Annotated in this window: 44 protein-coding genes (2 of these 44 only partly in view); 19 read left to right on the forward strand and 25 right to left on the reverse strand. The window is 68.6% G+C overall.

Annotated features, from left to right (window positions below; genetic code table 11):
- Together ITJ49_RS04340 and ITJ49_RS04345 are read left to right on the forward strand one after the other, a co-directional pair.
- Window positions 1-625, forward strand: the 3' portion of a protein-coding gene (locus ITJ49_RS04340; protein WP_194601860.1) for a sensor histidine kinase. The gene continues 584 nt to the left of window position 1, outside the view; the window shows 625 of its 1,209 coding nt (coding positions 585-1,209); its start codon lies off the left edge, out of view; it ends in the stop codon at window positions 623-625.
- Entirely contained in the window at window positions 626-1,285 is a 660-nt protein-coding gene (locus ITJ49_RS04345) for a response regulator transcription factor (RefSeq protein ID WP_194601863.1), read from the forward strand. It begins immediately after the preceding gene.
- A gap of 169 nt (window positions 1,286-1,454) precedes the next feature.
- Here the strand turns inward: ITJ49_RS04345 and ITJ49_RS17500 are convergent, their stop codons facing one another.
- Window positions 1,455-2,231 carry a hypothetical protein gene (locus tag ITJ49_RS17500; protein WP_228514052.1) on the reverse strand — a complete coding sequence of 259 codons (777 nt, stop codon included), beginning with the start codon at window positions 2,229-2,231 and terminating at the stop codon, window positions 1,455-1,457.
- 323 nt (window positions 2,232-2,554) lie between these two features.
- Between ITJ49_RS17500 and ITJ49_RS04355 the strand changes: the two genes are divergently transcribed.
- Window positions 2,555-3,436, forward strand: a complete 882-nt coding sequence (locus ITJ49_RS04355) for a siderophore-interacting protein (protein ID WP_194601866.1) — start codon at window positions 2,555-2,557, stop codon at window positions 3,434-3,436.
- 132 nt (window positions 3,437-3,568) lie between these two features.
- Here ITJ49_RS04355 and ITJ49_RS04360 read toward each other — a convergent pair whose 3' ends face one another.
- Window positions 3,569-9,433 carry an S-layer family protein gene (locus ITJ49_RS04360; protein WP_194601869.1) on the reverse strand — a complete coding sequence of 1,955 codons (5,865 nt, stop codon included), beginning with the start codon at window positions 9,431-9,433 and terminating at the stop codon, window positions 3,569-3,571.
- Between the two features lie 319 nt (window positions 9,434-9,752).
- On the opposite strand from ITJ49_RS04360, the gene ITJ49_RS04365 reads away from it, so the two are divergent.
- The 3 genes from ITJ49_RS04365 (at window position 9,753) to ITJ49_RS04375 (ending at window position 14,356) form a co-directional block, all read left to right on the forward strand.
- Window positions 9,753-10,949 carry a GAF domain-containing protein gene (locus tag ITJ49_RS04365; protein WP_228514054.1) on the forward strand — a complete coding sequence of 399 codons (1,197 nt, stop codon included), beginning with the start codon at window positions 9,753-9,755 and terminating at the stop codon, window positions 10,947-10,949.
- 242 nt (window positions 10,950-11,191) lie between these two features.
- Window positions 11,192-13,378, forward strand: a complete 2,187-nt coding sequence (locus tag ITJ49_RS04370) for a sensor histidine kinase (protein ID WP_194601874.1) — start codon at window positions 11,192-11,194, stop codon at window positions 13,376-13,378.
- 51 nt (window positions 13,379-13,429) lie between these two features.
- The gene (locus tag ITJ49_RS04375; RefSeq protein ID WP_194601878.1) at window positions 13,430-14,356 is read left to right on the forward strand and encodes an SDR family oxidoreductase; all 927 of its coding nucleotides are present in this window, start codon (window positions 13,430-13,432) and stop codon (window positions 14,354-14,356) included.
- 88 nt (window positions 14,357-14,444) lie between these two features.
- Here ITJ49_RS04375 and ITJ49_RS04380 read toward each other — a convergent pair whose 3' ends face one another.
- The 4 genes from ITJ49_RS04380 to ITJ49_RS04395 form a co-directional block, all read right to left on the reverse strand.
- Window positions 14,445-15,776: an ABC transporter substrate-binding protein gene (locus ITJ49_RS04380; protein ID WP_194601882.1), complete on the reverse strand. Its 1,332-nt coding sequence runs from the start codon at window positions 15,774-15,776 to the stop codon at window positions 14,445-14,447.
- Window positions 15,777-15,878: 102 nt separating this feature from the next.
- Entirely contained in the window at window positions 15,879-16,712 is an 834-nt protein-coding gene (locus ITJ49_RS04385) for a carbohydrate ABC transporter permease (protein WP_123942315.1), read from the reverse strand.
- Window positions 16,713-16,801: 89 nt separating this feature from the next.
- Window positions 16,802-17,731, reverse strand: a complete 930-nt coding sequence (locus ITJ49_RS04390) for a carbohydrate ABC transporter permease (protein ID WP_194601885.1) — start codon at window positions 17,729-17,731, stop codon at window positions 16,802-16,804.
- On the reverse strand, window positions 17,728-19,761 hold the full coding sequence (locus ITJ49_RS04395) for a beta-galactosidase (protein WP_370544367.1): 2,034 nt from the start codon (window positions 19,759-19,761) through the stop codon (window positions 17,728-17,730). Before ITJ49_RS04395 ends, ITJ49_RS04390 begins: the two co-directional genes overlap by 4 nt.
- A 243-nt stretch (window positions 19,762-20,004) precedes the next feature.
- On the opposite strand from ITJ49_RS04395, the gene ITJ49_RS04400 reads away from it, so the two are divergent.
- Entirely contained in the window at window positions 20,005-21,027 is a 1,023-nt protein-coding gene (locus ITJ49_RS04400; RefSeq protein ID WP_194601891.1) for a LacI family DNA-binding transcriptional regulator, read from the forward strand.
- 7 nt (window positions 21,028-21,034) lie between these two features.
- Window positions 21,035-22,213: an ROK family protein gene (locus ITJ49_RS04405; RefSeq protein WP_194601893.1), complete on the forward strand. Its 1,179-nt coding sequence runs from the start codon at window positions 21,035-21,037 to the stop codon at window positions 22,211-22,213.
- Window positions 22,214-22,264: 51 nt separating this feature from the next.
- Here ITJ49_RS04405 and ITJ49_RS04410 read toward each other — a convergent pair whose 3' ends face one another.
- Window positions 22,265-22,663, reverse strand: a complete 399-nt coding sequence (locus tag ITJ49_RS04410) for a MerR family transcriptional regulator (protein ID WP_194601897.1) — start codon at window positions 22,661-22,663, stop codon at window positions 22,265-22,267.
- A 126-nt stretch (window positions 22,664-22,789) separates the two neighbouring features.
- Here ITJ49_RS04410 and ITJ49_RS04415 point away from each other — a divergent pair, with 126 nt between their 5' ends.
- From ITJ49_RS04415 to ITJ49_RS04430, 4 genes are all read left to right on the forward strand, one after another.
- On the forward strand, window positions 22,790-23,512 hold the full coding sequence (locus ITJ49_RS04415) for an SDR family oxidoreductase (protein ID WP_194601900.1): 723 nt from the start codon (window positions 22,790-22,792) through the stop codon (window positions 23,510-23,512).
- Between the two features lie 196 nt (window positions 23,513-23,708).
- On the forward strand, window positions 23,709-24,902 hold the full coding sequence (gene xylA, locus ITJ49_RS04420; protein ID WP_123941261.1) for a xylose isomerase: 1,194 nt from the start codon (window positions 23,709-23,711) through the stop codon (window positions 24,900-24,902).
- Window positions 24,903-24,911: 9 nt separating this feature from the next.
- The gene (gene xylB / locus ITJ49_RS04425; RefSeq protein ID WP_194601903.1) at window positions 24,912-26,387 is read left to right on the forward strand and encodes a xylulokinase; all 1,476 of its coding nucleotides are present in this window, start codon (window positions 24,912-24,914) and stop codon (window positions 26,385-26,387) included.
- A gap of 117 nt (window positions 26,388-26,504) precedes the next feature.
- Complete coding sequence (locus ITJ49_RS04430) at window positions 26,505-27,500, forward strand: acetylxylan esterase (RefSeq protein ID WP_194601906.1); 996 nt, start codon at window positions 26,505-26,507, stop codon at window positions 27,498-27,500.
- A gap of 51 nt (window positions 27,501-27,551) precedes the next feature.
- On the opposite strand, the gene ITJ49_RS04435 is transcribed toward ITJ49_RS04430, so the two are convergent.
- From ITJ49_RS04435 to ITJ49_RS04450, 4 genes are read right to left on the reverse strand one after another with little or no spacing between them, the layout of a single operon-like run.
- Window positions 27,552-30,026, reverse strand: coding sequence for a glycoside hydrolase family 3 N-terminal domain-containing protein (locus ITJ49_RS04435; RefSeq protein ID WP_194601908.1), 2,475 nt, complete (start codon window positions 30,024-30,026; stop codon window positions 27,552-27,554).
- The gene (locus tag ITJ49_RS04440) at window positions 30,023-30,895 is read right to left on the reverse strand and encodes a carbohydrate ABC transporter permease (RefSeq protein WP_194601911.1); all 873 of its coding nucleotides are present in this window, start codon (window positions 30,893-30,895) and stop codon (window positions 30,023-30,025) included. The genes ITJ49_RS04435 and ITJ49_RS04440 overlap by 4 nt, the downstream gene beginning before the upstream one ends.
- Window positions 30,892-31,911, reverse strand: a complete 1,020-nt coding sequence (locus tag ITJ49_RS04445; RefSeq protein ID WP_194601914.1) for a carbohydrate ABC transporter permease — start codon at window positions 31,909-31,911, stop codon at window positions 30,892-30,894. The genes ITJ49_RS04440 and ITJ49_RS04445 overlap by 4 nt, the downstream gene beginning before the upstream one ends.
- An 8-nt stretch (window positions 31,912-31,919) precedes the next feature.
- Window positions 31,920-33,224 carry an ABC transporter substrate-binding protein gene (locus ITJ49_RS04450; protein ID WP_055960526.1) on the reverse strand — a complete coding sequence of 435 codons (1,305 nt, stop codon included), beginning with the start codon at window positions 33,222-33,224 and terminating at the stop codon, window positions 31,920-31,922.
- Window positions 33,225-33,382: 158 nt separating this feature from the next.
- Between ITJ49_RS04450 and ITJ49_RS04455 the strand changes: the two genes are divergently transcribed.
- On the forward strand, window positions 33,383-34,477 hold the full coding sequence (locus ITJ49_RS04455; RefSeq protein ID WP_370544368.1) for a LacI family DNA-binding transcriptional regulator: 1,095 nt from the start codon (window positions 33,383-33,385) through the stop codon (window positions 34,475-34,477).
- Here ITJ49_RS04455 and ITJ49_RS04460 read toward each other — a convergent pair.
- Complete coding sequence (locus tag ITJ49_RS04460) at window positions 34,447-35,646, reverse strand: Gfo/Idh/MocA family protein (protein WP_194601916.1); 1,200 nt, start codon at window positions 35,644-35,646, stop codon at window positions 34,447-34,449. The two genes, ITJ49_RS04455 and ITJ49_RS04460, sit on opposite strands and share 31 nt — an antisense overlap.
- 241 nt (window positions 35,647-35,887) lie before the next feature.
- Between ITJ49_RS04460 and ITJ49_RS04465 the strand changes: the two genes are divergently transcribed.
- Window positions 35,888-38,476 (forward strand): lamin tail domain-containing protein, encoded by a 2,589-nt coding sequence (locus ITJ49_RS04465; protein WP_194601919.1) that lies wholly within the window; start codon window positions 35,888-35,890, stop codon window positions 38,474-38,476.
- An 81-nt stretch (window positions 38,477-38,557) separates the two neighbouring features.
- Here the strand turns inward: ITJ49_RS04465 and ITJ49_RS04470 are convergent, their stop codons facing one another.
- The 4 genes from ITJ49_RS04470 to ITJ49_RS04485 all read right to left on the reverse strand — a co-directional run bounded on the left by ITJ49_RS04470 (window position 38,558) and on the right by ITJ49_RS04485 (window position 43,456).
- Entirely contained in the window at window positions 38,558-39,028 is a 471-nt protein-coding gene (locus ITJ49_RS04470) for a MarR family winged helix-turn-helix transcriptional regulator (protein WP_194601922.1), read from the reverse strand.
- A 1-nt stretch (window position 39,029) separates the two neighbouring features.
- Entirely contained in the window at window positions 39,030-40,784 is a 1,755-nt protein-coding gene (locus ITJ49_RS04475) for an MDR family MFS transporter (protein WP_370544369.1), read from the reverse strand.
- A gap of 156 nt (window positions 40,785-40,940) precedes the next feature.
- Window positions 40,941-42,032, reverse strand: a complete 1,092-nt coding sequence (locus tag ITJ49_RS04480) for an SDR family oxidoreductase (protein ID WP_194601925.1) — start codon at window positions 42,030-42,032, stop codon at window positions 40,941-40,943.
- A gap of 173 nt (window positions 42,033-42,205) precedes the next feature.
- Entirely contained in the window at window positions 42,206-43,456 is a 1,251-nt protein-coding gene (locus ITJ49_RS04485) for an MFS transporter (RefSeq protein WP_194601927.1), read from the reverse strand.
- A gap of 125 nt (window positions 43,457-43,581) precedes the next feature.
- On the opposite strand from ITJ49_RS04485, the gene ITJ49_RS04490 reads away from it, so the two are divergent.
- Complete coding sequence (locus ITJ49_RS04490) at window positions 43,582-44,490, forward strand: tagatose-bisphosphate aldolase (RefSeq protein ID WP_194601930.1); 909 nt, start codon at window positions 43,582-43,584, stop codon at window positions 44,488-44,490.
- A 99-nt stretch (window positions 44,491-44,589) separates the two neighbouring features.
- On the opposite strand, the gene ITJ49_RS04495 is transcribed toward ITJ49_RS04490, so the two are convergent.
- Together ITJ49_RS04495 and ITJ49_RS04500 are read right to left on the reverse strand one after the other, a co-directional pair.
- A complete protein-coding gene (locus ITJ49_RS04495; protein ID WP_194601933.1) occupies window positions 44,590-45,909 on the reverse strand; it encodes an FAD/NAD(P)-binding protein in 1,320 nt (439 codons plus the stop codon).
- Window positions 45,910-45,967: 58 nt separating this feature from the next.
- Entirely contained in the window at window positions 45,968-46,696 is a 729-nt protein-coding gene (locus ITJ49_RS04500; protein ID WP_194601937.1) for an SDR family oxidoreductase, read from the reverse strand.
- Between the two features lie 95 nt (window positions 46,697-46,791).
- Here ITJ49_RS04500 and ITJ49_RS04505 point away from each other — a divergent pair, with 95 nt between their 5' ends.
- The 3 genes from ITJ49_RS04505 (at window position 46,792) to ITJ49_RS04515 (ending at window position 49,710) form a co-directional block, all read left to right on the forward strand.
- A complete protein-coding gene (locus tag ITJ49_RS04505) occupies window positions 46,792-47,445 on the forward strand; it encodes a nucleoside/nucleotide kinase family protein (RefSeq protein WP_370544370.1) in 654 nt (217 codons plus the stop codon).
- A 58-nt stretch (window positions 47,446-47,503) separates the two neighbouring features.
- Window positions 47,504-48,988: a mannitol dehydrogenase family protein gene (locus tag ITJ49_RS04510; RefSeq protein ID WP_194601943.1), complete on the forward strand. Its 1,485-nt coding sequence runs from the start codon at window positions 47,504-47,506 to the stop codon at window positions 48,986-48,988.
- Window positions 48,989-49,092: 104 nt separating this feature from the next.
- Window positions 49,093-49,710: an ATP-binding protein gene (locus ITJ49_RS04515; protein ID WP_194601946.1), complete on the forward strand. Its 618-nt coding sequence runs from the start codon at window positions 49,093-49,095 to the stop codon at window positions 49,708-49,710.
- Window positions 49,711-49,812: 102 nt separating this feature from the next.
- On the opposite strand, the gene ITJ49_RS04520 is transcribed toward ITJ49_RS04515, so the two are convergent.
- The 4 genes from ITJ49_RS04520 to ITJ49_RS04535 form a co-directional block, all read right to left on the reverse strand.
- On the reverse strand, window positions 49,813-50,475 hold the full coding sequence (locus tag ITJ49_RS04520; protein WP_194601950.1) for an HAD-IA family hydrolase: 663 nt from the start codon (window positions 50,473-50,475) through the stop codon (window positions 49,813-49,815).
- Between the two features lie 222 nt (window positions 50,476-50,697).
- Window positions 50,698-51,687 (reverse strand): ABC transporter substrate-binding protein, encoded by a 990-nt coding sequence (locus tag ITJ49_RS04525; protein ID WP_194601953.1) that lies wholly within the window; start codon window positions 51,685-51,687, stop codon window positions 50,698-50,700.
- A 63-nt stretch (window positions 51,688-51,750) separates the two neighbouring features.
- Window positions 51,751-52,875, reverse strand: coding sequence for an ABC transporter permease (locus ITJ49_RS04530; protein ID WP_194601956.1), 1,125 nt, complete (start codon window positions 52,873-52,875; stop codon window positions 51,751-51,753).
- Complete coding sequence (locus tag ITJ49_RS04535; protein WP_194601959.1) at window positions 52,872-53,642, reverse strand: ATP-binding cassette domain-containing protein; 771 nt, start codon at window positions 53,640-53,642, stop codon at window positions 52,872-52,874. Before ITJ49_RS04535 ends, ITJ49_RS04530 begins: the two co-directional genes overlap by 4 nt.
- A 233-nt stretch (window positions 53,643-53,875) precedes the next feature.
- Between ITJ49_RS04535 and ITJ49_RS04540 the strand changes: the two genes are divergently transcribed.
- Entirely contained in the window at window positions 53,876-54,859 is a 984-nt protein-coding gene (locus ITJ49_RS04540) for a LacI family DNA-binding transcriptional regulator (protein ID WP_228514128.1), read from the forward strand.
- A gap of 61 nt (window positions 54,860-54,920) precedes the next feature.
- On the opposite strand, the gene ITJ49_RS04545 is transcribed toward ITJ49_RS04540, so the two are convergent.
- The 3 genes in view from ITJ49_RS04545 to ITJ49_RS04555 are tightly spaced (at most 49 nt apart) and all read right to left on the reverse strand, a layout consistent with a single transcriptional unit that may run on beyond the window.
- The gene (locus ITJ49_RS04545) at window positions 54,921-56,363 is read right to left on the reverse strand and encodes a DUF4832 domain-containing protein (RefSeq protein WP_194601965.1); all 1,443 of its coding nucleotides are present in this window, start codon (window positions 56,361-56,363) and stop codon (window positions 54,921-54,923) included.
- 49 nt (window positions 56,364-56,412) lie between these two features.
- The gene (locus ITJ49_RS04550) at window positions 56,413-57,384 is read right to left on the reverse strand and encodes a carbohydrate ABC transporter permease (RefSeq protein WP_228514055.1); all 972 of its coding nucleotides are present in this window, start codon (window positions 57,382-57,384) and stop codon (window positions 56,413-56,415) included.
- A protein-coding gene (locus tag ITJ49_RS04555; RefSeq protein WP_194601968.1) for a carbohydrate ABC transporter permease crosses the window boundary here: on the reverse strand, window positions 57,377-57,671 show its end. It continues 641 nt past the right edge of the window; 295 of the gene's 936 nt are visible here — the last part of the coding sequence; its start codon lies off the right edge, out of view; the stop codon is at window positions 57,377-57,379. Before ITJ49_RS04555 ends, ITJ49_RS04550 begins: the two co-directional genes overlap by 8 nt.

Here is a 57,671-nt window from a genome sequence, read left to right on the forward strand (position 1 = left end):
GGCGCGCGATGTGCACGACATCGTCGGGCACTCGCTGGCCGTGATCATCGCGCAGGCCGACTCGGTGCAGTTTCTCGACGACACCGACCGCATTCGCCAGGTGACCTCGACGATCGCCGACACCGCTCGGCGTTCCCTCGGCGAAGTGCGGGAGGTGTTGAGCGGCACCAGCGCCGGATCCTCGGGTTCTGCCGCCGACGAGCCGCACGACCTCACCGCCATCATCGAGCAGGTCACCGCCGCCGGGGTCGTCGTCGACCACGTGACCCGCGGCACCGCCCGCGCGCTCGAGCCCGGACAGGCCCTGGTGTTGCGCCGCGTCGCCCAGGAGCTTCTGACCAACGCGCTCCGCCACGGCGCACCCGGTATACCGATCGCGTTCACCGAGCTATGGCGGCGTGACGACGTCGTCCTCGAGGTGCACAACGCCGTGCTCGCCGAGGCCGACCGACCGACCCCGACGGGCGAGCTACGACGGGCCGGCACGGGCGTCGCCGGAATGACGGCCCGCCTCGCCGCCGTCGGCGGCACGCTCGAGGCGGAAGAGATCGACGGCACTTTCATGGCGCGCGCCCGGATCCCGGCCACGCAGCCCGTCTCACCATCGATGGCCAAGGAGGCCTGAGTGATCCGAATCGTCTTGGTCGACGACCAGCAACTCTTTCGCGGGGGCGTCCGCATCGCCCTCGACGCGCAGACCGACATGGAGGTCGTGGGCGAGGCGTCGAACGGCCGGGAGGGTCTGCAGGTGATCGGCGAGACAAGACCCGACATCGTGCTGCTCGACATGCGGATGCCCGTGATGGACGGCGTCGAGACGGTCCAGGCGCTCTTCGGGCCGAACGGGCCGGCCACCCCGCCGCGCGTGATCGTGCTCACCACCTTCGCGCTTGACGCCGCCGCCGCGACCGCCATCCGCAATGGCGCCAGCGGTTTCCTGCTCAAAGACAGCACGCCGGCCTTCTTGACGGCCGCCATCCGCGCGGTGCACGCCGGCAGTGCCGTGCTCGCGCCCGACGAACTCGGGCAGCTGTTCAGCGCCGACGTGAGTGCGGCGCCGACTCCCGCGGCCGTGCCGGCGCCGCTCGAGTTCCAGTCGCTGACCACCCGGGAGCGCGCCATCTTCACGCTTGCGGCCCGGGGGCTGTCGAACTCCGAGATCGCGGCCCACGAATACGTCAGCGAATCGACGGTCAAGAGCCACATCTCGAGCGTGCTTGGCAAACTCAGCCTGCGCGACCGGGTGCAGCTCGTGGTCTACGCGCACGACAACCAGCTGCTGTAGGCCGGTCGGGGCGGGGCCGGGCCGGGTCGGGCCGGGCCGGGCCGGGTCGGGCCGGGCCGGGTCCGGCCGGGCCGGGTCGGGCCGGGATCGGGGTGGGTTCGGGCCGCCGAGATCGCACTAGTGGTCGCCGCACCCCGACCCCAAGTGCGATCTCGGCGCGACGGGCGGGCTAGCCGCGTCGCCAGAAGAAGGGGAAGCGGCGGCGGTTGCGGGTGGGGGCGGCAGGCGCGGCGGGGGTGGGAGCAGCGGCGGGAGCGGCGGCAGGCTCCGGGTCCGCGGCCGGTGCAGGGAAAGAAACTGGCGCAGCAGCAGCAGCAGGCGCAGGCGCAACAGCAGGGGCAGGGGCAGGGGCAGGGGCAGGGGCAACCGCAGGATCCGCGGCAACCGCCGCAGGGATCGACGCCGCCGCCGCACCCTGTGCCTCTCTCCACCGAGCCTCGGCCGCGCGATAGTCGTCGAGCCCGGCGATCTGCTCCAGATGCCGTAGCGACCGTGCCCGCATGGGTGCCTGCACCGGAATGAGGTTGCCCTCGTCGTCCGGCACGTCGGCGAGGAGCCGCTGGATCGCCGCGCTCGGCGTGAGCCCCTCGGCGAAAGCGGCTGCCAACTCGTGCACCCACGGATGCGTGGCGATCAGCGTGCGCCCGTCGGCCTCGCGCGCACCCTCTTCGAACACGTTCGGCACATGCCACGAGGCGCCTGACGCGTCGTCCCACCACAGCCAGCCGAGCACGACCCGGTCGCGCTCCCAGGCGACATAGAAGACCGGCACGCTCTCGTCGACGGTGCGAGCGAACGACGGCCCAGGATCCGGCGCGACCGCGATCGGAGCGACCCCGACGGGCCGCGCGTCGCCGCTCTGCCCGGCCGTGGGCTCAGCGCCGCGCTCGGGCTCGGCCCCGAGCAGGTAGGGGTGGAACGGGAGGTCGTTCGTGTCGTCGATCACCGGGTCGATTATGCCGGGACCGTCTGACTTCCTGCTCCGGTGGGCGTGGCTCGGCCTCCCGTGGCCGGCCCGGGGCGCGTCGCCCGGAGCGCGTAGCCACGGGCGCGTCGCCCGGAGTCGGCGGGTGTTCTCAGGGGTGGGCGGGTGCTCCAGCACCCGCCGACACCCGGAAACACCCGCCCACTCGGCGCACCGCCCGAAAACACCCGCCCACTCGGCGCAACGCCGGAAAACACCCGCCCACTCCGCGCAGCGCCGGAAAACACCCGCCCACTCCGCGCAACACCGAGCGCACCCAAAGCACCGCACGGCAGAGTGGACGCATGAGCACGCCCACACCCACCACCCCTCGCCCTCGTGGCACGCAGCACGTCTTCGTCGTCGAGCGATCCGAGCGGTTGAGCCCGCACCTGGTGCGCATCCACCTCGGCGGCGACGCCTTCGAGGCATTCATAGAAGGCGCCTCCCCCGACAAGATCCGCGCGACCGACAAGTACGTCAAGTTCCTGTTCGCGCAGCCCGGCTCGGGCCTCGAACCTCCCTACGATCTCGAGGCCCTGCGGGAGCGGCTCGACCCGACCGATCTGCCCGTGCGCCGCACTTACACCGTCCGGTCGGTCGACGAGGCGGCGCGCACCATCGCCGTCGACTTCGTGGTGCACGGCGACGAGGGAGTCGCCGGGCCCTGGGCGGCGGCGGCGCAACCGGGTGATCGCGTGGCTCTCTCGGGCCCCGGCGGACTATATTTCCCGGACGAGGATCCGGCGACCACGCACCTCTTCCTCGGCGACGATTCCGCTCTCCCCGCCGTCGCGGCCGCCCTCGAGGCTCTCGCCGCGACCGTGCCCGACGCCCGCGGAACCGCCCTCATCGAAGTCGACACTGCAGCCGATGAACTGCCGCTGACCGCGCCGACGGGGGTGGCGGTCCGGTGGCTGCACCGCGATGGCGACGCGACCCCGGGCGAGCCGCTCGTCGCGGCGACCACGGAGCTCGCGGCGACCACGCAGGCCGCGGCGACCGCGGGCCGAGTGCGAGTGTTCGCGCACGGCGAGAGGTCGGCGATGAAGGCGATCCGTCGGATCCTCGTCGACGACTGGGCGCTCGACCGGAGGGACTTCTCGCTCTCGGCCTACTGGGCCCTGGGCCGCGCCGAAGATCGATTCCAGGCGGAGAAGCGCGAGCCCATCGGCGCCCTGGAGTAGGCCGCCGCCGGGACGCTTGCAAATTCGAAGGAGAAACCTCGGCACGCGAGCACGAACATCAGGATCCGGCGGGGTCACCCACCAAAATCTTCTTCAAATTTGCAGCAGCCCCCGCCGCCCCGCCCCGACCCGCTACAGGCCGGTCCGGCGCGGCCCGGGAGCGGGGCGCTTCAGCTGCCTCCCCACGAGCAGCCCGAGCCCGGCGATGAGCGACAGCAGGCCGATGCCGATCGCGACGCCCGTTCCCGCGCTTCCGGTGAAGGCGAGGGCGCTGACAACGCTGGCGGCGACGGGGGTCGCTGCCGCGCGGATGGCTGCCGCGACCACGGTCGGATAGGTCACCCGGATGATCGCCGCGACGGTGACCGCGTCGGTGTCGGTCACTCGGTAGTGCACCGCTGCCACACCGTGGAAGTTGTGTTCCGGCGTGAAGCTCACGACGCTGCCGCTGACCCGGAACGTGCCCTTGCCGTCGAGGGCGACGGTGTCGGTCGCCTTACCGGTCGCGGGGTCGATCAGGCCGATCGTCGACGGGTCGAACGTCGCACCCGAGGTCGCCTCGTCGTTGGCGAGCAGGTCGATGGTGGCCTTCACATTCGGCTTGCCCTCGACGGCGTCGTTCACCGCGTGCGCACCCGGGCTGACTGTGATGGTCGCCTTGGCCGTCGTCGTGAAGCCGTTCCGGTCGGTTGCCGTGTAGGTGAAGGAGTCCGTTCCGGTGAATCCGGCCTTCGGCACGTACGAGTACGAGCCGTCGCGGTTCACTGTCACGGTGCCGTGGCGCGGCGCCGACTTGAGGGCCGCGGTGAGCCCGGAGCCGCTGTCGTCGGAGAGGAGCCCCTTGCCGGCGGCAACGGTGAGCGTGCGCCCGGCCGTGGTGGCCCCGAAGTCGGGGGTCGCGCGCGGGGTCACCGTGATGATGACGACTGCGGGATCCTGACAGGCGAAGCCATCGGCGTCGACCACCGTGTAGGTGAACGTCTCGACGCCCGAGAATCCGGCAGCCGGCGTGTAGGTCATGAGACCGGTCGGGCTCACCGTCGTGACGCCGCCGTGGTCGGGCCGCGTCGTGCTCGTCACAGAGAGCTTCGAGCCCCAGTCGTTCCCGAGGAGTCCGCGCTTGGCGCCGATCACGATCTTCGTACCGGCCGACGTCTTCATCACGTCGTTGGCGACCACGGGAAGCACGCGGATCGTCACCGTACCCGTACGGATCTGCCCGGAGTCGTCGGTGATCGTGTACGTGAACGAGTCGAGGCCCGAGTAGCCCGGGGCCGGCTTGTACGTGTACGAGCCGTCGCGAGCGACGGTGACTTTTCCGTGCGTCGGGGGCGCGTCGAGGGTGGCGGTGAGGTTCGACCCGACGGTGTCGAGCAAGAGACCCTGGGCCGCGTCGGTCGAGTAGCCCGTGCCGGCGTTCGTCGTCGATTCGTAGTTCGCGGCGCGGTCGCCGACCACGATGCGCACGAGGGCCGTGGTCGTCTGGCCGGAGCCGTCGGTCAGCGTGTAGACGAACGAGTCGGTGCCCGAGAAGCCCGCCTTCGGCTGGAAGACGAAGGATCCATCGGACTGCTTGACGAGGGAGCCGCCCTTGGCCGTCGCCGTACCCGCGGTGACGCCGAGCCCGGTGCCGCGGTCGTTGCCGGTGAGGGCGATGACGGAGATCGGCAATGCGGTGTCGGCGTCGGTCGAGAACCGGTCGTCAACGGCCACCGGGGTGACTGTCACCGTGATCGTGGCGGTCGCGCCGTCGCCGTCCTTGTCGGCGATTGCGTAGGGGAACGAGTCGGGGCCCGAGAAGCCGGTCGCCGGCGTGTAGTCGAAGGTGCCGTCCGCCAAGACCGTGACGGTTCCGTGCGGCGTGGTGACGACCGACCCGGGGAGGCCCTTCGTCCCGATGCCGGTGACCACGATTGACTGGCCGCGGTCGTTGCCGAGGATCCCGGGAGCGTCGGAGGAGATGCGCGTGCCCGCCGTCGTCCGGTAGCTGTCATTCGCCGCCAGGGGGTTCACCGTGATCACGACGGTCGCCGTGGTGGGTGTCTTTGCGGCGTCGGTAAGCGTGTAGGTGAACGAGTCGGGGCCGGAGTAACCGGGTGCCGGCGTGTAGGTGAACGAGCCGTCGCCGTTCACCGTGACGGTGCCGTGCGCGGGGGTGGCAGCGAGCGTCGTGGTGAGGCCGGTGCCAGAGTCGTTCACGGTCAGGCCGTTGCCCTTCGCGACGGTGAGCGGGGTCGCCGCAGTTGCGGTGTAGGCATCGTTCATCGCGACCGGGGCGACAGTGATCGTGACCGTCGCCGTGGAGACCTGGTGTTCGGTGTCTTCGACCCTGTAGGTGAACGTCGCCTTGCCCGAGAAGCCGTCGGCGGGGGTGTAGGTGAGGGTGCCGTTGCCGTCCGAGGTGAGGGTGCCGGGCGATGCCGTGCTCGTGGTCGCCACGGGCGGGGTGAACGTGAAGTTGCCGAGTCCGGTTCCCCGGTCGTTGGCGAGCAGGTCGGCCGTGGCGATGGCCAGCGGGGTGCCGGCGAGCGCGCTCACGGCGTCGTCTTTCGCCACCGGTGTGACGGTGACGGTGACGGTGCCGGTCGACTTCGTGCCCGAGCCGTCTTTCACCGTGTACGTGAACGAGTCGGTGCCGGAGAAGGTCGAGCCGGGCGTGTAGGTGTACGAGCCGTCGCGAGACGAGTCGACGGCCAGGGTGCCGTGCTGGGGATCCGTCGTGCCGACGAGGGTGACGCTGCTTCCGGAGGTCTGTGACAGGAGCCCGTCGGCGGCGCCGACCTGGTCGACCGTGCCGGCCGCGACCGTGGTCGCGAGGTCGCCCGCCGCGGGGGCGACGACGATGGTGGCCTTGGCCCCGCTCGTCTGTCCCGTCTCGTCGACGATCGTGTAGTCGAAGGTGAACGAGCCGGAGAAGTTCGGCATCGGCGTGTAGGTGACCGTGCCCGCTTGCTTGTCGAAGGTTACGGTGCCCGCGGACGGGTCGGACGCGCCGGTGAGCACGAGGCCGGTGCCCCGGTCGTTGCCGAGGAAGTCGCTCGCGGGGATGACCGTGCTCGAGCCGCTGACGGCCTTCTCGGGCAGGGCGTCATCAACGGCGACGGGCGTGACGGTGAAGGTGACGGTGGCGGGCGCCGAGACGTTGCCTGCCTTGTCGATCACCGTGTAGGTGAAGGAGTCGGGCCCCGACCAGCCGGCCGACGGTCGGTAGCTGACGGTGCCGTCGGAGTTGAGGCGGGCGATGCCGTGCTCGGGCGTCGACACCGAGGCGATGGCGAGCTCGCCGGGAACGCCGTGATCGTTGGCGAGGAGCGTCGTGCCGGGCAGGATCGAGAGGCGTCCGGCGGACGGCGAGAAGGTCGACGGCGAAAGCGCGTCGTCGATGGCGGCCGGTACGACGGTGATCGTGACGGTTCCCGTCATCGACGTCGTGCCGTCGGTAGCCGTGTAGGTGAACGAGTCCTCGCCCGAGAAGCTCGCAGACGGGGTGTAGACGTACGAGCCGTCGGGGTTCATCGACAGGTCGCCGTGCGAGGGGCCGTCACCGTCGGCGACACTCGCCGTGAGGTTGGTGCCCTCGGAGTCGGAGAGCACGCCGTGCTCCTTGTCGACCGAGTCGGGGGTGCCCGAGATCGCGGTGGTCGACGTCGCCGACACCGCCGGTGTGATGGTGAACCGGGCCGTGGTGGATGCCGTGTCACCAGCGGAGTCGGAGAGCACGTAGTCGAACGACGCGCCGCCCGAGTAGCCCGAGTCGGGGGTGAAGGTCACGGTGGCGCCGTCGGAGGAGAGCGAGACCGAGCCGTGCACAGCCGCGCGGACCGCGGTGATGGTCAGGCCGGATCCTCGGTCGTTTCCGAGGAGCACGGAGGAGTCGGTGGTGAACGACGCCGCGCTGCCCGCAGTGACCGACGGCAGGGTGTCGGGGTTCGCGATCGGAGCGACGATGAGCGATGCGGTCGCCTGGGCGGTCTGCTGGCTCGAGTCGGTCACCGTGTAGGTGAAGGAGGCCGGGCCGGAGGTGCCGCGCGCCGGCACGTAGGTGAACTGCGTGCCGTCGCTTGACAGCGTGACGGTGCCCGAGGTCGCAGCGGAGATGCTCGTCACGGTGAGGCCCGTGCCCCGGTCGTTGCCGAGGAGCACCGACACGGGGAAGGTCGTCGTCTGGCCGTAGGTGACGCTGCCGAGGTCGTCGGCGCCGGCCGTCGGAGCGACGGTGAGCGTGACGGTGCCGGTGCCCTTCTGACCGGCCGAGTCGGTGGCCGTGTAGGTGAACGAGTCGGGGCCGGAGTAGCCGGAGTCGGGTGTGTAGGTGTACGAGCCGTCGGTGTTCAGCGTGAGCTGACCGTGCTGAGGTCCCGAGGCGAGAGCGGCCGTGAGGGCGTCTCCGCCGTCGTTCGCCAGGACGCCGTGCTGCGCATCGGCGACGAGAGCCGTGTTCGTGGTCGTGGCGGCCGTGTCGTCGGTGACCGAGGGGCCGACGACGATAGCGACGGTGGCCGTCGAGGTCTGCCCGGAGGTGTCGCGGATCGTGTAGGTGAACGTGTCTTTGCCGGTGAAGCCGTCGGCCGGAGTGTAGGTGAAGTGTCCGGTCGCCTTGTCGAGCGAGACGGTGCCGTGCGACGGGTCGGTCGACGAGACGATGCTGATACCGGTGCCCTTGTCATTCGCGAGGATCACCGGGTCGCTCGAGGTGCCGTCGACGGTGACGGGGGTGCCCGTCGCCGTCTTGTACGAGTCGGGCTGCGCGCTGGCGTGAACCGACTTCAGGGTGTTGGTGAAGACGCACGAGACATCGACGTCTTTGGCCGCCTTGGCGAGGGTGATGGAGGCGGTGCGGCCGGATCCTTGGCCGTTCGGAAGCGTGTCTCCCGTCGACGCGTCGACGCAGCGGTAGGAGGTGTCGTAGTCGACGAAGTCGCCGGTGTTCGGATCGACGGCGGTGCTGCCGGATGCGGTCTCGGTGGCCGTGTACGAGTTGCCCGCGACGATGAGCGAGGATCCGGCGGTCTCGGGCTGCAGACCGGGGCCCGTTCCCGCGGTGGTCGCCGTGTTGCCGTACTGGATGTTGTCGCCGTCGATCTTGAGGGCGAACTGGTCGCCCGACTGCCAGCGCTGGTCGACCGAGGCCTGCGCCTGGATCGTGTCGGCGTAGTTGCACGAGGCGAGGTCGGTGGGCTGGTTGCCGTTCGCGATGGCGGTCGACGAGACCTGCTGGCCCGAGCTCGGGTCGATCTTGATGAGGTTCTTCGCACTCGAGACGTAGAGGTAGCCGTTGGTCGAGAAAGCGATGCCGGGGGTGTTCGTGCGGTCGGGAAGAGCTGTGACCTGCGAGGTGTGGATGGCGACGTCGCCGGCGGTGGTCGGCAGAACCGTGTTGGACCGGAGCACCTGGGCGCCCGAGGCGACGAACAGCGTGCCGCTGGTCGAGAAGGCAAAGTCGCCGTTGCCCTGCGTGGCCGCGTCGTTGACCACGACATCGGTGAGGTGACCCACCAGGCCGATGGCGGTGTTGTTCGCCGTGTCGAAGGCGTAGACGGCGGGGTTACTCACGGCGCCCTGCGCGTAGTAGTAAATCTGCGTCTGAGGGTTGACCGCACCGCGGAGGGCTCGCTGCGGCACCGTCGCGGGGTAGCTGGTGATGTTCCCCGAGACCGCGTCGTAGCGCGAGACCGACCCGGTCGTCGGTGCCGGGGAGCTGTTCGTGGTGCCGTACGCGGCCGTGCCGTTCGCAGTGATCGCGAGAGCGTTGTTGGCACCCGTGAGGGTCGTGACGTTCGTCGCCGTCGTCGAGCCGACGTCGATCGACTGCATGTTGCCGTTGGTGTCGATCGAGTAGATCGTGTTCTGGTCGCACGACAGCGTCGAGGCGGCCTGGGCCGGGCTGAGCCGGCCGCCCTCGGTCATGCCGAGTCCGCCGAGCAGCACGACGGCGGCGATCGCCACAGGCTTCAGGATCCGACGGGAGAGGGGGCGGCGGGCAGCGTGAGTCGACATACGGGTTTCCTTGGGGAGGGGGTTTGGTGCGCGGCCTGGGTTTCCGCTTCGCCGACGCCCCCTCTGATCAGGGGTCGCACCGGTTCTGTGAGAATCCTCCGATGCCCGTCACCCCGCGCCAACTCCCAGATCGGGTGCCCCTCGCGCGGGGGTAGTGTGTTGCATCCTGCATTTCAAACTGCCTCGTTCGGGCTGCGTCGCTGCCGAGTGCTCGTTTTGGGGGGTGCGATCCGGGCCATGAATCACCACGATGGAACAGGGGCGCACGGGAGAGTGCGGACAGGGTGGCCGAAGGGCCACTGATACACAGGGGGCTTCTATGTACGAGCTGATGAGACCGGTAATGCGGGCCTGGTACGCCGGGCGAATGGCGATGGGTCGCTCGACACCCAAGCCCATGGACCATCCCACCGTCCCCGCGACTCTCCCCGACGCCGACCAAGTCCTCCTTCTCGGAAACGGGCCGCTTCACGGGTGGGGCGTCCTGACCCACCAGATCTCCATCACCGGACATCTTGCGAGAGAAACCCATGGCGAAACCGCACGCCCGTGCTCGGTGAACTACATCGGTGACGAGACGATGAACCTCGCGTCCACTGAGCACTGGATCGGCACCCACGACCTCGCCTCCTACGACGCCGTCGTCCTGGTGATCGGCATGAACGACGCCGTCCGCCTCACCCCGCTGAAAAGTTGGGAGCACGACTACCGGGCTCTGCTGGAACACCTCACCCAGAGGTTGAAGAGATCCGCCCGGATCATCGTCGCCGGCATCCAACCCGTCCGTTCCGTGACCGCCTTCGACCACCCCCTCGGCGCACTCGCGGAGTTCCATGCCGGCCGGATGAACAAGATCGTCGAAGACATCACCGACGACTTCTCCGCCGTGACGTACTTCCCCCTGGCCGCGCCCGCCGTCGAGCCCGGCCGGCCTCTCGGGTCGTCCTGCATGTACAACGCCTGGGCGAAGAGCATCGTCACCCACCTCGCCCCGGCCCTCGACCAGGTGCGGGCGGCCGACCCGGCTCCCCGGCACTCCCCCGGCAGCACCGAGTTCTCCTGGTCGGGAACGAGGCGGCTGATCGAGCAGGCAGAAACCGGCGGCTCGCCCGAATTGCAGCGTTTGGCCGCGCTGGCGCAGGAGACATTCGGTGTCGACATCGCCGTGGTGTCTCTCCTGGACGGCGATCGACTCTGGTACGCCATGAACACCGAACAGCTCCCCAAGTCCATCCCCAAAGACCTCGCCTACTGCAACACCGTCGTCGAACACGACGATTTCCTCATCGTCCCGGACGCGCAGAACGACCCCCGGTTCAAAGGCAACCCGTTCATCGACGTCACCGGCATGGACTTCTACGCCGGCCACCCCCTGCACTCCACCACCGGGGAGACGATCGGAACCTTCTGCGTTTTGAACACCACCCCGAGGCCCCAAGCATCGGTGTCACCAGAAGCGTTGCGGATGATTGCCCTCCAAGCCGAAACCGAACTTCGCCGATACGAGACCGCGTAGGGGCCCGGATCAGCGAGGTAATCACCCGGGTCGAGGCAGACGTGTCTCACGGGGATCGCGACCCGTTCTGGGGCCTCGTGTGCCGACGTCGTCCGTTCTAGCGTAGGCAGGTGCCCGCGAGACCCGTGGACCTCACGGTCCTCCCAGCAGCAGTGATTCGGCGGGTGCTGGGCACCCGACACCCGGAGCATCGCACGCCGTCGGGCACGGCCCCTTCGCTTCGAGATGGGGTCGAGCGCGGCATGGCTGCCACCCTCGCTGTCGTCGCGCTGCTGCTCGTCCTCCTCGCGTTGCCGAGGTTCTTCGACGACCATCGCCCAGAACTGTGGTTCCCGCTCATCCTCGCCGCTCTCGTGTTAGCGGGGGTGATGGTTGCCGCCCTGCCGCTCGCGCTGGCCCACGGATCAAGCCGCGTTCGGGCGGGTCTCTGGATCCCCATCGCTGCCTACGTGGGGCTGCTCCTCATCGAGCCGTTCACTCTGCGCGAGCGACTGCCGGAAGGATCGACGCCCTGGCTCCTCGGTCTCTCGCTCATCGCCTTCAGCTGCACGGTGCTCGTCGTGACGGACCCGGTGCGCGCGGCAGCGATCTGTACCGGCATCGACGCGGCTCTGGCCTGCGTCTATGCCGACCGGTTCCCCCTCAGTCACACCCTGATCACCTCCATCGGCCTCCTGCTGCTCGCGGTGGGTCTCATCGCCGGCGTCCGGGCTCTGCGCGCACGGGCCGATCAGGCCGATGCGGCAGAACTCCAGGCCCAACTCCTCTTCGAGCGCCAGCAGCATCAGGTGGCGACGGAGGCGGAACGAGTCCGCACGGACGCGCTCCTGCACGACACCGTCCTGGCAGCTTTCCTGGCCGCGGCGGGAAACCACGTACCCGAGCGGGCAACGAACATGGCCCGGGCGGCCCTCGACCTCGTCTCGTCCACCAGCGGCCACCCGCACGGGCACACGGCGCTCGTTCCCTTCGGAGTCGCGTGGTCGGAGGCGGGCACCGAGCGGGCTCCCTTCGATGACCTCGTCTCTTTCGACCTGACCGAGCTCGATGTCGCAGAGCTTCCGTCCGACGTCGCCGATGCAGTCGTCTCCGCCACCCTGCAAGCTCTGACCAACAGCGTCGCTCACGCTGGCCGCTCAGCCGCGAGGTCGGCGGCCGGCTCCCTCCTCGACGACGGCGGCATCCGCATTACCATCTCCGACGACGGCGTCGGATTCGACAGCGGAAGGATCCCACAGGAACGGTTGGGTGTCCGGGTCTCGATCCTGGAACGCCTCCGTCAGGTCGGTGGCTCGGCCACGATCCGCTCGTCTCTGGGAATGGGCACCACAGTGACCCTGGAATGGCACCCCGACCGCGCTGAGGCGCCCCTCACCCGACAGCCGGGTGAGTTACTCTTCCACGCCATCCCGAGGCGAGTCCTCTACAGGCTCTTCGGCGCCCTGATCGTGATCGCCGTCCTGATAGCAACCGCCGACGCCGTGCTCGTCACCCACGCCTACGCCTCCGTCGCCTCCTCGGTCCTCGGCCTCCTCATCCTGCCCACCCTGATCCGAGGAGCGAAGCAAGGAAAGATGTCCGACCGAGCGGCGTGGGGCACAGCCGGGGTCGGTGTCCTCCTCTGCAGCATCGCGACGATCGGGCTCGATGCCAGCGACTTCGACTCCGCGTCCATCGCCCGCTACACCTGCGGCGTCCTCGCCGGAGCGACCATGGGCTGGATGGCCGGTCGCCGACTTCCTCCCCTCGTCACCGTCACAGCCCTGGTCACTCAGATGACGCTCTGGGCCGGACCCACCGGCGTCATCCGCCTCGGCCTCGCCGGCGAGATCGTCATCGTCATCGCCGGGCTGCTCATCCACCGTGCGATCCGGAAAGTGGCCGCCGCGGCCGACCTCGCGGCCAGGAAGCACCGCGACCTCACGATTAGGCAGGCAGAGCTGGATGCATTCGACAGTGAGCGGCACCACCGTCTCCTGCACGCCGGCAGCACTTCCGCTCCGATGCTCCGGCGCATCATCGACACCCGTGGGGAGCTCGACGGCGCTGACCGAGCGGAGTGCCGAGTCCTCGAACAGGCCCTTCGCGACGAGATCCGCGGCCGCGCCCTTCTCAACGATGCCATCCGACGGGTCGTGTTCGAGCACCGCCGACGAGGCACTCTCGTGCAGATCCTCGACGACGGAGGCCTCCACGAGATGGCGCCGATGACCCTCGACGCACTTCTCGACGATGTGGCTCGTCACCTGGAGCCGCTCCGGTCCAGTCGCATCGTGATCCGAACCGGTCAACCCGACTCCGACACGGCCATCACCATCGTCGCGTCCACGCCCGACGAGACGGCGGCCGCCCTCGGCCTCGACTCCGACGACGAGGTCGACCTGTGGCTCACCATCCCCCATCCCGACAGTGTCGGGCTCGCCGCCTAGGCAGACGACCCTGCCGCGCGAGCCGCGCGAGACCTGAGTACCGTGCACTGCATGGCACACCACGACGAGTCAGAAAAAGCCCCCGCAGACCAGTACGAGTTCGGCGACCCGACCACGCGCTATCCGAACATCCACCCCGAGGTGCAGCAGCAGCCGGAGCCCGGCCTGCAGTCACAGATGACCCCGACTCCCGACCTCGGTGAGACGAGCTACCGTGGCACCGGACGCCTGACCGGCCGCAAGGCGCTCATCACCGGCGCCGACTCCGGTATCGGGGCGGCCGTCGCCATCGCCTTCGCCCGCGAAGGCGCCGACGTGACGCTGTCGTACCTGCCCGAGGAGGAGCCCGACGCACGCCACGTCATCGAGCAGATCGAGGCGGCAGGCCGACGTGCGGTCGCGGTCCCCGGTGATCTGATGGATCCTGAGCACTGCCGTTCGCTGGTGCAGCAGGCCGTCGACGGCATGGGCGGGCTCGACGCCATCGTCAACGTCGCGGGCAAGCAGGTGTGGCAGAAGAGCATTCTCGACATCACCGACGAGCAGTTCGACCAGACCTTCAAGACGAACGTGTACGCGCCGTTCTGGATCATCAAGGCGGCGCTCCCGCACCTGAAGCCCGGGTCGACGATCGTCAACACGGCGTCGCTGGAGGCCTACGTGCCGGCACCCGACCGACTCGACTACGCGACCACCAAGGGCGCGATCAACAACTTCTCGAAGGGCCTCGCGCAGCAGCTCGTCTCGCAGGGCATCCGCGTCAACGTGGTCGCTCCTGGCCCGACCTGGTCGGTGCTGCAGGTGACCGGCGGCGTCGACCCCGAGACCCTGCCCGAGTTCGGCTCGAGCGAGTCGCCGATGGGCCGCGCAGGGCAGCCGGCAGAGATCGCACCCGCGTACGTCTTCTTGACGAGCGCGGAGTCGAGCTTCGTCGCGGGCGACACCCTCAACGTCAACGGCGGCATGGTGACGCCGTAGCGACTGCAGCGCACACAAAAGCGGTCGCACCCGGGCTTCGAGCCCCGGTGCGACCGCTTTTCAGTGGTGAGTCAGTGGTGAGTCGGTGCTACTTGACCGCGATCGACTGCGCCTTGAGGGCCGCGATCGTCTTCGTCTGACCCGACGACAGGGCGTCCGAGAGGGTTCCGGAGCCCGAGATGGCCGAGCCGAATCCGTCCGACACGTCGCTGTAGGTCTGGGTCATGGTCGGGCCCCAGGTGAAGGGCTGGATGTTCTCCGCCGCGGTGGCGAAGTCTTTGTAGATGGCCTGGTTGCCGTAGAACTCGACACCCGAGGTCAGAGCCGGCAGGTCGGCGCCGGTGCTCGAGGCGGGGTAAAGGTTCGCCTCTTTGTTCAGTGCGGTCAGAGCCTCTTTGCTGGTGTTCAGCCAGACCAGGAATTTCGACGCCTCGGCCGGGTGCTTGCTGCCCTTGAAGACGACGGACGAGGATCCACCCCACGCCGCTGATGCCTTGTCACCCTCGGTCCACTGCGGCATCTGCGCCACCGCCCACTTGCCGCTCGTCTTCGGAGCGCCGCTCGAGATCGTGTTCGCGCCCCAGACGGCCGAGACCCAGGTCCAGTCCTGACCGGTGTTGTAGGCGTTGTTCCACTCGTCGGTGAAGCTCGGAAGCGTGTTGACGAGCTTCTTCGAGATGAGGTCCTGCCAGTAGTCGGCGACCTTGGTCGACTCGGCCGAGGTCAGGTTGACGTCCCAGGTGCCGTCGTCGGTCGAGAACCACTGGCCACCGGCCTGCGAGACGAGACCGGCAAACTGGTTGACGTCGCCCTTGGCGAAGTTGGTGATGTTGCCGCCGAGAGCCTTGATCTTGACCGCGTCGGCGGCATACTCCGCCCACGTGGTCGGTACCGAGAGGCCGGCCTTGTCGAAGAGGTCTTTGCGGTAGTAGAGGGCCATGGGGCCCGAGTCCTGCGGAATGGCGTAGACGCTGTTCGCCTCGCCGAAGGTGACCTGGTTCCAGAGTCCGTCGGAGAAGTCGGCCTTGGCGTCGCTCACGCCGGAGCAGGAGGCGATGTTGGCCAGGCCGTCCTGCACGCGGAACGCGGGGAGGGTGTCGTACTCGACCTGTCCGATGTCAGGGGCGTTGCCGGCCTTGAGCTGGTTGAAGAAGTTCTTGTACGTGCCGCTGTTTCCGTTGGCGACGATGGAGACCTTCACCTGGATGTCCGGGTTCTCTTTGTTCCAGAGAGCGACGACCTTGTCCATGTTCGGAACCCAGCTGGTGAAGTTGAGGGTCACCTTGCCGGTGGACGCCTTGCAGGACGCGGCCGTGTCGGATCCTGAATCACCGGCTCCCGAGCCGGCGCTGCACCCGGCGAGGGCGATGGTTGCGGCCACGGCGACGGCCGCGGCGCTGAGGAGCTTCGATTTCTTCATGTGATTTCCAATCGGGGTGCTGTGCGTGGCGGATCGGATCGACCGGCACGGGAGGGAACGACGTTGTTGCCTTGCGGGAGGGTGGAACGGGTGGCGACCGGACTACTTGAGGCCGCCGGCTCCGAGACCGCTGCGCCAGAACCGCTGGAGGCTCAGGAAGGCGATCAGGAGGGGAATGATCGACACGAACGCCCCGACGAGGACGAGCGTGCGGAGCTCGGGGTACTGGCTCACGTTGGAGTTCCAGGTGTAGAGGCCGAGGGTCACCGGGAAGAGCGACTGCGTGCGCAGCATGACGAGCGGCAGGAAGAAGTTGTTCCAGATCGCGACGAACTGGAACAGGAACACGGTGACGAGGGCCGGCGACATGAGACGGATCGCCACGGTGAAGAAGGTGCGGACCTCGCCGGAGCCGTCGATGCGCGCCGCCTCGATGATCTCGTCGGGAACGCTCGACGACGCGTAGATGCGGCAGAGATAGACGCCGAACGGGCTCACGATGCTCGGCAGGAAGACCGCCCAGAACGTGTCGGTGAGCTGCACCTTCGAGAAGATCAGGAAGAGCGGGAGCGCCAGCGCCGTGGCGGGCACGAGCACGCCGCCGAGAAAGATGTTGAACAGTGCCTCGCGGCCCCAGAAGCGGTACTTCGCCAGGGCGTAGCCGCACATCGCCGAAAGGATCGTGCCGAGGCCGCCGGCGACCGTCGCGTAGACGATGCTGTTGAGCATCCAGCGGGGGAAGATACCGCCGTCGTAGGTGAAGAGGCGGCCGATGTTCGCGATGCCGTCCTGGAGCGACGACGGGGTGAACCAGAGGGCCGCACTGGTGTTGAAGTTGTCGAGCGTCTTGGTCGACGACACCAGCAGCCAGAAGATCGGGATGAGGAAGTAGAGCGTGAACACGCCCATGATGAGCATCGCCGCCGAGCGCGACATGACGCTCTCGCGGGGCCCCCGACCCCGTTTGGGAGCGCGGGTGGTCTTGTCGTCGAAGGTCTCGGCCGGACGAAGGGGTGCGTCGACGCTCACTGGTCGGCCTTCCGCTGGGTCAACCGGAGGAACCCGATCGACAGGATGAATGTGGCGACGGCGAGCACGACGCTGAAGGCCGCCGCGAGGTTGAAGTTCGGCACCGACGAGGTCGAGTACACGAGCATGTTCGGGGTGAAGGTCGACGAGATGCTCGACGTGAACTGGCGGAAGACGAGCGGCTCGGTGAGCAGCTGCAGCGTGCCGATGACCGAGAAGACGGCCGTCAGGATGATGGCGGGAACCACCAGCGGGATCTTGATGGCGATGGCGATCCGCCACTGCGATGCACCGTCGAGTCGAGCTGCCTCGTAGATCTCGGTCGGGATCGCGAGCAGCGACGAGTAGATGATCAGCATGTTGTAGCCGACGTAGACCCAGGTGACGACGTTGGCGATCGCCCAGAGGATCGTGCCGCCGCCGAGCAGGTCGACGTTGCCGGTGACGAACTTGAACGGCGACAGACTCGGCGAGTAGAGGTAGCCCCACATGATCGCGGCGATGACGCCGGGCACGGCGTACGGCGCGAAGAACGCGAGCCGGAAGAAGCGCTTGCCGCGGAGGAGCGGCGAATCGAGCAGGAGCGCGAAGAGCAGCGCGAGGGCCAGCATGACCGGCACCTGCACGATTCCGAAGGCCAGCACCCGAAGGATCGACGACCAGAACACGCTGTCCTGAAAGACGAGGACGTACTGGCTGAGCCCACCGAAAACCTGCGTCGGCGCGCCGAATGTGCCCTGCCGCTGGATCTTGAGCAGCGACTGATAGACCGCGTAGAGAATCGGCACGAGGTAGAAGGCGACGAACAGGACGGCGAATGGCACGACGAAGATCGCGACCGCCGTGCGGTAGCGGAACCCGCCCTTCGGCTTTGGCCCCTGGGCGTCCGCTTTCGCAGCTCGCCGTCGCGAGGTGATGACGGTCATGATGCCTTCCTGTTCTGACGAATGATGTGGGTGCCGCCCGCAGGGAGCTCGATGCGGCCCTTGAGCTCCTGCTCGGTAACGAGGTCGTAGCCCTCGTGGTCGTGGGTGACGGCCGTGTCGCCGTGGTTGAGAACGAAGACCCACTCCTGGTCGGCCGAGACGCGGCGGACGACCTCGACGTCGGCGGAGGCGTCGACGCCGGTCGGGCGGTGCACCTCGGCCCCGTCGAGAACGGCTGCCACGACGGCTTCGAGAGCCGAAGGATCCAAGACGGTCGACACGTACCAGGCGCTCCCCCGGCCCCGTCGGTTGCGCGTGACCGCGGCCCGTCCGGCGAAGCGTCCCGTCTCGTAGAGGGAGACCGGCTCTGCCCCCTCGAGCTCGAGGGGCTCCGACCACATCGATCCCGTCGCCCCGTCGGAGATCGCGACCGTGTCGCCCTGGTCGAGGGGCGAGAACTCGTCGGTGCGCACGCCAAGCAGGCGGCGGAACGCGCCGGGATAGCCGCCCGTCCGCACCGAGTCGGTCTCGTCGACGATGCCGCTGAAGAAGGTGACGAGCGCCGAGCCGCCGGCCTCGACGAACTCCTCGATCGCGATCGCGTGCTCGTCGCGCACGAGGTAGAGGCTCGGCACCACGACGACCGAGTAGCCGTCGAGGGAGGCGCCCGGGGCGACGACGTCGACGGTCACACCGAGATCCCAGAGGGCGGCGTAGAGGCGGTGCACCTGATCGATGTACGAGAAGTCGGAGGTGGGGTGGGCTTCGAGGTCGGCCGCCCACCAGTTCTCCCAGCTGAACACGAAGGCGACGTCGGCGACCACCCGCGAGCCACGGAGCTCGCCGAGTCGGGAGACGAGCGCGCCCAGCGCGACCGACTCGTTCCAGACGCGCGACGAGGTGCCGGCGTGCGGCAGCAGGGCGGAGTGGAACTTCTCGGTGCCCTTGACCGAGGCGCGCCACTGGAAGAAGCAGACCCCGTCGGCGCCACGGGCCACGTGGGCCGATGTGTTGCGGACCATCTCGCCCGGCCCCTTGGTCAGGTTGCGCGGCTGCCAGTTGACGGCGCTCGTGGAGTGCTCCATCAGGATCCACGGCGCGCCCGCCGCGAGGCCCCGGGTCGTGTCGGCCGCAAACGAGAGCTCGACGTGCGGGCGGGCCAGACGGTGGTCGAGGTAGTGGTCGTTCGCGATGACGGCCATGTCGTCGACCCACGACCAGTAGTCCTGGTTCTTGATGTGGGCGGCGACCATGAAGTTCGTGGTGACCGGGATCGAGCTCGTGCGGCGGATGACCTCGGCTTCGGCGCGGTAGTGGGCCAGGAGCTCGTCGGAGCTGAAGCGATGGAAGTCGATTGTCTGCATCGGGTTGATGAACGACAGGGTCGCCCGCGGCGGCTGGATCTCGGCGAACGACGAGTAGCGCTGGCTCCAGAAGGCCGTTCCCCACGCCGTGTTCAGCGCCTCGACGTCGCCGTAGCGGTCTTCGAGCCAGACGCGGAACGCCGCGGCCGAGCTGTCGCAGTAGCAGAGCGAGTTGTGGCAGCCGAGCTCGTTCGACACGTGCCAGAGGCGGACGGCGGGGTGCTCGCCGTAGCGCTCGGCGGTTGCACGGACGAGCTCGAGCGCGAGTTCGCGGAAGACGGGTGAGCTGGGGCAGTAGGCCTGTCGTCCACCCGGCCAGCGCGTGGTGCCGTCGGCGGCCTGCGGGAGCACCTCGGGGTGCCTCGTGGTGACCCACGGCGGCGGCGACGAGGTGCCGGTGCCGAGGTTGACGCCGATCCCGTTGGCGTGAAGGAGGTCGATGATCGTGTCGAGGTCGTCGAAGCGGAATTCGCCGGGAGCAGGCTGGATGTGCGACCAGCCGAAGATGTTGATGGCGACGAGGTTGACCCCGGCTTCGCGCATCAGGGCGACGTCGTCGATCCAGGTCTCGGGCGACCACTGCTCAGGGTTGTAGTCGCATCCGAAGACGAGACCGGAGAGCCCGAGACCGAGTGCGGTCGTCTGCGGGTGGGTCTGGGTCAGCACGGGGTCCTCGGCTTCGTCGACGGGTGCTCCCCCTCGTCGATCGGCCGGTTGGCCCCCTCGACTGTGAAGGTTCACACACATGGTTCTGTGATCGTTCACAGAGCGCGCCGAATCGGAGATCCGGAGATTTTCTGGGAACGTTCACAGAGTAAAACCCACTCTCGCCGATTTGTCAAAAAATCGGTCGTGCCCGCGGGCGGAACAAGGCCCGCGCCCGGCGAATCCCTCCAGTAGGGTGACCACATGGCCGGTCGAAATGCAGGGGGACGACGCGCCACCATTCACGATGTGGCCGCCGAGGCGGGCATCTCGCGCGGTACCGTCTCCCGGGTTCTCAACGATGAGCCCTACGTCTCGGCGACCGCCCGGCAGGCTGTCGAGGCGGCTGTCGCCAAAGTCGGCTACGTGCGCAACGCGGCGGCGCGCAACCTCGTCACCCAGAGATCGCGGGCCGTCGCCCTCATCGTGCACGAGCCGCACTCGCTCGTGCTCGAGGACCCCAACATCGGCAACATCCTGATCGGCACGAACGCCGTGCTCTCGCAGGCCGACCACCAGCTCGTCACCCTGATGATCGACTCGCAGCGCGACAGCGACCGCGTCGTCGAGTACCTCCGTGGCGGATTCGTCGACGGCGCCATCATCCTGTCGGCGCGCACCGGCGACCCCATCTCGGACGCCATCGCCGAGATGCACCTGCCCGCCTCGTTCGTGGGGCACCCGCCCGACGCCCCAGACATTCCCTACATCGGCATCGACAACAAATCCGCAGCCGAGGCCATCGTCCGCCGCCTCGTGGCGACCGGGCGCCGCCGCATCGGCATGCTCGCCTCCGGGCTCGATCGCGACTCGGGGCAAGACCGCCTGATGGGTTTCGCCACGGCCCTGGGCGACGCCTACGACCCGCGACTCGTCGTCCGCCACCCGTTCTACAGCTACGCGGCCGGTGCCGAGGGCATGGCAGAGCTGCTCGACATCGACCCGACCATCGACGGGGTCTTCGCCGCGTCCGACGCCGTGGCGGCCGGAGCAATGGACGTGCTCCAGCGCCGCGGAATCTCGATCCCCCACGAGCTCGGCATCATCGGTTTCGACGACAGCTCGTGGGCGGTGCGCTGCACCCCCGCGCTCTCGACCGTCCGCCAGCCGGCCGAGGCCCTCGGGCGCCGCGCGGCCCAGCAGGTCCTCGACCAGCTCTCCGGCACCGTCGACTTCGAGCGTGACCTCATCCTGCCGACCGAGGTGGTCTGGCGCGAGAGCGCGTGACCGGCCGATGACAGAGCACGAGAAGCCTTTGAGGCGCGACGATCCGGGACGGTCGCGCAACCTGTCTCGGATCCTGAGCAGGATCCACGTCACGCCGACCAGCCGAAGCGATCTGACGAGGCTGACCGGGCTCAACCGCTCCACCGTCGGCGTCCTCGTCACCGAGCTGACCGAGCGCGGTCTCGCCGTCGAAGACGACAGCCGCGCCGCGGGCCAGGTCGGCCGGCCGAGCCTGATCGCCCGTCCGAGCGACCGCACCGTGGCCCTCGCCGCGAACCCCGAGATCGACGCCATCACCATCGGCGCGGTGTTGCTCGGCGGACGCGTGCTGACGCGCCGGCGGATCGAACTGGCACGCATCCCCGACGTCGACCGGGCGGTCACCCTGATCGGCTCTGCGGTGGGCGAGCTTTGCGCCTCCCTCGAGCCGGCGCACGAGGTCGTCGGGCTGGGTCTGGCGATTCCCGGCATCGTGCGGACGAGCGACGCCCACGTGCGATTCGCTCCGCATCTCGGCTGGCGCGACGCTCCGCTCGGGTCGCTCCTCGCCCACGCGACGGGGCTGCCCGTGCACGCGGCCAACGACGCCGCCCTCGGCGCCCGCGCCGAATGGACCTTCGGCGCCGGCCGCGACACCGACAACCTCGTCTACGTCAACGGCGGATCGAGCGGCATCGGCGGCGGGATCATCTCTGGCGGAGCTCCGCTTGGAGGCCGCAACGGTCATGCTGGCGAGATCGGCCACCTCTCGGTGCGCCCCGCCGGCAGCATCGACAGTGCCGGGCTCAGCGGCACGCTCGAATCCGACGTGCGTCGAAGCGACCTGCTGCGCGTGCTCGGCCTCACCGCGGCAAATCCGGACGAACTCGAGAAGGCCCTGCTCGCGGCGGTGTCCGCCGAAGCATCGCCGGTGAACGAGGTGCGGACAGAGGTCGAGCGGCAGATCGACGCACTGGCGATTGCGCTCGGCAGCGCCGTCAACCTGCTCGACCCAGAACGGATCGTGCTCGGCGGGTTTCTCGGCAGTCTCGCGGCAGTCGACCTGCCCAGGATCCGGGCCGGCGTCGCGCGGCACTCCCTCCCGGCCGTCGACCCCGTGGCGATCGCCCGCTCGCAGCTCGGATCCGACCTCCTGCTGATCGGTGCCGCCGAGCTGCCGTTCGCGGCGCTGTTCGACTCGCTGTAGGAGCCCGACCGGACGCCCCCGAGCCCACGATCGGCCCGGCCCGTCTCCTTGTCAGCGCTGCAGTAGCGGCTCCACGATCGGCTCACGCAGTGCCGGACAGTGCTCGGGAGTCGGGAAGTGCGCGATCTCGATCATCCGATCGAGAGCGTCACGGGCGTCGGCGAGCGCCGCCATCGACTCGGTGATGCGCGCACGTTCGTCTGCCAGAAGCGCGAAGACCTCGGGCGACGACGTTCCCGTGTCGACGCACGGGAGCAGTTGGGCAATGGTGCGGCTCGGCAACCCCGCCGAGAAGAACTGCTGAATGAGCTGCACCCGCTCGACGGCGGCTTCGGAGTAAACGCGCTGGCCCGCAGCCGTCCGCTCGGAATGCAGGAGGCCCTGCTCTTCGTAGTAGCGGAGAGCTCGAGCGCTGACGCCGGAGCGGTGAGCGACATCGCCAATTCGCATTGCGGGACCTTTCAAGAAAAATTGATGCTTCAAACACTTGCCCTTGACGTCAACGTCACCTTTTAGCGTAGTTCGTGCCGGCTCGCATTCGAGCCGATTCGCACCACATTGCAACGAAGGAACCTTATGAACATCACCGGACAGACCGCCCTCGTCACCGGAGCCAATCGCGGCATCGGACGCCAGTTCATCCTCGAACTCCTCGACCAGGGCGCGGCTAGGGTCTACGCGGCTAGCCGCCGCCCCGAGACGATCGACTTCGACGACGACCGCGTCGTCCCGCTCCGCGTCGATCTCCTCGATCAGGAGTCCATCGCGGCCGCGGCCACCGCAGCCCCCGACGTGTCCCTTCTCGTCAACAACGCCGGGATCTCCACGTCCACGCCGGTCATCACCGGCGACCTCGACGACATCCACCGCGAGCTGGACACCCACTTCTGGGGCACCCTCCACGTGACCCGAGCCTTCGCACCGATCCTCGGGGCGAACGGCGGCGGGGCGGTCGTGAACATCCTGTCGGCGCTTTCGTGGTTCTCCTACCCCGGCAACGGCGCCTACGCCGCCGCCAAAGCAGCCGAATGGAACATGACGAACGCCGTTAGGCAAGAGCTCTCCGCCCAGGGCACACTCGTCCAGGGCGTACACCTCGGCGCCGCGGCGACCGACATCATGGCCGGCTACGAGGGGCCCATGATCGACCCGCGCGACGTGCCGCGCGCCTCGCTCGCAGGGCTCGCCTCCGGCGCGATTGAAGTGGTCGTCGACGACTGGAGCGCGATGGTGAAGGCGTCGCTCGGAGGAGACCCCGCGGCGTTCTACGCCCAGCTCGAGGCAAACCTGCCCGGCTGATCGCGGTGGGGCCGGATCCTGCTCGCCAGGATCGGTTCGCGCTTCGCGGACCGTTTCACGCATCGCTTACCGTCGCGTCGGTGAGCGATGCGTGAAACAGTCCGCCGAGCAAACCTCGGCAGGCCAGCCGCTTGCGCGAGAGGGGGATCCGACGTAGTTTGTTGGACGCCCCAACAAATCTCACGAAGGTGACCCCATGGCAACGACGCCCACTCGCTCCGACAAGTTCTCCTTTGGTCTCTGGACCATCGGCTACAACGGCTCAGACCCGTTCGGCGGCCCCACCAGGCCCCCGCTCGACGTCGTCGAGGCGGTCGAGAAGCTCGACTCGCTCGGCGCCTACGGCCTCACCTTCCACGACGACGACCTCTTCGCGTTCGGTTCGACCGACGCCGAGCGCCAGACCGAGATCGACCGCCTCAAGGGCGCTCTCGCGTCGACGGGCATCGTCGTGCCGATGGTCACCACCAACCTCTTCAGCGCGCCCGTCTTCAAAGACGGCGGCTTCACCTCGAACGACCGCGACGTGCGTCGCTTCGCACTCCGCAAGGTGCTCCGCAACGTCGACCTCGCCGCCGAGCTCGGTGCCGAGACCTTCGTCATGTGGGGTGGCCGCGAGGGCGCCGAGTACGACGCGGCGAAAGACGTTCAGGCCGCTCTCGAGCGCTACCGCGAGGCCGTCAACCTCCTCGCGCAGTACACCGAAGACAAGGGCTACGGCATCAAGTTCGCCATCGAGCCGAAGCCGAACGAGCCCCGCGGCGACATCCTGCTGCCGACCCTCGGCCACGCGATCGCCTTCATCGACACCCTCGAAAAGCCCGAGCTGTTCGGCGTGAACCCCGAGGTCGGCCACGAGCAGATGGCGGGCCTGAACTTCACGGCCGGCATCGCCCAGGCGCTCTACTCGGGCAAGCTGTTCCACATCGACCTCAACGGCCAGCGCGGCATCAAGTACGACCAAGACCTCGTCTTCGGTCACGGCGACCTGCAGAACGCGTTCTCGCTCGTCGACCTGCTCGAGAACGGCGGCCCCGGCGGGGTCCCGGCCTACACCGGCCCGCGCCACTTCGACTACAAGCCGAGCCGCACCGAAGACATCACCGGCGTGTGGGATTCGGCCGCTGCCAACATGCGCATGTACCTGCTGCTCAAGGAGCGCGCGGCGGCATTCCGCGCCGACCCCGAGGTGCAGCAGGCTCTCGCCGCCGCCAAGGTCGACGAGCTGCGCACGCCCACGCTGAACCAGGGCGAGACCTACGACCAGCTCCTCGCCGACACCTCGGCGTACGAGTCGTTCGACGCCGATGGCTACTTCGGCGCCAAGGGCTTCGGCTTCGTCCGCCTGCAGCAGCTGGCTGTCGAGCACCTCATGGGCGCCCGGGGCTAGGCACAGCAGATGGCACAGCTGGTGGCGGGGGTCGATTCGTCGACGCAGAGCTGCAAAGTACTTATCGTCGACCCCGCCACCGGCGAGATCGTCCGCCAGGGGCGCGCCGCCCACCCCGACGGCACCGAGGTGGCGCCGTCCGAGTGGTGGCGCGCCCTCGGCGAGGCTCTCGATGGCGCCGGTGGCCTCAGCGACGTCGGCGCGATCTCGATCGGCGGTCAGCAGCACGGGCTCGTGGCCCTCGACGCCGCGGGCCACGTGGTGCGCGACGCGCTCCTCTGGAACGACACCCGAAGCGCCCAGGCGGCCGCCGATCTCACTACCGAGGTCGGAGCCGCCGACTTCGCGACCCGTACCGGCCTGGTTCCGGTGGCGAGCTTCACGATCACGAAACTCCGCTGGCTCCGCGACGCCGAGCCCGACAACGCGGCGCGAGTCGCCGCCGTCGCACTCCCCCACGACTGGCTCTCTTGGCGCCTCCGCGGCTACGGCCCCGAGGGCGAGTCGCCGCTCGGCCCCGACCTCGACGCACTCGCGACCGACCGGTCGGATGCGAGCGGAACCGGCTACTTCGACCCCACCACCGACCAGTACGACAGCGGCCTCTTCGAGCTCGCATTCGGGAGACCCCTTCGGGTCGCAGGATCCGACGGCACCCCGGCAGCGGTCGTCGTGCCCCGCGTCACCCGCTACGATCAGCAACTCGGTGCGCTCGATCGAGACGTCACCGTGGGATCCTCGTCTCTCGCCCCCGCGGGGCTTCGCATCGGCGCGGGCGCCGGCGACAACGCCGCCGCGGCCCTCGGCCTGCAGCTCGGCGCCGGTGACATCGCCGTGTCGCTCGGCACCTCGGGCACGGTCTTCGGCGTGAGCGAGACAGCGACCTCCGACGAGACCGGCACGGTTGCCGGATTCGCCGACGCGACGACCGCTCGTCTTCCGATCGTCACGACTCTCAACGCCGCCCGGGTGCTCGACGTCTTCGCCGGAGTGCTCGAGGTCGACTACGACGAGCTCGGCACCCTGGCCTTGCAGGCCCCTCCGGGCAGCGACGGCCTCGTGCTCGTGCCGTACTTCGTCGGCGAGCGCACCCCGAACCGCCCTGAGGCGACCGCATCGCTGACCGGCATGACGCCGAGGACCATGTCGCGCCCCCACCTGGCGCGCGCCGCGATCGAGGGCATGCTGTGCAGCCTCGCCGACGGCCTCGCCGCGATCGAGGCAACCGGCACGACCGTTGAGCGGCTGTTCCTGATCGGTGGTGCAGCGCAGAACTCGGCGGTGCGCGCGATCGCGGCGCAGGTGTTCGGGCGCGACATCACCGTGCCCGAGGCCGGCGAATACGTCGCTCTCGGGGCTGCGGTGCAGGCGGCCTGGCTCCTCACCGGCAGCCGTCCGACCTGGGAGCTGGCCAGCGTGGTGATCGCCGCGGATCCGCACCCCGGTGTGCTGGAGAGCTACCGCGCCGCTGGGTCGCTTTCCTGAGTTCGTCTGGTCGCGAAACTCCAGTAGTTGCGGGTCTGATCTCCGGGGACCCGCAACTTCTGGAGTCTCGATATTCTGCTGCGAGACCCCCTGCATCCGAGAACGGACCACACCGACGTGCCCCTGACAGACCTCCCCCTCGATCAGCTCCGCGACTACCGACCCGACGTGCGCGAGCCCGCCGACTTCGAGGCGTTCTGGCGAGAGACCATCGCCGAAGCGCGCTCCGCGGCCGCCGACTCCGGTGCGACCGCGACGCTCCGCCCGGCCGACACCCCGGTGACCGAGCTGATCGTCGAAGACCTGACGTATCCGGGCTTCGGCGCCGAACCGATCCGCGCCTGGGTCACACGGCCCCGCCGCCCCGAGGGCACGAGGCTGCCGACCGTCGTCGAATTCAACGGCTACAACGGCGGCCGCGGGCTCCCGACCGAGCACACGGCCTGGGCGCTGGCCGGCTTCGCGCATGTGTTCATGGACACGCGCGGGCAGGGCAGCGGCTGGGGTACCGGCGGCGATACCCCCGATCCGCACGGGTCGGGGGCGCAGGTCGCCGGGTGGATGACTAGCGGGATCGCGGATCCTCGTGACCATTACTACCGGCGCGTCTACACCGACGCGCTCCGCTTGCTCGATGTCGTCGAGACGTTCGACTTCGTCGACCCCGACCGCATCGCCACGACCGGGGGAAGCCAGGGCGGCGGCATCGCGATCGCTGCCACCGCGTTGCACGCGATGCACGGCGGCCACCTCGTCGCCACGATGCCCGACGTCGCGTTCCTCTGCGACTGGGAGAACGGCGCGGCCGTTGCCCTCAGCGACCCGTACCAGGAGCTCGTCCGCTACCTGTCGGTGCATCGCGATCAAACCGAGATGGTGTGGACCACAGCCAGCTACCTCGACGGCGTCAACTTCGCGAAGCGCCTCAGCACCCCCGCGCTGTTCTCGGTTGCGCTGATGGACGAGATCGTTCCGCCCCGCACGACCTTCGCCGCGTACAACGCCCTCGCCTCGACCGATAAGACGATCGAGGTGTTCCCGTACAACGGCCACGAGGGCGGAGCAGGCCACCACTGGCTGACGCAGGTGGCCTATCTCCGCTCCCGGCTCTGACGAGCTCCCGGCTCTGACGAGCTTCTGGCTCTGACGAGCTCGCGACTCTGACTAGCCCTGGCGCTCGACCGTCCAGGTCACGATCCGAGGATCCGCAGCGGTCACCTCGTGCACGTCGCCCGAGATTGTCAGGCGGGCGCGTTTCGTGGCCAGCCCGGCGATCTCGGTGGCGGCGACCCTGCGCTCGTTCACGATCACCCCGCCCGTCGTCTCGTCCACCGCGTCAGGAGCGCCGCCGAGCGTCTCGGTCGCCCCGGCGTGCGAACCCACCCAGATCTCGGTGTCTCCCGGCTCGACGATGCGCACGAGGCGCCGATCGCTGAAGGCGAAGCGCGCTGTCGGCACGGTGAAGACGACTCGCACCGACTCCCTCGCGGCGAGGTCGACCCGGGCGTAGGCGAGAAGCTGTACGACGGGCCGCGTCACGGAGCCCCGCAGGTCGCGACCGTAGAGCTGCACGATGTCGGTGCCCGCCCGGGCGCCCGTGTTCGTCACCGTCACTGCGGCATCGAAGAGCCCGCCGGCGGGCACGCTGCCGGGCACCTCGAGGTCGGCGTAGTCGAACGAGGTGTACGACAGGCCGAAGCCGAACGGCCGCACCGGTGTCGAGTCGGCGGAGGTCACGTCGGATGCGCCGCCGAGCGGCGGGTGCAGGTACGTCGCCGGTTCCGCCCCGGCTGACCGCGGAAGCGAGATCGGCAGACGGCCCGACGGGTTGACCGCCCCGACGAGAACGTCGGCGAGCGCGAGCCCCCCGCCCTCCCCCGGGAAGAACGCCTGCACGACGGCCGCGGGCCGCGTTGTCGATTCTCCGTCGAGAGCCCAGCCGATCGCGTAGGGGCGACCGGTGATCAGCACGAGCACGACGGGCGTGCCGGTGGCGACGAGGGCTTCGACGAGCTGGCGCTGCACGCCGGGCAGCTCGAGCGACTCGACGTCGTTTCCTTCGCCGACGGTGCCGCGCCCAAATAGTCCCGCCTGGTCGCCGACGACGGCGACGACGACGTCGGCCTCGCGGGCCTGCGCCACAGCTTCGTCGAAGCCCGAGGTGTCGGTTCCCTCGACGTCGCAGCCGCGGGCCGATTTCACGTCGGCCTCTGAAGCCCCGGCCGCGTGAAGGGCACCCGGAAGCGCCTCCAGCAGGGTCGGCACGTCGAACCCCAGAGGCAGGTCGGGGTGACTGGCGAGCACGTGATTGGCGAACGAGTAGCAGCCCTGGAGCGCCTCGGCCCGGTCGGCGTTGGGTCCGACGACGGCGATCCGAGGCGAAGCCGATGAGGCGCCACCGACGAGCGGCAGCGTTCCGTCGTTCGAGAGGAGCACGATCGATTCGGCCGCCAGGCGCCGGGCGAGCTCCTGATGGCGAGGCGAGTCGAGGTCGACGCCGGTCGGCGGCTCGTCGTCGTAGACGTCCGGTTCGAGGAGACCGAGCTCCTCCTTTTGCGCGAGCGCCCGGAGCACTGCCCGATCGACATACGCTTCGTCGAAGGCACCGGAGCGAATCCGGTCAGCGAGGGGACTGAGGTAGGCGTCGCCCGTCGGCAGTTCGACGTCGATGCCCGCCTCGAGCGCCAGGGCGGCTGCCTCGCCACGGTCGGCGGCGACTCGGTGCATGACCTCGAGGAAGGCCACGGCGAAGTAGTCGGCGACCACGACGCCGTCGAAGCCCAGGTGGTCGCGCAGGATCCTCGTCAGATAGTCGGCGTGAGCCGCCATCGGAACGCCGTCGATCTCGGCGTAAGAGTTCATCACGCTCCGGGCACCCCCGTCGCGCAGCGCCATCTCGAAGGGCGGCAGAAAGATGTCGGCGATCTCGCGCTGTCCGGCGTGGACCGGAGCGTGGTTGCGCCCGGACTGCGATGCCGAGTAGCCGAGGAAGTGCTTGAGCGTCGCGTGCACGCCGCTGCTCTGGAGCCCGCGGACGTAGGCCGTCCCGACCGTGCCGACCAAGTACGGATCTTCGGCGATGCACTCGTCGACGCGACCCCAACGGGGATCGCGGATGACGTCGAGCACCGGTGCCAGCCCCTGGTGGATGCCGAGCTCGCGCATGGACTCGCCGATGACGGCACCGACCTGCTCGACGAGCTCGGGGTCGAACGACGCACCCCAGGCCAGAGGCGTGGGGAACGTGGCGGCCTTCCAGGCGGCCAGCCCGGTGAGGCACTCTTCGTGGACGAGAGCCGGGACGCCCAGACGAGTCTCGCGCTTGAGACGCCGCTGCTCGCCCCAGAGCCAGGCGGCGCGCTCCTCGGCGTCGACAGGTCGGGTGCCGTATACCCGGGTGTAGTGCCCGATGCCGTTGCGAGTCACCTCCGCGAGGGAGGTCGCGGGAGCCTGATCGCCCGCCATCTCACCCTGCATCGGCGCGACGACGCCGTTCTGGTCGAGCCAGTAGCCGACGATCTGCGCCAGCTTCTCTTCGAGCGTCATCGAGGCGAGGAGGTCGGCGACGCGGCTCGAGACCTCGGGCCAGGCGGGCAGGGAGGCGGCCGGGACCGCACGGATGTCGTCGGTGGTGGTCATCCCTTCACCGCCCCGGTGAGGCCGCCGACGATGCGGCGCTGGAAGATCGTGAAGAAGATCAGAGCCGGAATCATCGACAGCGACGTGAAGGCGAGCACCTTGGCGGTGTCGACCGAATACTGCGAGGCGAAGGCCTGAACGCCGAGGGGCAGCGTGTAGCTGCCCTCGTCGTTCAAGATGAACAGCGGCAGGATGTAGCTGTTCCAGCTTCCGATGAAGGCGAGGATCCCGGTGGTCACGACCCCGGGAAGCGACAGCGGCACGATCATGCGGAAGAAGAAGCCGAGACGGCTCGCGCCGTCGATCGACGCCGCCTCTTCTAGTTCGTCGGGGATGGCGCGGAGGAACGGCACCAGGATGATGACGGTCGTCGGCAGCGCAAACGCGATCTGCGGCAGGATCACGCCGGCCAGGCTGTTCGTGAGGCCGAGGTCTTTGATCAGCAGGTAGAGCGGAGTGATCGCCACCGTGATCGGGAACATGAGCCCGGCGGCGAAGAGGGCGTACATCGCCCCTCGCCCGCGGAACCTGTAGCGCGCCAGGACGAAGCTCACCATCAGGCCGAGCACGACGACGCCGATGGTCGTTGCGAAACCGGCGATCGCCGAGTTGCCGAGCTGCCGCCAGAAGATCGAGCTCGACAGCACGTCGACGTAGTTGCCGATCTCCCACGGGCCGGGAAGGCCCGCGGGGTTCGTCGTGATCTGAGCGTTGGTGCGGAACCCGCCGAGCACGATGTAGAGCACCGGTGCCAAGCTGACGCTGATGAACAGGAGGGCGATGAAGTAGGTCGCGGGAGTGCCGCGCCCACCCGCCTTCTGTCGACCGCGGGAGCGCTGCGCGCCGGCGCGGTAGGTCAGTGCGGTCATTTCTTCGGCCTTTCGGTGAGCGCGCCCGCCGTGTCACGGCTGAGCACGAACCGCTGGTAGATGAGGGCGATGGCGAGCGAGATCACGAACATGACGACGGCGACGGCGTTGCCGAAGCCGTAGTTGCCCGAATTGCGGCCGTTCGCGACCATGTAGGTCGCCATCGTGGAGGTGCCCGCCGTCGAGGCGATGTATTGGCCCCAGATGATGTAGACGAGGTCGAAGAGCTGCAGTGAGCCGATCACCGACAGGAAGGCCCAGATGCGGATCGTCGGCCCGAGCAGTGGGAGCGTGATACTCCGCTGGATCTGCCAGTAGGTCGCCCCGTCGATCATGGCGGCCTCGGAGAGCTCTTCGGGAATGCTCTGCAGCCCGGCGAGGAAGAGGATGACGGCAAAGCCGATGTACTTCCACGAGATGATCACCAGGAGGCTCCAGATGGCGATCTTCGGGTCGGAGAGCCAGTCGCTCTTGAGCGCACCGAGCCCGATGTCGGCGAGCAGATCGTTGACGGCCCCGTTCGTCTGGAGCATCAGGCTCCAGCCGGTGCCGACGATGACCTCCGAGATCACGTACGGAACGAAGATGAGCACGCGGATCAGCCCGCGACCGCGAATCTTCTGGTTCAGCAGGAGAGCCAGCACGATGGCGACCGGACCCTGCACGATCAGCGACAGAACCACGATGAAGCCGTTGTGCGACAGCACTTCGTGAAACGCACTGTCGGTAAAGATGATCTTGTAGTTGTCGAGTCCAACGAAGTCGGTCGGCGGCCCGTAGCCCTGCCACTTGTAGAAACCGTAGAAGGCGGCCATGCCGACCGGAACGATCACGAAGGCGACGAAGACGACGATGGCTGGGCCGGAGAGGACTGCGATCTCGAAGCGCTGGCGCCAGTCGGCCGCCTTCCGCGCCCCGCGCCTCCCGGCGGGGAGCGGCGCGCGTCGCGCACCGCTCCCCGCCGTCGTCGCCTCGGCCGAGGTGGCCGGAGACGGTGTCTTGACGGTGGTGTTCATAGTGGGAGCTATCCCTTGGCCGCAGCCTGGTTGGTGTTGTCGATGATGTCCGACACCGAACCCTGACCGGCGAGCAGATCGACGACCCCGGTGTTCAGGGCGTTGCCGACGTTCTGGCCGTAGAGGGTGTCGAGGTACTGCGACACGTAGGGCGCCTTCGTGTAAGCCGCGAGAACCGACTTCAGGTAGGGCTCGGTGATGACCGACTGGGCGTCTTTGTTCACGGGAATCGTGCTGAACGCCTTGTAGTAGGCCTCCTGCGCATCCTTGGTGACGATGTAGTTCAAGAACTCGGCGCAGGGGCCCTTGGGGGCCTTCGTCGCGCACGAGAACCCATCGAGACCACCCATGAGGGCCGCCGGGTCGCCCTGGCCACCCGAGATCGTCGGGAACGGGAAGAAGCCGAGGTCAGAGAGAGGCTTCTGGTCGGGCGTCAGCGACGAGATGACTCCGGGATCCCACGAACCCATGAGTTCCATCGCGGCCTTGTGGTTTGCCACGAGGCCGGCCGAGCTGCCCGCACCCTGCTGCGCAGCGGTGGTCAGGAAGCCGTCGTTGAAAGGCTTGGTGTCGTTGAAGGCCTTGACGTCGTCACCCGCCTTGGTCCAGCACTCGTCGTCGAACTTCAGCGACTTGGCCGTCGCGTTAAGGGTGTCTTCGCTGCATTCGCGAAGGGCGAAGTTGTAGTACCAGTGCGCAGCGGGCCAGGCGTCTTTGGCGCCGACGGCGACCGGAGCGACGCCCGAGGCCTTGAGCTTCGTGATGTCGTCGTTCAACTCGTCGAGGGTGGTCGGAGTGTCGGTGATTCCCGCTGCCTTGAAGAGGTCTTTGCTGTACCAGATGCCCTCGGGGAGCACGTCGACCGGCATCGCGTAGGTCTTGCCGTCGACCTCGTAGCCCTTGAAGGTTCCGGCGCTGACGGCCGCCTTGGTAGCCGAGTCGATGGATCCTGAGATGTCTTGGATCTGACCGGCCTGGATCATCGCGTTCATCTTGCCGCCGCCGCGCTGGAGGAAGATGTCCGGCCCGCCGCCCGAGTTGAGGGCGGTCTGCAGCTTGCCGTCGAGGTCTTCGTTCTGAATGGCCTGGACGTTGATGGTGATCTTCGGGTGGGAGGCCTCGAAGTCTTTGACCGTCTTCTCCCAGTAGGCCTTGCCGGGGCCGGTGGTCGAGTTGTGCCAGAAGGTCATCGTGACGTTGCCGTTTGCGTCGCCCGAGCCACCGGCTCCGGACGAGCAGGCGGTGGCGAGTAGTGCTGTTCCGAGAGCGAGTCCGATCGCGCTCGCAACCCTGATTCGGTTTTTCCTCGTCATTGCGGAAGCTCCTTGGTGGTCGTCGTTGACTGGCGGCTTGGAGTGCCGCCGAAAAGAGGATGCCACTTTGACGACGAGCTTGTCAATCGATTTCGATATCGATTTCTATCTCATCCAATCGACCATCCAAGGGCCTGCAAACCACTACCGTGAGCAGTGTGGAAAACGATGTCGAATTCGTCGCCCCGCCGGGCCGCGTCACGATCAAAGACGTGGCACGCGCGTCGGGGGTCTCGGTACCGACGGTCTCCAAGGTCGTCAACGGCCGCGACGGGGTGGCGTCGGCCACCTCCCAGCGCGTCCTGGCGATCATCGACGAGCTCGGCTACGAGACCTCGCTCGTCGCGAGCAGCCTCCGCCGGAGCCGCACGAACGTCATCGGCATCCTGGTCACCGAGTTCGAGCCGTTCTCGGCAGAACTGCTGCAGGGCATCTCCTCGGCCGCGACCGGCACCGGCTACGAGCTCCTCGCCTACGCCGGACTCGTCGGAGCCGAGACCCAGCCCGGCTGGGAGCGCCGCTCGCTGTCACGCCTCGGCGGCACCCTGATCGACGGCGCGATCGTCGTCACGCCCACGACCCTGATGTCGAAGCTGTCGATCCCGGTCATCTCGATCGACCCGCACACCGGCCCCGAGGGCCACGCCGCCATCGACTCCGACAACGTCGGCGGCGCCCGTGCCGCGACGGAGCACCTCATCGGGCTCGGGCACCGACGGATCGCCCACGTCCGGGGCCGCACCGGCCTCGCGTCGGCCGAACTGCGCGAACGCGGCTACCGCCAGGCTCTCGACGAGGCGGGCATCCCGTTCGACCCCGCACTGGTGCAGGTCGGTGGCTACCAGACCGCCCTCACGACCGATGCCGCCTTCCGCCTGCTCACGACACGCGACCGCCCCACGGCCGTCTTCGCCGCCAACGACAGCTCGGCCATCGGGGTACTCGAGGTGGCGCATCGGCTCGGAATGCGCGTGCCCGACGACCTCTCGGTCGTGGGTTTCGACGACATCCCCCAGGCGGCGAACGCGAAGCCGCCTCTGACCACGGTGGCCCAGCCCTTGCACGACCTGGGGGCTCGGGCTCTCGAGCTGCTGCTCCAGCTGCTCGACGGCAAGGCGATTCCGCAGCACGTGCAACTTCCGGCCTCGCTCGTCGTGCGGGCGAGCACCGGGCCGGTGCCGACGTCGCCGTCCGCGGCCGCGTCCTCGCCTGGGCCCGCGCGTCAGCCCAGGACCGGCGCCGGAGCGTCGTAGGTCAGGGGTCCGTCGACTCGGGGCACGTCGTGCCAGGCGCCGTCGGCGAGCGACGCCTCGGCCGCCTCGACGATGGTCGCCGTCGCCAGCCCGTCAGCCACCGAGGGAGCGAGCTGCTCGCCGGTCAGCACACTCTTCACGAACTGCGCCGCCTCGATGGTCTTGAGGTCGTCGAACCCCATGCCGGTGCCGCCGCCCGGCTGGAACCGGCCGAATTCGCCCTGGCCCGGCGAGAGGTAGATCGTCGTGTAGCCATACTCGGGCGCGTCGTCGAGGCAGACCTCGAGTTCGTTCAGACGCTGGAAGTCCCACCGGATCGACCCGGTGGTGCCGTAGACCTCGAGGGCGTACTCGGCGCGCGGGCCCCGCACGACGCGGCTCGAATCCATCGTTCCGACCGCTCCCGAGTCGAAGCGGAACAGCAGGGCCGCGTAGTCCTCGTTCTCGACAGCCTTCAGTGCACCCGTGCCGGCGGCAGAGCGGTCGACGACCCCGGCTCCGGGGGCCGGCCGGTCGGTGATGAAGGTCTCGGCGAGCGCCGTCACGCTCGAGATGCGACCGGCGACGTACTGGGCGAGATCGAGGCCGTGCGAGAGCAGATCGCCGAGCACCCCGGATCCTGCCCTTTCGCGCTCGAACCGCCAGGTGAGTGGCGCCAGCGGATTCGACGAATAGTCGGCGAGCAGGGTTCCGCGCACGTTCGTGACGCGTCCGATGCGTCCGTCGCGCACGAGCGTGCGCATGTGCTCGACGGCGGGGGCGTGCCGGTAGTTGAAGCCGACCGCGGTGACGACGCCTGCGGCAGCGACGGCCTCCGCGATCTCTCGTGAGTCGGAGGCGTAGCGCCCCATCGGCTTCTCGATCCAGAACGGCTTGCCCGCTTTCGCGGCGGCGACGGCCATCTCACGGTGCAGAAAGTTGGGTGAGCAGATCGACACGACATCGACCTCAGGATCCGCGAGCACCTCGTGGTAATCGGCGACCGCGCGCTCGAACCCCAGCCGCGACACCGCCTCGCCGCGAGCCTCGGCCACGGGGTCGGCTGCGACCACGAAGCGGGGCACGACGTCGAGCTCGGGGAAGTGGTCCGGGAGCGCGCGATACGCCCGGGAGTGGAGGCGGCCCATCCACCCCACGCTGATGAGGCCGACGCCGAGGGTCGTGGTCATGGAGCTCCTTCGCTTGTCTGTCGACGGTATCGAGTCGACCATGTAATAACAACCTGACACGCTCTCGTGTCGAACGCTGCACCACCCACACACCGCCTTTCGGAACGGACACCGCCTTTCGACCGCGTCCCGCCCGAAACCCGGTGTCGGGATCCGCCGACACCTACGTTTCATCTTTGAGTCACGAACCATTTTGTTCGGTCAGCGACGATGGCCGCTCCCATCACTGAAACGGACCACCATGCGCCCGCCTCTTCTTCGCGCCGGAGCCCTGACGCTCACCGGCACGCTAGCCCTCAGCGGCCTCGTCCTCCTCACGGCAGCTCCCGCCTCCGCCGCGACGAGCGACATCGTGATCAACGAGATCGAATCGACCGGTGGCTCTCCCGACGACTGGATCGAGCTCGGCAACCCGACCGGCAGCGCGATCGACGCGAGCGGCATGATCTTGCGCGACAACAAAGACACCGACACCTTTGTGCTGCCGACGGGTTCGCTCATCGCGGCCGGCGGCTACCTCACCGTCGACACCGTGACCGCCACGACGCCCGACGGCTTCGACTTCGGGCTCGGCGGCGCCGACTCGGTACGCCTGTTCCAGGCGGACGGCACGACGCTCGTCGACTCGTATGCCTGGACGACGGCCGCAGCGACGACCTACGGGCGCTCCCCCGACCTCACGGGCAGCTTCGCTGTGACCTCGGCGTCGACGAAGAACGCGGCGAATGCCTTCGAGACGGCCGTGCCGGATCCTGAGCCGACCGACCCGACCGACCCCGCCGACCCAACACCCACCGACCCGACCGACCCGACACCGGCCGACCCCGCCGCGAACGCCGACGGCCTCTCGATCAACGAGGTCGAGTCGAACGGCGACGACACCGACTGGGTCGAGGTCATCAACACCTCCGACACGGCGCTCGACCTCTCGGGCTACGGCTTCGTCGACAGCGATGCCAGCCACGCGAAGTACCGTCTTCCGGCCGGATCGATCGTCGACCCCGGCGACTACTTCGTGATCGACCAGGCGACGACGACCGAGCCCGAGGGCTTCGACTTCGGCCTCGGAGCGGCCGACTCGGTCAGCCTGTACGACCGCGCCGACGCCCTGGCCGCGACGTATTCGTGGACCACGCACAGCCTCGTCACCTACGGCCGTTGCCCCGACGGCACCGGCGACTTCACCACCACGACGACCTCAACCAAGGGCGATGCGAACAACTGCTCGTCGCCGGTACGCATCAACGAGGTCGAGTCCAACGGCGGCACACCCGGCGACTGGGTCGAGCTGACGAACATCGGTGCGGCGAGCGTCGACGTGTCGGGCTACGTGTTCCGCGATAACAAAGACACCGACTCGTACGCCGTTCCGGCCGGCACGACGATCGCCCCGGGCGCCTTCGTGGTGCTCGACGAGAAGACCGACAGCACGCCGAACGGCTTCGACTTCGGTCTCGGGGGTGCCGACTCCGCGCGCCTCTTCCTCGCCGACGGCACGACCCTCGTCGACTCGTACGACTGGACCGAGCACGCCGCGACCACCTACGGCCGGAGCCCCGACGGAACGGGTGACTTCGAGACCACCTCCGAGCCCAGCAGGGGCAGCGCGAACCTCTTCGACGGCGCGGCCGTGGCCGAGCAGTGGCCTGGCAGCCCCGACGAGACACCCCTCGACGACGAGTCGACCTACACCGGCGACCTGTCCGGCCTCGACTACGAGCCGTCCGGCTCGGCGGCCGACGGCACCATCTGGGGCGTCGAGAACGGCACCGGCCGGCTCTACAAGATCGTCTCGGACGGCGCTGGAGGCTGGGCTCCGGCCACGACCGCTGGCTGGGCGGGCGGCAAGGTGCTGCACTACGCCGACGGCACCGGCACGGTCGACGCCGAGGGCGTCACGGTGGCCGACGACTCCTCCGCCGGCGGCATCTACGTCTCATCCGAGCGCAACAACGACGTCTCGGGCACCAGCCGCCCGTCGGTGCTCCGCTACGATCCGTCGACCTCGGCAACCGTGCTGAACGCGACCGCCGAGTGGAACCTCGCTGCCGACTTCCCGACGATCGGCGCGAACGCCGGGCTCGAGGGTGTCACCTGGATTCCCGACTCGTTGCTCACCGACGCGGGCTTCGCCGACGAGAGCACCGGCGCCGAGTACGACCCGGCCGACTACGCCGGTCACGGCGACGGACTCTTCTTCGTCGGCGTCGAAGGCACCGCGAGCGTCTACGCCTACGCGCTGATGTCGGACGGCTCGTTCCGGCGCATCGCCTCGATCCCCACGACGTTCGGGGTCGTCGCCGATGTGCAGTTCGATGCCGATCTCGGGCAGCTGTGGGTCGTGTGCGACGACGCGTGCGCGGGCCAGACGGCGTTGTTCTCGATCGACTCCGCCGGATCCTTCGTCCAGGACACCCTCTACAACGCCCCCGCGAACGCCGACCCGGCACTCGCGAACGAGGGGTTCGCGATCGCCCCGGCAGCTACCACCGTCGACGGCGCCCGACTGACCTTCTACGCCGATGACAACGACACCGACGGGTTCTCGTTCCGCGTGGGGTCGTTCCCGTCGGAGCCGCCGACCACGCCGGGTGACGGCGCAGGCGACGGCGACAACGGCGGGTCGGGTGACGGTTCGGGTGACGGCGACGTCGTCTCAGGAACCGCAGGATCCGGCGGCACCGCCACTGACCCCGACGCCGCAGCCGCAGCACCGACCGCCCTCGCCTACACCGGCTCCGAACCGGCGCCGCTCGCGGCTCTCGGCGCCCTGCTGCTCGCACTCGGTGTCGCGTCGCTCGTCGCGGTGCGCCGCCGACGGGCCGCGTAGCCGCCCAGGGCGTGACACCACTTTCCGCTCAGGACACCGCCGATGAGTGGTGTCCTGAGCGGAAAGTGGTGTCACGCGGGGCTACGCCTCGTTCAGCTTCGCGAGCAGGCGAATCAGGTCGCTCAGTTCGCTGGCCTCCCACTGCGAGAGGCGGTCGCGGAACTCATCGCGCTCGAGCGTCTTAAGGGCCTCGACCCGGGCGACGGCGACCGGCGTTGCATGGATGATGACTGCGCGGCGGTCCGCCGGATCCTGCTCTCGGGTGACGAGCTCGAGCAATTCGAGCTGGTGCAATTGCCGGCTGAGCATGCTCTTGTCGAACCCGAGGGCGTCGGCGAGGTGCGTGGCTCCGGTCGGGCCGAGATTGATGAGCGTCACGATGGTGCGGTACCCGGACGGCTGGAGCGACGGGTCGATCTCGGTCGCCCGCTGACGCAGGCGCTGACGGTACGCGTCGAACAGAAGACCGAACTGCTGCTCGAGGCGGTCGGCCTCGGCTCCGGCCGCGCCACCCACCGGCGAACCGGCGGGCGACGGGCGATCGAGAGTCATGTCAGGAGTGTGACGCACGGGCCCCGACACGCTCCTGGGAATCCGCGCTGACCGAACCGTCGTCGGTGGTCTCGGCGGCGTGCGCCCCGTGACTCCGGTCGACGTCGTCGACGCCGGCCGACCCCTGGGCCGAGGCCCCGAGAGTGCCGCCGTCGGTGTCGCCGTCGGCATCGCGCTCGGCGACCGTCTTCGAGGTGAGCTCTTTGTTGGGCATGAAGACCACGGCGAGAACGAGCAGGATCGCGATCGGTGCGGCGATCAGGAACACATTCGCCACGGCCTGGCCGTAGGCCGACTCGATGATCTGACGCACTCCGTCGGGGAGGCTGCTGACCGCGGGAATGGTGCCGCTGGACAGCTCTTTCGCGACGGCCGCTCCCTTGTCGCCGAGGCCGGCGATGGCCTTGCCGAGCTCGGCCTGCTTGCCATCGAGGAGGGTGGTGACGCGGTTGCCGAGCACGGTGCCGAGGATCGAGACGCCGAGCGCACCACCGAGCGAGCGGAAGAACGCGACGCCGGCCGAGGCCGCACCGATGTTCTTCGGCTCGGTCGTGTTCTGCACGACGAGCACGAGGTTCTGCATGACCATTCCGACGCCGGCACCGGTGATGAACATGAAGACAGCGACCAGCGGGTAGAAGGTGTTGTACTGGATCGTGCCCATGAGGGCGAGGCCGACCACGAGTGCGATCGATCCGACGACCATGAACGGCTTCCACTTGCCGAAGCGGGTGATGAGGTTTCCGGCGACGGTCGACGAGATCAGCAGACCGCCGATCATGGGGATAGTCAGCAGACCCGACTGGGTCGGCGTTGCACCGCGAGCGAGCTGCATGTACTGCGCGAGGTAAACGGTGGCGCCGAACATCGCGATGCCGACGGCGATCGAGCCGATCACGGCGAGCGAGAAGGTGCGGTTCTGGAACAGCGTCATCGGCAGGATCGGCTCGACGGCGCGACGTTCGATGAGCACCGCGGCGACCAGGAGGATGACGGCGCCGATCACCATGACGAACGACGTCACCGAGATCCAGTCGAAGTTCTTGCCGGCGAGAGTGACCCAGATGAGCAGCAGCGAGACACCGCCGGCGATCGTGATGATGCCGGGGTAGTCGATCGAGACCTTGCGCTTCGGCATAACACGGAGCTTCAGCGTGAGCTGCAGCACGATGATCGCGGCGACGGCGAAGGGCACGCCGACGAAGAAGTTCCAGCGCCACCCGAGGGTGTCGGTGAGCACACCGCCGATGAGCGGGCCACCGACCGTGCCGACCGCGAGGACGGCCCCGAAGTAGCCCATGTAGCGGCCACGCTCACGCGGGCTGATGATGTCGGCCAGGATGATCTGGCTGAGGGCCGTGAGGCCACCGGCGCCGAGACCCTGCAGCACGCGGAACGTGATGAGCGTGCCGGGGTTCTGCGAGAAGCCGGCGAGGGCCGAGCCCAGTACGAAGACGACCAGTGCGAGCTGGATCAGCAGCTTGCGGTTGACGAGGTCGGCGAGCTTTCCCCAGACCGGGGTCGAGACCGTTGTGGCCAGCAGGGTCGAGGTGACGACCCAGGTGTAGGCGCTCTCGCCGCCCTTGAGGTCGGAGATGATCTTGGGCAGCGACGTGCTGACGACGGTCGACGCGAGAATGGCGACGAACATGCCGAGGAGGAGGCCCGACAGGGCCTCCATCACCTGGCGGTGCGACATGGCGGCGGGTGAGTCGGAGCTGAGCGCTTCGGCCTTTCCGCTCGGTGCGTGTGACATTCGGTAACTCCAGTGGTGAGTGCGGGGGCGCGACACTGAGCCCAAATGGTTGACTTGCGTCAATCATCCGCTTGTCGTTGACCGTTGTCAACTAATCACTGCAGACCGTGCACGAATTCTCGAAGCCACGGGAGACCAGGATCCTCGGCTACCCGATCACGGGATCAGGCGCTCGGCCCGGTACCGCTCGAAGAGCTCGGCGAACGCCCGCTCGGTGCGCTTGAACGACAGGAATCCGGCCTCGCGGCTCTTGCCCATGTCGGTGACGACCTCCATGGCGCGGCCGAGATCCGCATCGGTGTGCCACCACGACGCGAGGCGTGAGATGTCGGCCTCGGCGAGGTCGTACTTCTCGGCAATCGCGGGCCAGGCCGACTCGTGCTCGCGCATCTGCTCCTCGAGGGGACGGGCTTCCCCCTCGAAGCCGACGACGCGCGCCGGGTCGACGCCGAGGCGAGCGGCGAGGCGCGGCCACATCCAGCGCCAGCGGAACACGTCGCCGTTGACGATGTTGAATGCCTCATCGGCGCCGTTCGGCGAGGTGGACGCCCACACCATCTGCTCGGCGAGAACGCCCGCGTCGGTCATGTCGGTGAGGCCGTTCCACTGCGCCTCGCTGCCGGGGAACACGAAGTCGAGGCCGAGCTCGTTCGCCAGCGTCGCCTGGACGGCGATCGTCGATCCCATGTTCATGGCGTTGCCGACGGCGTAGCCGATCACGGTGTGCGAGCGGTGCACCGACCAGGTGAAGCCCTGCGTCGCGGCAGCGGCGAACAGCTCGTCCTCCTGGGCGTAGTAGAAGTTCGGGGTGTCGAGGCGAGGCTCCTCCTCATGGAAGGGAGTGTCGGGCATCTCGCCCGCGGCGTAGGCCTCGAATGGTCCGAGGTAGTGCTTGAGACCGGTGACGAGCGCGACGTGCTGCAGCGGTGCGTGCGCGAGAGCCGCCAACAGGTCGCGCACCATGCCGCCGTTGACCGCGATGTTCTCGGCCTCGGTCGCCTGGCGCTGCCACGCCGTGAAGAAGACGTGGGTGGGGCGTTCGTCGGCGAGGGCGGCGGTGAGGCTCGCGGGGACGCGGAGGTCGGCGGCGATCCCCCGGACGCCAGGCGCGGAGGACGCGCGGCGCGACAGCGCCAGCACCTCCCAGCCCTCGGCGACGAGCTGCTCGACGAGCGCAGATCCGGTGATGCCGGAGGCGCCGACGACGAGCGCGGTGCGGGTGGACGGGGCGTTTTCGTTCGAGACCATGCAGGGCCCAACGACGGGGACGCTGACGTATTCCGACGCATGTCGTTGAGGGGCGTCTGCCGGCTGGTGGCCGCCGAGTGCCGAGTGCCGCCTATTGCCGCGGCGGCGGGCACGAGGCCGGCATTCGGCGGCACTCGGCAAGCCAGGGCGGGCACAGGGCAGGGCGGCAGTGCTCAGCGACGAGAACGCGGCGGCAACACCGTGCGGATCGATCCGGTCGTGTTGAGGCTGAGTTCACGATGCGGCTTCGACGGGAACCCCTGCCGTGCGACGACGAGCACGACAAGGGCCGCGGCGCACACGACGGCGCCGGCAACCGGGAGGACTGCGGGGCCGCCGAGCGCGAGGCCGAGACCACCGGCAGCCGATCCTACGGTGATCCCGACGTTGCTCGTGCTGTTGACGAAGGCGCCCGCAACGCTCGGCGACGCGATGCCGGTACGGATGGCCGCGGTCATCATGAAGGTCCCGACGCCGGCGAACGCGATGTTCCACAGGCCGATCGCGCCCAGCGCGGGCAGCCCGGATCCGATCGACGCGCTGAGCAGGAGGAGTGGGCTCAGGATCCCGAGACTTCCTACGATCGTCGAGACGTGCATTATCGCCCCCAGCCGCGGGCGTCGGTCGACCAACGCACCCGAGGCGAGAAGTCCCACGACGCTCACCAGGCCCAGGGCGAACAGCACCGGGCTGACGCGGTCCCCGGTGATGCCGGCGACTCGCAGCAGGCTGGTGATGTAGGTGTAGACGAAGTGCTGGCCGACGAAAAGAAGCGTGTTGACGGCGCCGACCGCGATCAGCCCGGCGCGCCACCAGGCCCGCTGCGAGATCGTTCCCGTGATCGGGGCGAGGCTGCCTTCGACGCTCGGCAGGAAAATCGCCACAGCGACACCCAGCAGCGCTGCCGCGAGCGCCATGACCACGAAGGCGGTCCGCCAGTCGAGGGCCACGCCGATGCCCGTGGCGATCGGAACACCGAAGATGCTGCCGAGCGAGCCTCCGGCGAAAGCCACGGTCATGGCGCGCCCGACGAGGTGGGGCGCCACGAGGCGGGCCGCGTAGCTCGTGACCACCGAGTAGAACACCGCGTGGCCGATACCCCCGACGGCGCGACCGGCGAGGATCACGGCGAAGTCGCTCGATGCGGCCACGATCAGGTCGGAGACGGCGTAGCAGGCGATCGTCGCGACGAGCAGCCATTTGCGCGGGAACCGGTCGGTGGCGCGCGCGAGCGGGACGGCGAGGATGGCGACGCAGACGGCGAACACCGACACGGTGAGACCGGCCGTGCCCACGGGGACGCCCGCGCTGGCCGCGATCTCGGGGAGCAGACCCACCGGGAGCAGCTCGGAGGTGATGGCGATGAAGGTCGAGAGCGTCAGGGAGATGAGGCCTGTGGCGGTCGCGCGCCGGGAGTAGGGCATAGGAGTCAAGGCTAGCGGTCGAGCGGCGAATCCCAGTGTTTCCTTGCCATGTCATCGAAGTCATGCTTCACTGATGTCATCGGTGACATGCTCCGCGACGAAGCGGCCCGAAGAAGGAGAGAGCAATGACGATCGACACCCTCACCACCAACGACCTGACCACTCAGGAGCGCCGCGGACTCGCCGCGATCTCGACTCCCGACGGGCACATGCTCATCGTCGCGGCAGACCAGCGCAACAGCATGAAGGCCGTGATGCAAGACGCCCCAAACGGCACCTCCGCCATCACGACCGAGGAGCTCGCCGAGGCGAAGGCCGACCTCGTCCGCCACCTGGCCAATCACGGTCCCGCGATCCTGCTCGACCCCGAGGTCGCCCTCCCGGCGATCCCGGACCAGGGCGTGCTCGCCCGCGACACCGCCCTCGTCGTCGGGCTCGACGCCTCGGGTTTCGAGACCGTCGACGGGCTCAAGTACACGAACTACGTCCCCGGCATGAACCCCCGCCGAGTCCGCGAGCTCGGCGGCGACGTCGCCAAGATGCTTTGGTACACCCGCCCGGACAAGCAGGGCCTCGACGACCGCGTGGCCGACGAGATCCGCTCCCTCACCGCCGAGTGCGCCGCCGAGGGCATCCTGCTGATCGTCGAGCTGCTCACCTACCAGCTCGAGGGCGAGACCGACGAGGAGTACGCGGCTCTGTTCCCGACGCTCGTCGCCGACGGGGCACGCCTGGCCGTTGCCTGCGGTGCGAAGATCCTGAAGCTGCAGTACCCCGGATCCTCGGCCGGTGCCGACCTCGTCACCGATGCGGCCGCCGGAGTACCGTGGGCGGTGCTGTCGGCCGGCGTCGACCACGAGACGTTCATCGTGCAGGTGCGCGACGCAATGGCACACGGCGCCGCGGGCGCCATGGCTGGTCGTTCACTCTGGAAGGACGCCCTGTCGGTCGACCCGACGAAGCGCCGCGAGCTACTGAGCACCCGAGCGCTTCCGCGCCTTCATGAGCTGCGCGCCGCCGTCGACGGCGAGTAGCGCCCCTCGACTGCGCGCGGCGCCCGTCGAGTGCCGCCGAATGCGCGCAACGCGGCCCCGCAGCCGGCATTCGGCGGCACTCGGCACCACCCACCACTGCTAGGCCGGCAGCACCCGCTCGGCGATCCGCGTCGCCACCAGTCGCACCTCGGGCACGGCGACTGTCTCCCACAGCGCGCCCTTCAGCGCGGCGCCGATCGCGAAGAGCCGCGTCGAGACTCCGCCGGCCGCCCCCACGAGAGCACCCGAGGCGTCGGCGTCGAACCCGAGACCCGCAGGATCCGGCACGACCGCCCCGGCCGACAGCAGCCCATCGACGAGCGGGCTCCAGCCGGGCGCCGCTACCGAGTTCGGCCCCGTGCAGTTCACCGCCACGTCGAATTCCTCGCCCGAGACGTCGGCCGAGAGGGTCAGTGTGCCGGAGTCGATGAGCGCCGACAGCTCCGCCCAGACCGACTGCGCCATGCGGTGCCGGTGCACGTCCCAGCGCCGGGCGACGTGCGCGACGAAGCGCTTCCGGTCGGCCGCATCGAGGGCCTGCCAGAGCGCATGGATCTGCGGTCGCACGCCGTCGAGCACCGGCTGCCACGGCTCGCCGGCCGCCGAGGCCGTGCGGAGCTGACGGCCGAACTCGCGCAGGAGGCCCGGGAGCCGAGGGGCCTCGCCGCTCGACACGAACCCGGGCCAGGCCGGCACCGGTGCCACCAGATGCACGGCCGGCAGCAGCAGGTGCCTGCTCGTCGCTGTCATGACCACACCGGGGTGCCGCCGCGCGAGCGAGGTCGCGATGTCGATCGTGGTGAGCCCGGTGCCGATCAGCAGCACCCGGTCGGTCGCCCGGATCCCGTCGAGTGCGCCACGAGCCCACGGATCGTCGACGGTGCGGCCGACACCGGCTGTCGGCACCCTGACGCGTCCCGGGGGCGGGTTGCCGAGCGCGAGCACGACGACGTCGGCCTGGAGTTCGGTGGCGTCGGCCAGGGTGACGGCCGAGCGTCCGCCGACGTCGACCACGGAGACGGCCTCGCCCTGCACGGCCGTGACTCCCGACGCGGGGTCGTCGAGCAGCGCCTGGAACGCGCCCGCCACGTAACCGCCATAGACCTGCCGGGGGATGAAGGATCCCGCGCTGGCTTCCGACCCGTCGACGTCGCGCCAACCCATCTCGTCGAGGTGGGCCAGGAAGCCGCCCTGTTCGGCCGACGACAGACTCATCGCCGACGCCGGGCTGTTGAGACGGTGATGCGCCTCGGCACGGCCGTAGGCGAGGCCGAGCCCGACGGGGATGTCGCGGGCCACGACCGTGACTTCGGGGGCCGGCAGCCCGAGCGCGGCGGCGCGCTCGCGCAGGGCGACGGTCACGAAGACGGAGGCCGCGCCGCCGCCGACGACGAGCACGGAGGGGGAGGAACGGGGCACGGAGGAGCCTTTCGCTCGAGGGGCTCCCCCACGCTAACCGCACCTCCGCACGCGAGGCTCAGCGAGCGGTGTAGCCCCCGTCGATCGGCAACGAGACGCCGCTGATCATTCCGGCGTCGTCACTCAGAAGGAACTCGATGGGGCCGGCGATATCGTCTTCGGTGGCCCACTTGCCGAGGGGCATCTGCTCGAGGAACGGCCCTTCGATGTCAGGGCGGCCCCAGTACCAGGCCGACATCTCGGTCATCACGACGGTCGGGTTCACGCCGTTGACCCGGATGCCGTGCTTGCCGAGCTCGAGGGCGGAGACGCGGGTGATGTTGTCGAGAGCGGCTTTCGACGAGCCGTACGAGATGTGGCCGGGCAGCGCGGCCAGCGAAGCCTGACTCGACACGTTGACGATCGCACCGCCTTTTCCGAGTCGGATCATCGACGCCGCCGCGTACTTCGTGACGAGCAGCGAACCGCGGGCATTGATAGCGATGACCTTGTCGAAGACGTCGATATCGGTGTCGACGGGGCCCGCGATCTCACCGCCCCAGCCGCCGCAGTTGACGACGCCCCAGAGGTCGCGGCCCTCGATGGCGTCGCGGATGCTGTCTTCGCTGGTCAGCTCGAACGGCAGCGACAGTGCTCCGGTCTCGGCGACGATGGGCTCGAGACCCTCGGCGGTGCTGCCGCTGGCGATGACGTCGGCGCCCGAGGCGACGAGGCGTCGCACGGTCGCGCCGCCGATGCCGCCGCTCGCTCCCGTGACGAGGATCGTGCGCCCGGTGAAATCGGCCATGGGTGGTTCTCCGTTTCTCATATCGCTCGTGACATCGATGTCACACGCGGAAGACCATCTTGACATCGATGACACGTGGAATCTACGGTTCGAGGGTGACCAGCGCAGATCCGTTCTCCCTCGACCAGCTCGTGGCGCGAGCCCGACAGCTCATCGCCGGCGGGGAGCGCAGGATCCTGGGGCTCGCCGGCAGCCCCGGCGCCGGGAAATCGACGCTCAGCGCCGCCCTCCTCGACGCGCTCGGGCCAGACGCGGTGCTGGTCGGCATGGACGGTTTCCACCTCGGCGGCTCGGAGCTCGTGCGCCTGGGCCGCGCCGATCGTAAGGGCGCCCCCGACACGTTCGACACCGACGGCTACTGCGCTCTGCTTCGCCGCCTGTGCGCACAACGGCCGGGCGACGCCGACATCTACGCCCCCGTCTTCGACCGTGCCCTCGAAGAGCCCATCGGATCGAGCGTCGCCGTCTCGGCCGACGTTCCGCTCGTCATCACGGAGGGCAACTACCTGCTGCTCGAGACCCACGGCTGGGCCGGCGTCCGCCCGCTGCTCGACGAGGCCTGGTTCGTCGACGTCGATGCCGACGAGAGGCACCGCCGCCTTCTCGCCCGGCGCCTGTCGTTCGGGCACGAGGCGACCGCCGCCGCCGCCTGGGTGACCGGCGTCGACGAACCCAACGCCGCCATCGTCGAATCGACGCGCGAGGCCGCCGACCTCCTTCTCACCTTCGATCCACCCGCCACTTCGTAGCCCCGCGGTGCTGAAGACCTCGACGTCAACCACCCGCTGATCCCTTCTGAGGAGCCCCATGACTCACCTCGATACCGCCGCACTGCCCTCTCTCGCCTCCGCACTCCCCGTTCCGGAATACCCCCGTGACGCCGCCGCGACGGGCATCGTCCACTTCGGCGTCGGCGCCTTCCACCGATCGCACGAGGCGATGTTCCTCGACCGGCTGTTCCGTGCTGATCTGAGCGCCGCCGCCACCTGGGGCATCTGCGGCGTCGGCCTGCTGCCGGGAGACGCCGCCATGCGCGATGCCCTGCAGGCACAGGACCACCTCTACACGCTCGTCACCCGATCGCCCGACGGCGAGGCATCGGCCATCGTGATCGGCTCGATCATGGACTACCTGTACGCGCCCGACGACCCTGAGCGGGTGGTCGAGAAGCTCGCCTCGGCGCAGACCCGCATCGCGTCGCTCACCATCACCGAGGCCGGCTACCCGGTGGACGACTCAACGGGAGAGTTCGACGAGACGGATGCCGCAGTGGCGGCCGACCTCGCAGCAACCCGAGTCGAGGGGGGCGCCGGGCCGAGCGGCGTGTTCGGGATCCTGACCGAGGCTCTCCGCCGTCGTCGCGATCGCGGCCTGGCGGCATTCACGGTGATGTCGTGCGACAACATCCCCGGCAACGGCACGGTAGCGCGGGTCGCCCTGACCTCGTTCGCCCGCCTCGTCGACGCCGACCTGGCCGACTGGATCGAGGAGACGGTGTCGTTTCCGAACTCGATGGTCGATCGCATCACCCCCGCCACGACCGATGCCGGACGAGCAGAGATCGCAGCGCGCTGGGGCGTCGACGACGCCTGGCCTGTACTGTCGGAGTCGTTCGAGCAGTGGGTGCTCGAAGACGCGTTCCCGCTCGGCCGGCCTGCCCTCGAGACGGTAGGCGTGCAGATCGTGCCCGACGTCGAGCCCTACGAGCTGATGAAGCTGCGCCTGCTCAACGCCTCGCACCAGGCCATGTCGTACCTCGGGATGCTCGCCGGGTTCACGACCGTCCACGATGTCTGCCGTGACGACCGGTTTCGCGCCTTCCTGCTCGGCTACATGCACGACGAGGCGATTCCGACCCTGCACGCCGTTCCGGGCATCGATCTCGGCGACTACTGCCGGCAGCTGCTGGAGCGCTTCTCGAGCGAGGCCATCGCCGACACGCTCGCGCGGCAGGTCGTCGATGGTTCCGCGCGGATCCCCAAGTTCCTCCTGCCCGTGCTCCGAGACCAGCTGGCGTCGGAGGGTCCAATCGAGCGGATCTGCCTGGTGGTGGCCGCCTGGAGCGTCTACCTGTCACGCGACGAGGGCGTGGTCGACAGCCGGCACAACCGGATCGTCGCCGCCGCACGGCAGGAGGAATCGAACTCGGGGGCCCTCCTCGACGTGACCGAGGTGTTCGGCGATCTGGGGTCGGAGTCGCGCTTCCGCGAAGGGTACCTGGAGGCCCGCCGAATGATTCTCTCGGAGGGGCCCATCCCTGCGATGTCGGCCGTGTCGACTCCAGGGCGATAGAGCTTGACATCGATGACACCGCGTCGCATGATTGGGGAGATGTCATCGATGACATCAGTCGGTGATCCACCGCTTCAGAACACACACCGAGGAGACCAACGACGATGTCCACGACACCCCCGAACGCCCCCGCCTTTTCGTCTAGCCGGGCCATTCTCGTGTGCGGCGTCCCCGCCAGCGGCAAGACCTCTTTCGGCAAGGAGCTCGCCCGCGACCTCGGCTGGGCGCTTCTCGACCTCGACACGGTGACCAACCCGCTGTTCGAGTACGTCGGCGGCGAGTTCCTGGTGGATGTACCGACCGCCGAGAAGCCCACCCGGGCCACCGTCAACGACGTGCGCTACCAGTGCCTCTTCGACACCGCCGCTGAGATTCTCGAGGTCGGCGTCAACGTCGTCATCGTCGCGCCCTTCACCTCGGAGCGCACGTTCCCGGAATCCTGGCTGACCGTCGCGGAGCGCCTCCGTGTCGACGACGACCGCGTCACCCTCGCCTGGGTCGACACTCCCCCCGAGGAGGTCGTCGCGCGCATGACACTCCGCGGAGCTGACCGCGACCTCGACAAGATCGCCCGACCGCACGTGTTCCTGACCCCCGACGTGATCAAGGCGCCCGGCGTGCCGCACCTCAGGGTCGATGGGATGCACGACGTCGCGACGCAGATCCGCACATTTGCGGCGATGTACGGCGGCGTGCCCGCCACGGCTGAGCTAGCCGGGTAGCGCCGACCCGATCTCGGGCTCTCGCCCTACGAATTCGGGCGAAACCGCCCCTCGACCAGTCCGATTCTCGCGACATCGTGGGCCGAGGGTACGCAACGCACCTCAGATGAGGTCGACTCGGACGCCCCCGGCCACGAGAGTGAACCGCACGCGGTCGAGCCCTGCCACGACGAGGTCGGCGTCGAGCTCCGAAGCCTCGAGGGTGCCGGCGACCCCGAGCGTCGCGGCCCCGGCGGCTCGTCCCGACTGCAAGCCGGCGAGGGCGTCCTCGACCACGAGGCAGCGCTCGGCCTCGAAACCGAGCCGCGTCGCTCCGAGCACGAACGGCTCCGGATCGGGCTTGCCCCGCGACACGTCGTCGAAGGTCACGACGATGGCGGGCCGATCGAGTCCGCTGGCGGTGAGGCGGGCGTCGGCGAGGATCCGGGAGCTCGACGTCACGATGGCCGATCTGCCGGGGCCGATGGCGGCGAGGGCATAGGCGGCTCCGGGAAGCGCCGCGATGTCGTCCACCTCCGACACCTCGATCTCGACGATGCGCTTGTAGGCGGCGTCGATCTCGTCGACGGGGATGAACTGGGCGACGATGTCGCGGGCGGGTTTGCCGTGGCCGGCGTCTTCGCGGAAGGTGACCGGGAGCCCGTACTCGCGACCCCACCTGGCCCACGAGCGTTCGACGGCGGGGGTGGACGAGACGAGGGTGCCGTCCATGTCGAAGAGGATGGCGTCGAAGACGGCGCCGTCGATGATGCGAGGTGAGGTCATGCCCCAACCCTTTCAGATGCCGGTGGACCTACGCGCCGCGGACGTCGCAACCGAGGGCGCGACACGGGCGCCTCAGCGGGCGACCGAGGCTTGTCCGAGGTCCGCTGCGGCGACCGAGTCGCGCTTGATATACACAGAGGGTACGACACGGTCGCGATGCCGGACGACCGAGGCCTGTCCGAGGTCCGGCACCGCGACCGCGTCGCGCTGAGAAAATACGGTTCAGCAGGTCGTCTTGTAGACGTAGTCCGCGCCTTCGCCCTCCAGGTTGTCTTTCGTGATGGTGAAGAAGCCGGTGGGGATCTTCGCGGTGACCTTCTCGCCCTTGATGGCGGCGACGGCCTGCTCGACCGCGTCTTTGCCGATGAGTGCGGGCTGCTGCGCGATCAGCGCCTGAACGGTGCCGTTCTTCAGCTGGGTCACCGCGTCGGCGCCGGCATCGAAGCCGACGACCTTGACGGAGTCCTCCTTGCCGGCCTGGCGGATGCCGGTGGCGACGCCCTGGGCTGCGAACGTGTTGGCTGCGAACACGCCGACGATGTCGGGGTCCTTTGCCAGGGCGGCGGTGGTCAGCTTCGCGGCGGTGGCCGGGTCGTTGTGCGAGTACTGAACGCCGAGGTAGCTGTAGTCGGAGTCGGCCTTCGCGGCCGTCTCGAAGCCTTCGACGCGCTGGTCGGCGGTCGAGACACCGGGGTCGGTCGAGATGACGAGCACCTTGCCGCCCGAGGGGGCGAGCGACTTGATGGCCTTGAAGGCCGCCTCGCCTCCGCCGACGTTGTCGGACGAGATCTGGGAGGTGGCGAACGAAGGATCCTTGACGGTCGTGTCGACGAGGACGACCTTGACTCCCGCAGAGGTCGCCGCTTTGAGGGGCGCCTGCATGGCCGCGGTGTCGGTCGGCGCGATCAGAATGGCTCCGGGTTTCGTCGCGACGACGGAGTCGACGATGGGCTTCTGCAGGGTGGGGTCGAATTTTGCGGGGCCCTGGGTGTTGACGGTCACGCCGAGCTTCTTGGCCTCGGCGTCGACGCCGCACTGCATGGTGACGTAGAACGGGTCTCCGGCGACGCCCTGGATGAACGTCAGCTTGATGTCTTTGGCGTCGGCGCTGCTGCCTCCGCCTGCCGAGGCGCCGGCTGCGCAGCCGGTGAGGCCGAGCGAGGCGACGGCCCCGATGGCGAGCAAGGAGACGACTGGTCTCTTCAACTTCATTGTTTCTGCTCCTAGCTGGTGGTGCTGTGGACGGTGCGGGTGGGTCGTGCGGGTGGAGGGACTTCAGGCTTTCTGCCGCTGGAAGAGGCCGGCGAGCGAGACTCTTCGAGTTCCGCCGCCACCGCCTCGAGCTGCGGAGGCGCGGCGCCGCTGGTCGATGTAGACGGCGACGACGAGGACGACGCCGACGGCGACCTGCTGCCAGAACGGCTGGACGCCGATGATGACGAACCCGTTCTGCAGGATGGCCGGGATGCAGAGGCCGACGGCCGTGCCGAAGATCGTGCCGAGTCCGCCGAAGAGGCTCGTGCCGCCGATGACGACGGCGGCGATCACGTTCAGGTTCGTCTGCGACTGGCCGGCGATGGCGGTGGTGCCGAACTGCGAAAGCGACAGCAGTCCGGCGAAGCCGGCGAGGGCTCCGGAGAGGGCGTAGACGCTGATCAGCTGACGGTCGACCTTGACGCCGACGCGTCGGGCGGCTTCCTCGTTCGAGCCGACCGCAAAGGTGTAGAGCCCGAACTTCGTGCGGTGGAGCACCACGCCGAAGAAGAGGAGGAAGGCGATGGCGATCACCGAGATGAGCGGCAGTGTCGTTCCGACCAGGTTGCCGTAGCCGATGTTGTCGGAGAGGACGGCCGGGACGGTCGTCAGGTCGACGCCTCCGGTGAACACCTGGGCGAGACCGAGGGCCGCGCCGAGGGATCCCAAGGTCACGATCAGGGGTGGCACTTTCGCCTTGGCGATCAGCAGTCCGTTGAGCAGCCCCCAGCCGAGGCCGCAGGCGATCGCGACGACGAGACCGGCGAGCGCCGTGGTCCAGCCGTCGCCGCCGACGAGGATCATCGCCTTCGCCGAGACGACGCCCGAGAAGACGAGCACCGAGCCGACCGAGAGGTCGATGCCGCTCGTCACGATCACGAACGTCATGCCGATTCCGAGCACGCCGAGGATCGACATGTTCTGGATGACCTGGCGGAGGTTGGTCCACTGGGGGAATGCCGAGGGGGCGAGCGCCGTGAAGATCAGGAAGATCACGACGAGCACCAGGAGGATCTGGAAGGCCTGCACCCCGAGGAGGTTCTTGACGACGTTTCCGTTCCCCCGCGACGACGACGGCGTTCGGGGCCCGGCCCCGGTGCCGCTGGACGAGGCCGATTTCAGGCCGGCGGGTGCGTGCGTGGTCATTTGACTCCTCCTGCGACGGCGCCGGTCATGGCTCCGACGAGCTCTTCCATGGATGTGTTCTGGGCTTGGTAGGTGGCCACGCGCGTGCCGAGGCGAAGCACCTGCACGCGGTCGGCGATCTCGATGACGTGCGGCATCGAGTGGCTGATGAAGACGACGGCGACTCCTTTGTCGCGCACTCGACGGATGGTCTCGAGGACGTTCTTCGTCTGGACGACGCCGAGGGCGGCGGTCGGCTCGTCGAGGAACACAACGCCCTTGGCCCAGGCGACGGCTCGGGCGATCGCGATGGCCTGGCGCTGTCCGCCCGACATGCCGCCGACCGGGTCACTGAGGCTGCGGACGGTCGCTCCGAGGTCATCGAAGGCGGCGCGGGAGCGGACCTGCATGGCCTTGTTGTCGAGGAACCCGAACTTGCCGAGAACACCTTGCCGCGGCAGCTCTCGGCCGAGGAACATGTTCTGCACCGGATTGAGGTGCGGCGCGAGGGCGAGATCCTGGTAGACCGTCTCGATGCCGAGAGCGCTGGCGGCGGTCGGGCTGTTCAGGTCGACTTTGCCGCCGGCGTAGAGGATCTCGCCGGAGTCGAGGGCAAGGCTGCCGGAGAGTGCCTTGACGAGGGTCGATTTGCCAGCGCCGTTGTCGCCGATGAGCGCAACGACCTCGCCGGGGTAGATCTCGAAGTCGACGCCGTCGAGGGCGCGGACGTTGCCGAAGCTTCGGGTGAGCCCGCGGGCTTCGAGGATGGGAATCTGTCCGACGGTCATGGCGTCTCTCTCCAGAGTTCTGGATCGGAGGGCTCACGAAGGACGCACTACAGCGGGCTGCGTCTTCGAAGCTCGATCTCACTTTTGCGGCCCGGAATCGGGTCTCGCATCGGTTGGTGTGTTGAAACTACCCAGGCCATGTCATCGATGTCAAGCACGAGTTTTATGAATGTGCCGATAGCGTGAGAGCAGACAAGTCATCCATGACAATGCGAGGTGAGCACGTGACGACAATGCAAGACGTCGCCGCCCGAGCGGGAGTCAGCGCCAAGACCGTGTCGCGCGTCTTCAACGACGATCCGCACGTGACCGATGAGACCCGGCAACGCGTCACCGAGGCGATGCAGTCGCTGAAATACGTGCCGAACATGATGGCCAGGACCTTCCGGTCCGGTCGCGCCTCGGTGGTCGGCATCGCCGTCCCCGATATCGGCGACCCGTTCTTCGCCGCGATCATCCGCTCCGTCGACCGCGAGTCGCGGGCGCGGGGTATGTCGACCGCCGTCACGAGCCTCGGCGACGACGCCGAGCTCGAGAAGCAGACCGTCGAGGCGCTTCTCCGCCTCCAGGTGAACGGCCTCATCATCGCGCCCATCTCGGGCGACCAGTCGTACCTCGCGCCGTGGCTGACGAACATGCCCGCGGTCTTCATCGACCGCCCGCCGACAGGCATCACCGCCGACAGCTTCGTCGAAGACGACTTCGGCGGGGCGTTCCTCGCCACCCGTCACCTGTTCGAGCTCGGCCACCGCCGCATCGGCTTCGTGGGCGACATCGGCGACATTGTCACGACCGGGCAGCGCCTCGACGGCTACCTGGCCGCGGTCGACGAGCTCGCCCTCGGCCGGCACCCCGACCTGATCGTGCGCGCCTCGACGAACGACGCCTCCCGAGCGGTCGAGGCGCTCCTCGGCCAGAACGAGCCGCCGACCGCGATCTTCTCGTCGAACGCCCGCACCTCGCTCGAGGTATTCCCCGCCCTGCAGCGCCTCGACCGCACCGACGTGGCCCTCGTCAGCTTCGGCGACTTCCCGATGGCGGCGGCACTTCAGCCGTCCGTGTCGGTGATCGACCAGGATCCTGATCGCCTCGGCCGGCTGGCCACCGAACGTCTCTTCGCACGCCTCGACACCCCCGCCGAGCAGTTCACGCCGGCGACCGTCATCCCCGTCTCACTGGTCGAGCGGGCGTCGTCGAAGACGCCCTCCGCACGCTGAACGGCGCCGATCCACCACGTCGGTGGATCGGCGCCGCTGTGCGGAGGCGAGCTCGGCTGGGTCAGCGCACGGTGACCTTCTGCTTCAGGTCATTGACGCCGGCGCGCGCGTTCCACGTACCGACGTTCGCCGTCTGGATCGCGTAGTTCGGGTTGCCGTCGATCGTCTTCTCGGGCGCCGGCAGGGCGAGGGCGACCTGGTAGGTGCCGCGCGGCACGTGCTTCAGCGCGGCCGAGACCGTCACGGTCTTTCCGGGCTGCCAGGTGTCGGCGTCGGCCGTGATCGGCACCGTGATCGTCCGGTTCTTCGAGGTCAGCACGAGCTTCACGGGGCGCGAGTTATACGGCGCGCTCCAGCCCTCGTTCGCCACCTTCACCGAGACCGACGGGGCGTGGCCCTTGGTCGCGGTGGTGACGGTGCTCGACTTCAGCACGAACCGGTAGCCGAGCTTTTTCGAGGTCTCGGTGAGACCGGCAGCACCCCAGGATCCGAGGACGTCCTGGTTGTAATCCCGGTTGAGGTAGCTGTAGTGGTACTTCGCCATCTCCGCAGCCGCCGACGGGAACTCCGAGCGCGGGGCGTCGACGTTGCAGGTCTCGCCGCCGACGGCGACGTACCGCGAGTCGGCCGCGAGGTAATCCTGGTCGAGTGACAGCGGGTCGGTGAGGAAGGTGCCCCAGTCGTCGGGAGCGGCGAGGAAGCAGTCGTTGTGGTGGCCGATACGCGACTTCGTCGAACCGTCGTGCGCCTGAGCGGGCGTCAGCGCGCCGGCCGTTCCGCTTGTCACGCCCACCGCCTTCTGCTTCATCTGCATGGTGCGCACCTGGATGCCGCGGCTCTTCGGCAGGGCCTTCAACTCGGCGGCGGCCACGCGGTTGCGGTTTGCCCAGTCGGCGTCGGTCAGTACACCGGGGTTCGCCGGGTCGGCGGCGAAATGGTCGGTGTAGTACCCCTCGCCCCAGAGGCCGATGAAGCCCTCCTGGAGTACGGGGATCACGTCGGCATTCTTCCGCAGGATCGGCGTGAGCTGCTTGATGTGGGCGAGCACGGTGTCAACGTCGGCGTCACCGTAGGGCGGGTTGTACGGGAAGTCGCCGCCCTGCACATAGGCGAAGCGGGTGATGACCGAGACCCCGGCCTTGCGGGCGGTGTCGTAATCCTTCTGCACCAGCTTCAGCCACTTCGGATCGAGGGTCTTCTGGTCGACGAACTTCTCCATCCAGAACTCGCGAAGGATCTGTGTGACACCCTCCTTGCGGAACGCCCGCAGCGACGCGAGGTCGAGCGGCTCGTAACCGGAGCCGTCCTTCAGATAGTGGGTCTCGGTCGAGTGATAGAAGCCGCGTGCCGGGTTCGGGATGACGGCGTCGCTGGCCGCGTAGGTGACGGTGCGACTCGTGACCGACGCCGGATGCGCGGCGGCTTGGTGAGCCGACGCCGTGGCGGGAATCGCCAGTGCGAGAGCGGCCGCGATAGCGGTCGTCGTGATGATGCGTTTCTTCATGGGAACACCCCTGTGATCGATTGGTGGAACGAGAAGCGGAACCGCAGGACTACTTGAGTCCGGAGAAGGCGAGCCCGTCGATGACCCGGCGCTGCAGCACGATGAACATGATCAGCACCGGCGCCATCGCGAGCAGACTGGCGGCCATCACGACCGGGTAATCGGTCGTCTTGTCGCCGATGAGCGTCGCGAGGCCGGCCGACAGCGGCATCGACCTCGAGTTGGTCGAGACCACGAGCGGCCACAGCAGCTCGTTCCACGACCACAGCACGGTCGTAATCGCCAGCACGTTGATCGACGGCTTCGCGAGGGGCAGCATGACCTTCCAGAACACCTGCAACGGATTGGCGCCGTCGAGCCGGGCGGCTTCCTCGAGCTCCTGCGGCATGTTGAGGAACGCCGTGCGCATGAGGAACGTGCCGAATGCGCTGAAGAGCCCCGGAAGCATCAGGCCCACGATCGTGTTCAGCAGCCCGAAGCCCTGCACGAGCTGGTACTGCGAGATCAGGTAGACCTGCGAGGGCACCATGAGGATCGACAGCACCAGGGCCAGCATGATGGCGCGGCCCTTGAAGGCCATCCGCGCGAAGGCGTAGCCGGCGAGGGTGCACAGCAGGATCTGCGCCACCGTGCGGATGACGGTGATCAGGATGCTCGTGCGCAGCTGGTCGAGAAAGGGGAGCGTCTCGAAGACGGTGGCGTAGTTCGACCACTGCAACTCCGCCGGCCAGAAGTGCGGCGTGACGCTCTGCACCTCGGCGTTCGTCGACAGCGACATGATGATCTGCCAGAGGAACGGGAAGGCCATGATGAAGCCGCCGACGCCGAGGACGACGTGGGCAACGGCGTGCGAGCCGTGACGAGCGCGACCGCGCCGTTTCGCGCGGAGGCGGGCGGCGGATCCTTCTCTTCGGCCCTTCTTGGGGCCCGTCGGAGGCGACACGGGAGCCGGCATCGACGGGTCGAGCTCGGGATCGCTGAGGGCGGCCGAGGTGCGGGCAGCGGCGACGTTGTTAGTCATTCGAGACCCACCTTTTCTGCAGGCGGAACTGCACGAGAGTGACGATGCCGATGATCACGAAGATGATCATGGCGATGGCGGCGGCGTAGCCCTTGTCGTTCGACACGAAGCCTTGCTGGTAGAAGAAGTACACGAGCGACAGGCTCTGCGGGATCACCGGGTTGGTCGACGGCGAGCCGAGGATCGCGTACTGCAGGTCGAACAGCTGGAAGCTGCCGATGATCGTGATGATCAGCACGAAGAAGATGCTCGGCGTGAGCAGCGGCACCGTTACCGAGCGGAACTGA

It is taken from the genome of Frondihabitans sp. VKM Ac-2883, from assembly GCF_015350875.1.
Classification (GTDB): domain Bacteria; phylum Actinomycetota; class Actinomycetes; order Actinomycetales; family Microbacteriaceae; genus Frondihabitans.

Excerpts from the sequence above, each read along its gene's own strand:
- ITJ49_RS04355 (WP_194601866.1), top strand. The coding sequence starts at position 2,555 with ATGAGCACGCCCACACCCACCACCCCTCGCCCTCGTGGCACGCAGCAC.
- ITJ49_RS04360 (WP_194601869.1), bottom strand. The coding sequence starts at position 9,433 with ATGTCGACTCACGCTGCCCGCCGCCCCCTCTCCCGTCGGATCCTGAAG.
- ITJ49_RS04365 (WP_228514054.1), top strand. The coding sequence starts at position 9,753 with ATGTACGAGCTGATGAGACCGGTAATGCGGGCCTGGTACGCCGGGCGA.
- ITJ49_RS04370 (WP_194601874.1), top strand. The coding sequence starts at position 11,192 with ATGGCTGCCACCCTCGCTGTCGTCGCGCTGCTGCTCGTCCTCCTCGCG.
- ITJ49_RS04375 (WP_194601878.1), top strand. The coding sequence starts at position 13,430 with ATGGCACACCACGACGAGTCAGAAAAAGCCCCCGCAGACCAGTACGAG.
- ITJ49_RS04380 (WP_194601882.1), bottom strand. The coding sequence starts at position 15,776 with ATGAAGAAATCGAAGCTCCTCAGCGCCGCGGCCGTCGCCGTGGCCGCA.
- ITJ49_RS04385 (WP_123942315.1), bottom strand. The coding sequence starts at position 16,712 with ATGTCGCGCTCGGCGGCGATGCTCATCATGGGCGTGTTCACGCTCTAC.
- ITJ49_RS04390 (WP_194601885.1), bottom strand. The coding sequence starts at position 17,731 with ATGACCGTCATCACCTCGCGACGGCGAGCTGCGAAAGCGGACGCCCAG.
- ITJ49_RS04400 (WP_194601891.1), top strand. The coding sequence starts at position 20,005 with ATGGCCGGTCGAAATGCAGGGGGACGACGCGCCACCATTCACGATGTG.
- ITJ49_RS04405 (WP_194601893.1), top strand. The coding sequence starts at position 21,035 with ATGACAGAGCACGAGAAGCCTTTGAGGCGCGACGATCCGGGACGGTCG.
- ITJ49_RS04410 (WP_194601897.1), bottom strand. The coding sequence starts at position 22,663 with ATGCGAATTGGCGATGTCGCTCACCGCTCCGGCGTCAGCGCTCGAGCT.
- ITJ49_RS04415 (WP_194601900.1), top strand. The coding sequence starts at position 22,790 with ATGAACATCACCGGACAGACCGCCCTCGTCACCGGAGCCAATCGCGGC.
- xylA (WP_123941261.1), top strand. The coding sequence starts at position 23,709 with ATGGCAACGACGCCCACTCGCTCCGACAAGTTCTCCTTTGGTCTCTGG.
- xylB (WP_194601903.1), top strand. The coding sequence starts at position 24,912 with ATGGCACAGCTGGTGGCGGGGGTCGATTCGTCGACGCAGAGCTGCAAA.
- ITJ49_RS04435 (WP_194601908.1), bottom strand. The coding sequence starts at position 30,026 with ATGACCACCACCGACGACATCCGTGCGGTCCCGGCCGCCTCCCTGCCC.
- ITJ49_RS04440 (WP_194601911.1), bottom strand. The coding sequence starts at position 30,895 with ATGACCGCACTGACCTACCGCGCCGGCGCGCAGCGCTCCCGCGGTCGA.
- ITJ49_RS04445 (WP_194601914.1), bottom strand. The coding sequence starts at position 31,911 with ATGAACACCACCGTCAAGACACCGTCTCCGGCCACCTCGGCCGAGGCG.
- ITJ49_RS04450 (WP_055960526.1), bottom strand. The coding sequence starts at position 33,224 with ATGACGAGGAAAAACCGAATCAGGGTTGCGAGCGCGATCGGACTCGCT.
- ITJ49_RS04460 (WP_194601916.1), bottom strand. The coding sequence starts at position 35,646 with ATGACCACGACCCTCGGCGTCGGCCTCATCAGCGTGGGGTGGATGGGC.
- ITJ49_RS04465 (WP_194601919.1), top strand. The coding sequence starts at position 35,888 with ATGCGCCCGCCTCTTCTTCGCGCCGGAGCCCTGACGCTCACCGGCACG.
- ITJ49_RS04470 (WP_194601922.1), bottom strand. The coding sequence starts at position 39,028 with ATGACTCTCGATCGCCCGTCGCCCGCCGGTTCGCCGGTGGGTGGCGCG.
- ITJ49_RS04475 (WP_370544369.1), bottom strand. The coding sequence starts at position 40,784 with ATGTCACACGCACCGAGCGGAAAGGCCGAAGCGCTCAGCTCCGACTCA.
- ITJ49_RS04480 (WP_194601925.1), bottom strand. The coding sequence starts at position 42,032 with ATGGTCTCGAACGAAAACGCCCCGTCCACCCGCACCGCGCTCGTCGTC.
- ITJ49_RS04485 (WP_194601927.1), bottom strand. The coding sequence starts at position 43,456 with ATGCCCTACTCCCGGCGCGCGACCGCCACAGGCCTCATCTCCCTGACG.
- ITJ49_RS04490 (WP_194601930.1), top strand. The coding sequence starts at position 43,582 with ATGACGATCGACACCCTCACCACCAACGACCTGACCACTCAGGAGCGC.
- ITJ49_RS04500 (WP_194601937.1), bottom strand. The coding sequence starts at position 46,696 with ATGGCCGATTTCACCGGGCGCACGATCCTCGTCACGGGAGCGAGCGGC.
- ITJ49_RS04510 (WP_194601943.1), top strand. The coding sequence starts at position 47,504 with ATGACTCACCTCGATACCGCCGCACTGCCCTCTCTCGCCTCCGCACTC.
- ITJ49_RS04515 (WP_194601946.1), top strand. The coding sequence starts at position 49,093 with ATGTCCACGACACCCCCGAACGCCCCCGCCTTTTCGTCTAGCCGGGCC.
- ITJ49_RS04520 (WP_194601950.1), bottom strand. The coding sequence starts at position 50,475 with ATGACCTCACCTCGCATCATCGACGGCGCCGTCTTCGACGCCATCCTC.
- ITJ49_RS04525 (WP_194601953.1), bottom strand. The coding sequence starts at position 51,687 with ATGAAGTTGAAGAGACCAGTCGTCTCCTTGCTCGCCATCGGGGCCGTC.
- ITJ49_RS04530 (WP_194601956.1), bottom strand. The coding sequence starts at position 52,875 with ATGACCACGCACGCACCCGCCGGCCTGAAATCGGCCTCGTCCAGCGGC.
- ITJ49_RS04535 (WP_194601959.1), bottom strand. The coding sequence starts at position 53,642 with ATGACCGTCGGACAGATTCCCATCCTCGAAGCCCGCGGGCTCACCCGA.
- ITJ49_RS04540 (WP_228514128.1), top strand. The coding sequence starts at position 53,876 with ATGCAAGACGTCGCCGCCCGAGCGGGAGTCAGCGCCAAGACCGTGTCG.
- ITJ49_RS04545 (WP_194601965.1), bottom strand. The coding sequence starts at position 56,363 with ATGAAGAAACGCATCATCACGACGACCGCTATCGCGGCCGCTCTCGCA.
- ITJ49_RS04550 (WP_228514055.1), bottom strand. The coding sequence starts at position 57,384 with ATGACTAACAACGTCGCCGCTGCCCGCACCTCGGCCGCCCTCAGCGAT.